Annotated in this window: 54 protein-coding genes and 1 pseudogene (2 of these 55 only partly in view); 32 read left to right on the forward strand and 23 right to left on the reverse strand. The window is 61.1% G+C overall.

Annotated elements, in window-relative coordinates:
• The 4 genes in view from DTP52_RS09255 to DTP52_RS09270 are tightly spaced (each overlapping or abutting the next) and all read right to left on the reverse strand, a layout consistent with a single transcriptional unit that may run on beyond the window.
• Positions 1-331, reverse strand: partial view of an SDR family oxidoreductase gene (locus DTP52_RS09255; RefSeq protein ID WP_109753072.1) — the 5' end (the start) only. Its footprint begins 479 nt before the window's first position; only the first 331 of its 810 coding nucleotides appear in the window; its start codon is at positions 329-331; the stop codon falls past the left edge of the window.
• The gene (locus tag DTP52_RS09260; protein WP_109753073.1) at positions 318-992 is read right to left on the reverse strand and encodes a TenA family transcriptional regulator; all 675 of its coding nucleotides are present in this window, start codon (positions 990-992) and stop codon (positions 318-320) included. Before DTP52_RS09260 ends, DTP52_RS09255 begins: the two co-directional genes overlap by 14 nt.
• Positions 989-2,470, reverse strand: a complete 1,482-nt coding sequence (locus tag DTP52_RS09265; protein WP_109753074.1) for an AMP-binding protein — start codon at positions 2,468-2,470, stop codon at positions 989-991. Before DTP52_RS09265 ends, DTP52_RS09260 begins: the two co-directional genes overlap by 4 nt.
• The gene (locus DTP52_RS09270; protein ID WP_109753075.1) at positions 2,460-3,137 is read right to left on the reverse strand and encodes a thermostable hemolysin; all 678 of its coding nucleotides are present in this window, start codon (positions 3,135-3,137) and stop codon (positions 2,460-2,462) included. Before DTP52_RS09270 ends, DTP52_RS09265 begins: the two co-directional genes overlap by 11 nt.
• 244 nt (positions 3,138-3,381) lie before the next feature.
• Here DTP52_RS09270 and DTP52_RS09275 point away from each other — a divergent pair, with 244 nt between their 5' ends.
• Complete coding sequence (locus DTP52_RS09275) at positions 3,382-5,088, forward strand: amidase (RefSeq protein ID WP_109753378.1); 1,707 nt, start codon at positions 3,382-3,384, stop codon at positions 5,086-5,088.
• A gap of 43 nt (positions 5,089-5,131) precedes the next feature.
• Here DTP52_RS09275 and DTP52_RS09280 read toward each other — a convergent pair whose 3' ends face one another.
• Positions 5,132-5,986 (reverse strand): LysR family transcriptional regulator, encoded by an 855-nt coding sequence (locus DTP52_RS09280; RefSeq protein WP_109753076.1) that lies wholly within the window; start codon positions 5,984-5,986, stop codon positions 5,132-5,134.
• A 74-nt stretch (positions 5,987-6,060) separates the two neighbouring features.
• Here DTP52_RS09280 and DTP52_RS09285 point away from each other — a divergent pair, with 74 nt between their 5' ends.
• From DTP52_RS09285 to DTP52_RS09295, 3 genes are all read left to right on the forward strand, one after another.
• Complete coding sequence (locus tag DTP52_RS09285) at positions 6,061-7,017, forward strand: DMT family transporter (protein WP_109753077.1); 957 nt, start codon at positions 6,061-6,063, stop codon at positions 7,015-7,017.
• Between the two features lie 91 nt (positions 7,018-7,108).
• The gene (locus DTP52_RS09290) at positions 7,109-7,507 is read left to right on the forward strand and encodes a VOC family protein (RefSeq protein WP_109753078.1); all 399 of its coding nucleotides are present in this window, start codon (positions 7,109-7,111) and stop codon (positions 7,505-7,507) included.
• A gap of 109 nt (positions 7,508-7,616) precedes the next feature.
• Entirely contained in the window at positions 7,617-8,498 is an 882-nt protein-coding gene (locus DTP52_RS09295; RefSeq protein ID WP_109753079.1) for a GyrI-like domain-containing protein, read from the forward strand.
• Positions 8,499-8,521: 23 nt separating this feature from the next.
• Here DTP52_RS09295 and DTP52_RS09300 read toward each other — a convergent pair whose 3' ends face one another.
• Positions 8,522-8,725: a hypothetical protein gene (locus tag DTP52_RS09300; RefSeq protein ID WP_109753080.1), complete on the reverse strand. Its 204-nt coding sequence runs from the start codon at positions 8,723-8,725 to the stop codon at positions 8,522-8,524.
• Positions 8,726-8,952: 227 nt separating this feature from the next.
• Here DTP52_RS09300 and cynS point away from each other — a divergent pair, with 227 nt between their 5' ends.
• Both cynS and DTP52_RS09310 read left to right on the forward strand, forming a co-directional pair.
• Positions 8,953-9,420: a cyanase gene (cynS, locus tag DTP52_RS09305; RefSeq protein ID WP_109753081.1), complete on the forward strand. Its 468-nt coding sequence runs from the start codon at positions 8,953-8,955 to the stop codon at positions 9,418-9,420.
• A gap of 110 nt (positions 9,421-9,530) precedes the next feature.
• Positions 9,531-10,190, forward strand: a complete 660-nt coding sequence (locus tag DTP52_RS09310; RefSeq protein ID WP_109753082.1) for a carbonic anhydrase — start codon at positions 9,531-9,533, stop codon at positions 10,188-10,190.
• On the opposite strand, the gene cynR is transcribed toward DTP52_RS09310, so the two are convergent.
• The 3 genes from cynR to DTP52_RS09325 all read right to left on the reverse strand — a co-directional run bounded on the left by cynR (position 10,126) and on the right by DTP52_RS09325 (position 11,884).
• Complete coding sequence (cynR, locus tag DTP52_RS09315) at positions 10,126-11,046, reverse strand: transcriptional regulator CynR (RefSeq protein WP_109753379.1); 921 nt, start codon at positions 11,044-11,046, stop codon at positions 10,126-10,128. The genes DTP52_RS09310 and cynR overlap by 65 nt on opposite strands.
• 59 nt (positions 11,047-11,105) lie before the next feature.
• A complete protein-coding gene (locus DTP52_RS09320; RefSeq protein WP_109753083.1) occupies positions 11,106-11,336 on the reverse strand; it encodes a hypothetical protein in 231 nt (76 codons plus the stop codon).
• 200 nt (positions 11,337-11,536) lie between these two features.
• Positions 11,537-11,884, reverse strand: coding sequence for a carboxymuconolactone decarboxylase family protein (locus tag DTP52_RS09325; RefSeq protein WP_060741839.1), 348 nt, complete (start codon positions 11,882-11,884; stop codon positions 11,537-11,539).
• A 110-nt stretch (positions 11,885-11,994) separates the two neighbouring features.
• Between DTP52_RS09325 and DTP52_RS09330 the strand changes: the two genes are divergently transcribed.
• Positions 11,995-12,903 carry an AraC family transcriptional regulator gene (locus DTP52_RS09330; protein ID WP_109753084.1) on the forward strand — a complete coding sequence of 303 codons (909 nt, stop codon included), beginning with the start codon at positions 11,995-11,997 and terminating at the stop codon, positions 12,901-12,903.
• A gap of 3 nt (positions 12,904-12,906) precedes the next feature.
• Here DTP52_RS09330 and DTP52_RS09335 read toward each other — a convergent pair whose 3' ends face one another.
• From DTP52_RS09335 to DTP52_RS09355, 5 genes are all read right to left on the reverse strand, one after another.
• The gene (locus DTP52_RS09335; protein WP_109753085.1) at positions 12,907-13,818 is read right to left on the reverse strand and encodes a LysR family transcriptional regulator; all 912 of its coding nucleotides are present in this window, start codon (positions 13,816-13,818) and stop codon (positions 12,907-12,909) included.
• Entirely contained in the window at positions 13,818-14,738 is a 921-nt protein-coding gene (locus DTP52_RS09340) for a LysR family transcriptional regulator (protein ID WP_109753086.1), read from the reverse strand. Before DTP52_RS09340 ends, DTP52_RS09335 begins: the two co-directional genes overlap by 1 nt.
• A gap of 103 nt (positions 14,739-14,841) precedes the next feature.
• Positions 14,842-15,471: a glutathione S-transferase family protein gene (locus DTP52_RS09345; RefSeq protein ID WP_109753087.1), complete on the reverse strand. Its 630-nt coding sequence runs from the start codon at positions 15,469-15,471 to the stop codon at positions 14,842-14,844.
• Positions 15,472-15,767: 296 nt separating this feature from the next.
• Positions 15,768-17,822 carry a pyridoxamine 5'-phosphate oxidase family protein gene (locus DTP52_RS09350; RefSeq protein WP_109753088.1) on the reverse strand — a complete coding sequence of 685 codons (2,055 nt, stop codon included), beginning with the start codon at positions 17,820-17,822 and terminating at the stop codon, positions 15,768-15,770.
• Between the two features lie 213 nt (positions 17,823-18,035).
• The gene (locus DTP52_RS09355) at positions 18,036-19,643 is read right to left on the reverse strand and encodes a hybrid sensor histidine kinase/response regulator (RefSeq protein ID WP_109753380.1); all 1,608 of its coding nucleotides are present in this window, start codon (positions 19,641-19,643) and stop codon (positions 18,036-18,038) included.
• A gap of 104 nt (positions 19,644-19,747) precedes the next feature.
• Between DTP52_RS09355 and DTP52_RS09360 the strand changes: the two genes are divergently transcribed.
• Positions 19,748-20,386 (forward strand): response regulator transcription factor, encoded by a 639-nt coding sequence (locus tag DTP52_RS09360; protein WP_109753089.1) that lies wholly within the window; start codon positions 19,748-19,750, stop codon positions 20,384-20,386.
• A gap of 309 nt (positions 20,387-20,695) precedes the next feature.
• Complete coding sequence (locus tag DTP52_RS09365; protein WP_109753090.1) at positions 20,696-21,193, forward strand: hypothetical protein; 498 nt, start codon at positions 20,696-20,698, stop codon at positions 21,191-21,193.
• A 53-nt stretch (positions 21,194-21,246) separates the two neighbouring features.
• On the opposite strand, the gene DTP52_RS09370 is transcribed toward DTP52_RS09365, so the two are convergent.
• Positions 21,247-21,636: a hypothetical protein gene (locus DTP52_RS09370; RefSeq protein ID WP_146206848.1), complete on the reverse strand. Its 390-nt coding sequence runs from the start codon at positions 21,634-21,636 to the stop codon at positions 21,247-21,249.
• 131 nt (positions 21,637-21,767) lie between these two features.
• Between DTP52_RS09370 and DTP52_RS09375 the strand changes: the two genes are divergently transcribed.
• Positions 21,768-23,405, forward strand: a complete 1,638-nt coding sequence (locus DTP52_RS09375) for a hybrid sensor histidine kinase/response regulator (RefSeq protein WP_109753092.1) — start codon at positions 21,768-21,770, stop codon at positions 23,403-23,405.
• Here the strand turns inward: DTP52_RS09375 and DTP52_RS31550 are convergent.
• The 3 genes and pseudogenes from DTP52_RS31550 to DTP52_RS09385 all read right to left on the reverse strand — a co-directional run bounded on the left by DTP52_RS31550 (position 23,386) and on the right by DTP52_RS09385 (position 25,733).
• Entirely contained in the window at positions 23,386-24,000 is a 615-nt protein-coding gene (locus tag DTP52_RS31550; RefSeq protein ID WP_370873818.1) for a methyl-accepting chemotaxis protein, read from the reverse strand. The two genes, DTP52_RS09375 and DTP52_RS31550, sit on opposite strands and share 20 nt — an antisense overlap.
• Positions 23,974-24,741 (reverse strand): annotated as a pseudogene (locus DTP52_RS31555) (PAS domain-containing protein); the annotation flags it as partial. The pseudogene DTP52_RS31555 and the gene DTP52_RS31550, both read right to left, overlap by 27 nt.
• An 86-nt stretch (positions 24,742-24,827) precedes the next feature.
• Positions 24,828-25,733: a transcriptional regulator GcvA gene (locus DTP52_RS09385; protein WP_109753094.1), complete on the reverse strand. Its 906-nt coding sequence runs from the start codon at positions 25,731-25,733 to the stop codon at positions 24,828-24,830.
• 113 nt (positions 25,734-25,846) lie between these two features.
• Here DTP52_RS09385 and gstA point away from each other — a divergent pair, with 113 nt between their 5' ends.
• From gstA to DTP52_RS09405, 3 genes are all read left to right on the forward strand, one after another.
• Entirely contained in the window at positions 25,847-26,446 is a 600-nt protein-coding gene (gene gstA, locus DTP52_RS09390; protein ID WP_109753095.1) for a glutathione transferase GstA, read from the forward strand.
• Positions 26,447-26,690: 244 nt separating this feature from the next.
• On the forward strand, positions 26,691-27,482 hold the full coding sequence (locus DTP52_RS09400; protein WP_162893837.1) for a helix-turn-helix transcriptional regulator: 792 nt from the start codon (positions 26,691-26,693) through the stop codon (positions 27,480-27,482).
• A gap of 75 nt (positions 27,483-27,557) precedes the next feature.
• Positions 27,558-28,517, forward strand: a complete 960-nt coding sequence (locus DTP52_RS09405; RefSeq protein WP_109753098.1) for a zinc-binding alcohol dehydrogenase family protein — start codon at positions 27,558-27,560, stop codon at positions 28,515-28,517.
• Positions 28,518-28,575: 58 nt separating this feature from the next.
• Here the strand turns inward: DTP52_RS09405 and DTP52_RS09410 are convergent, their stop codons facing one another.
• Both DTP52_RS09410 and DTP52_RS09415 read right to left on the reverse strand, forming a co-directional pair.
• On the reverse strand, positions 28,576-31,740 hold the full coding sequence (locus tag DTP52_RS09410; protein WP_109753099.1) for an efflux RND transporter permease subunit: 3,165 nt from the start codon (positions 31,738-31,740) through the stop codon (positions 28,576-28,578).
• A 16-nt stretch (positions 31,741-31,756) separates the two neighbouring features.
• Positions 31,757-32,965, reverse strand: a complete 1,209-nt coding sequence (locus DTP52_RS09415) for an efflux RND transporter periplasmic adaptor subunit (RefSeq protein ID WP_109753100.1) — start codon at positions 32,963-32,965, stop codon at positions 31,757-31,759.
• A 124-nt stretch (positions 32,966-33,089) separates the two neighbouring features.
• Here DTP52_RS09415 and DTP52_RS09420 point away from each other — a divergent pair, with 124 nt between their 5' ends.
• Positions 33,090-33,725, forward strand: a complete 636-nt coding sequence (locus DTP52_RS09420; protein ID WP_109753101.1) for a TetR/AcrR family transcriptional regulator — start codon at positions 33,090-33,092, stop codon at positions 33,723-33,725.
• A 90-nt stretch (positions 33,726-33,815) separates the two neighbouring features.
• Here the strand turns inward: DTP52_RS09420 and DTP52_RS09425 are convergent, their stop codons facing one another.
• Positions 33,816-34,763 carry an ABC transporter substrate-binding protein gene (locus DTP52_RS09425; protein WP_109753102.1) on the reverse strand — a complete coding sequence of 316 codons (948 nt, stop codon included), beginning with the start codon at positions 34,761-34,763 and terminating at the stop codon, positions 33,816-33,818.
• Positions 34,764-35,066: 303 nt separating this feature from the next.
• Between DTP52_RS09425 and DTP52_RS09430 the strand changes: the two genes are divergently transcribed.
• The 5 genes from DTP52_RS09430 (at position 35,067) to DTP52_RS09445 (ending at position 38,612) form a co-directional block, all read left to right on the forward strand.
• The gene (locus tag DTP52_RS09430) at positions 35,067-36,059 is read left to right on the forward strand and encodes an aliphatic sulfonate ABC transporter substrate-binding protein (RefSeq protein ID WP_109753103.1); all 993 of its coding nucleotides are present in this window, start codon (positions 35,067-35,069) and stop codon (positions 36,057-36,059) included.
• A 63-nt stretch (positions 36,060-36,122) separates the two neighbouring features.
• Entirely contained in the window at positions 36,123-36,968 is an 846-nt protein-coding gene (locus tag DTP52_RS09435) for an ABC transporter permease (protein WP_109753104.1), read from the forward strand.
• A gap of 3 nt (positions 36,969-36,971) precedes the next feature.
• Positions 36,972-37,685 (forward strand): ABC transporter ATP-binding protein, encoded by a 714-nt coding sequence (locus DTP52_RS09440; RefSeq protein WP_109753105.1) that lies wholly within the window; start codon positions 36,972-36,974, stop codon positions 37,683-37,685.
• 121 nt (positions 37,686-37,806) lie between these two features.
• The gene (locus DTP52_RS31180) at positions 37,807-37,968 is read left to right on the forward strand and encodes a hypothetical protein (RefSeq protein WP_162893838.1); all 162 of its coding nucleotides are present in this window, start codon (positions 37,807-37,809) and stop codon (positions 37,966-37,968) included.
• A gap of 53 nt (positions 37,969-38,021) precedes the next feature.
• A complete protein-coding gene (locus DTP52_RS09445) occupies positions 38,022-38,612 on the forward strand; it encodes a helix-turn-helix domain-containing protein (protein WP_162893907.1) in 591 nt (196 codons plus the stop codon).
• Positions 38,613-38,675: 63 nt separating this feature from the next.
• Here the strand turns inward: DTP52_RS09445 and DTP52_RS09450 are convergent, their stop codons facing one another.
• A complete protein-coding gene (locus tag DTP52_RS09450; protein WP_167659325.1) occupies positions 38,676-39,185 on the reverse strand; it encodes a hypothetical protein in 510 nt (169 codons plus the stop codon).
• A gap of 302 nt (positions 39,186-39,487) precedes the next feature.
• A complete protein-coding gene (locus tag DTP52_RS09455) occupies positions 39,488-40,444 on the reverse strand; it encodes a threonine dehydratase (RefSeq protein WP_109753107.1) in 957 nt (318 codons plus the stop codon).
• A gap of 93 nt (positions 40,445-40,537) precedes the next feature.
• On the opposite strand from DTP52_RS09455, the gene DTP52_RS09460 reads away from it, so the two are divergent.
• The 13 genes from DTP52_RS09460 to DTP52_RS09520 form a co-directional block, all read left to right on the forward strand.
• Positions 40,538-41,353, forward strand: coding sequence for a helix-turn-helix transcriptional regulator (locus tag DTP52_RS09460; protein WP_109753108.1), 816 nt, complete (start codon positions 40,538-40,540; stop codon positions 41,351-41,353).
• 204 nt (positions 41,354-41,557) lie between these two features.
• Entirely contained in the window at positions 41,558-43,432 is a 1,875-nt protein-coding gene (locus DTP52_RS09465; protein WP_109753109.1) for a 3-dehydroquinate synthase, read from the forward strand.
• Positions 43,429-44,319 (forward strand): UbiA family prenyltransferase, encoded by an 891-nt coding sequence (locus tag DTP52_RS09470; protein ID WP_109753110.1) that lies wholly within the window; start codon positions 43,429-43,431, stop codon positions 44,317-44,319. Before DTP52_RS09465 ends, DTP52_RS09470 begins: the two co-directional genes overlap by 4 nt.
• On the forward strand, positions 44,316-45,089 hold the full coding sequence (locus tag DTP52_RS09475; RefSeq protein WP_109753111.1) for an EboA domain-containing protein: 774 nt from the start codon (positions 44,316-44,318) through the stop codon (positions 45,087-45,089). Before DTP52_RS09470 ends, DTP52_RS09475 begins: the two co-directional genes overlap by 4 nt.
• A gap of 39 nt (positions 45,090-45,128) precedes the next feature.
• Positions 45,129-46,013 carry a TatD family hydrolase gene (locus DTP52_RS09480; protein ID WP_109753112.1) on the forward strand — a complete coding sequence of 295 codons (885 nt, stop codon included), beginning with the start codon at positions 45,129-45,131 and terminating at the stop codon, positions 46,011-46,013.
• The gene (gene eboE, locus DTP52_RS09485) at positions 46,010-47,239 is read left to right on the forward strand and encodes a metabolite traffic protein EboE (protein WP_109753113.1); all 1,230 of its coding nucleotides are present in this window, start codon (positions 46,010-46,012) and stop codon (positions 47,237-47,239) included. Before DTP52_RS09480 ends, eboE begins: the two co-directional genes overlap by 4 nt.
• On the forward strand, positions 47,229-48,683 hold the full coding sequence (locus tag DTP52_RS09490) for an alkaline phosphatase family protein (RefSeq protein ID WP_109753114.1): 1,455 nt from the start codon (positions 47,229-47,231) through the stop codon (positions 48,681-48,683). The genes eboE and DTP52_RS09490 overlap by 11 nt, the downstream gene beginning before the upstream one ends.
• The gene (locus DTP52_RS09495) at positions 48,653-49,792 is read left to right on the forward strand and encodes a hypothetical protein (protein ID WP_109753115.1); all 1,140 of its coding nucleotides are present in this window, start codon (positions 48,653-48,655) and stop codon (positions 49,790-49,792) included. Before DTP52_RS09490 ends, DTP52_RS09495 begins: the two co-directional genes overlap by 31 nt.
• Positions 49,793-49,802: 10 nt before the next feature.
• On the forward strand, positions 49,803-52,181 hold the full coding sequence (locus tag DTP52_RS09500) for a hypothetical protein (RefSeq protein WP_109753116.1): 2,379 nt from the start codon (positions 49,803-49,805) through the stop codon (positions 52,179-52,181).
• 133 nt (positions 52,182-52,314) lie between these two features.
• On the forward strand, positions 52,315-53,235 hold the full coding sequence (locus DTP52_RS09505) for a hypothetical protein (RefSeq protein WP_109753117.1): 921 nt from the start codon (positions 52,315-52,317) through the stop codon (positions 53,233-53,235).
• Positions 53,236-53,254: 19 nt separating this feature from the next.
• Positions 53,255-54,559, forward strand: a complete 1,305-nt coding sequence (locus DTP52_RS09510; RefSeq protein WP_109753118.1) for a hypothetical protein — start codon at positions 53,255-53,257, stop codon at positions 54,557-54,559.
• Between the two features lie 3 nt (positions 54,560-54,562).
• Positions 54,563-56,380 carry a hypothetical protein gene (locus DTP52_RS09515; protein WP_109753119.1) on the forward strand — a complete coding sequence of 606 codons (1,818 nt, stop codon included), beginning with the start codon at positions 54,563-54,565 and terminating at the stop codon, positions 56,378-56,380.
• A 32-nt stretch (positions 56,381-56,412) separates the two neighbouring features.
• Positions 56,413-57,067 carry the 5' portion of a hypothetical protein gene (locus DTP52_RS09520; RefSeq protein WP_109753120.1) on the forward strand. It continues 401 nt past the right edge of the window, so only the first 655 of its 1,056 coding nucleotides appear in the window; its start codon is at positions 56,413-56,415; its stop codon lies off the right edge, out of view.

A 57,067-nucleotide genomic window follows, 5' to 3' on the forward strand; every position in this document is an offset into this window, starting at 1 on the left:
TGATGTTCAACGCCAGCATGGCGTTGATTTCACTGTCGTCGAGTTGTTCGAGCATCGCGAAGTGGTTCACGCCAGCGGCATTGATCAGCAGGTTGATGCCACCCTGGGCCTCGGCGGCGATCAGTACCTTGCGTCGGTCGGCCAGGAAGGTCAGGTCGGCACCGACCCAGAACAAATGCTGCGGGTAGCGCTCCAGCAAGGGCTGCAAGGCTTCACGATGCCTGGCCACGGCCAGCACCCGCGCACCACTGGCGCACAAGGCGGCGGCGATGGCCTGGCCGATTCCGCCGCTGGCACCCGTCAGCACGACACGCGCATCACACAGGCGCATGTTCATGCTCCCCGTCACGAGGCAAACCCCGGAACATGTCGGTGTACAACCGGTACACCACCTTGGAGGCGTGGATCACCGCAGCCTGGTCCGCCGGATCGTCCAATCGGTTCATCAAGCCGCGATAGGTCTGCATATGCTCGATGTCCAGCGAACCATGGGAGCTGAGGTAGCTGAACGCCGTGGGCGGCAGTTCCAGGCGCTGGCGGATACTGTCGGCGGCATGGGTCGCCAGGGCGATACTGGTGCCCTCGAGCACATTGACCATGCCGAACAGGCCCACCGGGTTGCCCCGGGCAATCAAGTCATAGAGGTAACTGACCATCAGCTCGATGGGCAACGATGGCTGGCCGTTGCGCACCGCATCCTTATCGCCACCGCACACGGCGATGTCATCCAGCACCCACTGCTCGTGGCCGTACTCTTCGTCAATGTATTCGCACACGGCCTTGCGCAGCCATTCCAGGCGCGTTGGCAGGCGCGCACCGCAGGCCATCATCAACGGCACCGTATGGCGCACGTGGTAATACGCCTGGATCAGGAATCCCCGGTAACTGGCCAGGCTGACCTGGCCGTCGAGGGCATCACGGATGATCGGCAGATTGAACAGGGTCTGGCGCTCTTGCTGGGTGACTTCTTGCAACGTGTCAAAAAAACTCATGACGGGGACTCCTCGGACAAGACAGATGAAGTGAGCTGCGCCCGGTAATGCTCGACAATGGCATCCCGGCGTGGCCGGCCATTGGCGGTGAGCATGCCGTTGGCAGCGCTGAAGGGTTGATCCAGGCGCGTCCAGCGATGGACCCGGGCGTAATCGGGCAACGTGTCGTTGGCCTTGGCCACGGCCAGTTCCAGGGTTTGATCAGTGCAATCGGCGCGGACGGGCCAGAGCAGCGCATGGTTATGGGGCAAGGCTTCGCCATAAACGAAGGCCTGGGCGATGTCACCGCCCTGGGTGAGTTCGGCTTCAACCCATTCGGGGTTCACGTTGCGACCGAAACTGGTCACGAACTGGTGCTTCTTGCGACCGCGCAGGTAAAGAAAACCGTCTTCGTCGAATTCACCCAGGTCACCGCTGGGCCACCACTCGCTGGTGTGCAGGGGCTCACCCAGGTAACCCAGCAGGGTCGAGCCCTTGATCATGACTTCGCCGTCATCGGCCAGGCGGACCTCCACATGGGGCAGAGGCTGGCCGACACTGCCAGCGCGATGAGCCTGGGGCCGATTGAGACAGACCACCGAGGCGCACTCCGACAGCCCATAGCCTTCAAACACCGGCAGGCCAACCCGCTGGGCCCGTTGCAACAGATCGTGGGACACCCGTGCCCCGCCAACGGCGGCGAATCGCACGATGTGCGGGTTGAACATCTTCTGTTCGGCGGCCGTGACCAGCATCAACAGCAGTTGCGGAACCAGGATCAGGCTGTGCGCCCGACGCTCGGCCAGGCACCCCAGCAGGCGCGTGGGGTCGACCCCGCTGACACCCTGGATGCCGAGGGTCTTCTGGCTGGGCAGGCTCAGCCTGGCTCCGGCATACAACGCCGCGTAGCAGCCAAGGTTCTCCAGCAGAATCGCCAGGGGCAGCAATGCCAGGTGATGCCGGGCCTCGACCAGTTGGCTGGCCTGCTCCAGTTCACGGGCTACCCGCAACAGGCTGTCGGCGCTCAGGCAAACGCCTTTCGGGGTGCCGGTGGTACCGGAGGTGAACGTCAGCTTGGCGGTGCCCGCCGGCAGGCGGCTTGTCCCGTCGAAGTGCCGCCGCCAGAATTCACCGCCGTGCTGGTATCCGGCGGCTTGCAGCTCCGCTTCGAACGCAGGCTCGGCAATCACCCGCTCGGCCTGACTCTGTTCCAGGCAGTGCCGACGTTGAGCCTGGCTGAAAAAACCGGGCAGGATGACGCAGGTCAGCCCTTCGAACAGTGCGGCAAGGTCCCAGAGCATCAGTTCGATACCGTTGTCCAGGGCCAGGGCGACAACGCTGATGTGTTCATCGCGCAGACGTTGCTGGCGGTACACCACTTCGGAATAAAGCGTTGCGTAGTCGAGCTGCGAGCCGTCGCCCCACAGCGCCACGACATGGCCCCTGCGTTCAGCGTGACCGCGCAGGGTGCGCTTGAATCGTTCCATCTCAGGCGACATGGCTGGTTTCTCCAAGGTCCGTCGGCAATCCGAGGCGATTGAACAGGCCGGTATTGCGCAGATGAATGAAACCGGCGCGGATATTCCCGACATGAACCCATGGCTGGCTCTCGTAGTAGCGGCCCCAGAGGTGGCGATCCTCGCCGAGACGCTGCGGGTCGGCCGGGCACAGGGTTACAGGCTTGAGCCCCAGGCGATGGAAGCTGTTGACCAGGCCGATGTTGCCGGTGAACGCGACCCACTCCAGGCCGCCCATGGCCAACAGATAAGTGATCGCAATGATGCTCAGTCGGGCGCTTCCCGTGTCGTTGGCAGCCAGGTTGCCCACCTCGACGATGCCGGCACGGTCCACCGGACGCTCGGCGGCGGCGCTGATCAAAGGCTCGATGGAACTGTCCAGGTAACGTTCGAGGAACAGCGGCCCCTGTGCGGCCCGGCGCACCCCAGCCGCTGCGCAGAGCGTGCCGTGGACATCGTCGAGGCCGAACAGCTCCGGCATGAAGTGACGAATATCGGCGCCATGGACCTGGCGAAAACGCTGCTGGATGAACGCTTCGAACTCAGCTCGCCGAGGTTGTCCCGGCAGGGCCCGGTGCAAGTGGCGCACTGGTGGGCCGGCGTCGCCAAAGGCCAGCGGCAAGTGGATGTTCCAGTCGAAATCGGGCATGGGTCAAGGTTCTCCCTCGGGCTATTGGGAGAAAGTATCGGGGCCGTTTCTTAACGAAGTCTGAAGGTGACAAATTTGCGCTCGTTGAAGAAACAGCCCTGCCAAATCTGAGCTGCCCCTTATTGTTATTCCGTAGTACAGTGGCAAAGACCGATAAATATCCACTTTGAGATGACCTGAAGTGTCAGGAGCAACTTCAATGGACCCGAACACCCCGCCATCCCTCTGCCGCGGCGCTAACAACATGATCGAAATCACCGAAGCCTCCATTGCCCAATTGCGCGCTGCGCTGGAGTCGGGCCAGACGACGGCGGTGGCGCTTGTCCAGGCCTACCTCGCCAGGATCGATGCCTACGACGGCCCCGACACGCCCACGGCCCTCAACGCGGTGGTAGTTCGCAACCCCGACGCATTGAAGGAGGCCCAGGCCAGCGATGCCCGTCGGGCCAACGGCCAGACCCTGGGTCCGCTTGACGGCATTCCCTATACGGCCAAGGACAGTTACCTGGTCAAGGGGCTCACTGCGGCGTCCGGCAGCCCGGCGTTCAAGGACCTGGTTGCCTATCGCGATGCGTTCACCATCGAGCGGCTGCGCGCCGCCGGGGCCATCTGCCTGGGCAAGACCAACATGCCGCCCATGGCGAACGGCGGCATGCAGCGCGGGGTCTATGGCCGTGCCGAGAGCCCATACAACGGTAACTACCTCACCGCGCCCTTTGCCTCGGGTTCCTCCAATGGTGCGGGTACGGCAACCGCCGCCAGTTTCGCGGCGTTCGGCCTTGCTGAAGAAACCTGGTCGAGCGGACGCGGTCCGGCGTCGAACAATGGCTTGTGTGCGTATACGCCGTCGCGCGGCGTGATCTCGGTGCGTGGCAACTGGCCGCTGACGCCGACGATGGACGTCGTCGTGCCCTTCGCCAGGACCATGGCCGACCTGCTCGAAGTGCTGGACGTGGTGGTAGCCGATGACCCGGACACCCGTGGCGACCTGTGGCGCCTGCAACCCTGGGTGCCGATTCCGAGCGTCGCCTCGGTTCGTCCTGTCTCGTATCCGAGCCTTGCCAGCAGCCCAGCCGCGCTGTCAGGCGTTCGGTTCGGCGTGCCTCGGATGTACATCAACGCCGATCCTGAAGCGGGCACGGCCCCAACTCCCGGCATTGGCGGCCCGACGGGGCAGCGGATCGTCACCCGGCCTTCGGTGATCGACCTCTGGGAGCAAGCGCGCAAGGCCCTTGAGGCCTGCGGTGCCGAAGTGGTCGAGGTGGATTTCCCCCTGGTATCCAACTGCGAGGGCGATCGTCCCGGCGCACCGACGGTATTCACTCGCGGCCTGGTTTCCAAGGAGTTCCTGCACCACGAATTGTGGGACCTGTCGGCCTGGGCATTCGATGACTTCCTGCGGGCCAACGGTGATCCGAAGTTGAATCGCCTGGCCGACGTCGACGGCCCGAAAATCTTCCCCCACGACCCGGGCACCCTGCCCAACCGGGAAGACGATCTGGCCGCCGGCATGGATGAATACGTAAAGATGGCCCAACGGGGCATTACGCCCTGGGACCAGATCCCTACCCTGCCCGACGGCTTGCGCGGGCTTGAAGAGACGCGTCGAATCGATCTGGAAGAGTGGATGCAGCGGCTGGGCCTGGACGCGGTGATCTTCCCAACCGTGGCCGATGTCGGGCCGGCGGATGCGGACGTCAACCCGACGTCTGCCGATATCGCCTGGAGCAACGGGATCTGGGTCGCCAACGGCAACCTCGCCATTCGCCACCTGGGCGTGCCCACGGTCACCGTGCCGATGGGCGTCATGGCGGACATCGGCATGCCCGTCGGGCTGACGTTTGCTGGCCGTGCCTATGATGATTCGAGGCTGTTGCAACTGGCTTCGGCGTTTGAAGCGACGGGCTCCAAACGCCTGGTCCCGCCTCGGACGCCGCCGTTGTCGGCTTGATCCGTTCATTGTGGAGGGCTGCTGTGCAGCCCCCCACACCGGTCTACAGTCGAAAATACTGTTGCATCGCACGAGATAGCAGGCTCACGGCTTCATCCTCGTGTGACGCCAGGGAGCGCATGAACACCACCTCATGCTCCGCGATAACCGGCAGGTCTTCGAGGATCCGCATGGCATCCGTCACCCGCGCACGGTCTATCAGGCTGATCGCCAGCCCGGCCTCCACGCACGCCTTGACGGCCTGGGTGGAGGGGCTTTCCAGGACGACTCGGATCCTGCGGCCGCTTTGCCTCAGGGCCTCCATCATCGCTTGCCGATAAGGGCATTGCGCCGCATGCACGGCCAGCGGCAGCGGCTCCATCGAGGCCACCGTCGTGTGGACCGGACCGACCCAGACCGGCGTGGTGGAAACCAGCACTTGCGCCTCTGCGCTCAACGGCCCCTTCGGCTGCGCGACGACCGCTGCCTGGAGCTTGCCGCGCTGCACCAGGTCACGTAGCGCGTAGCTTGGCGCGGTCTTGAGCTCCAGCACCACGTTAGGCCACGCGGCGGCGAACGTCGGGAGGATGTCGCGGATGACATGGTCTGCGTATTCATCCGGCACCCCCAAAGTGATGCGTCCGGCCAAACGGGTTCCGTGCAGGTCGGCCAGCACCCGGTCATGGGTGCTCAGCAGTTCCGTGGTCGCCACGAGCAAACGCTTGCCCAACGCGGTGAGGGATACCGACTGATTGTCCCGATTGAGCAACCGCCCGCCAGCGACCGCTTCCAAGCGCTGGATATGCACGCTGACCGCCGCCGGGCTTTTGTGCAGTTGTTCTGCCGCCGCACTGAATTTCCCGATCCGCGCCACCGCATGAAAAGTCCGTATCAAGTCGATATCGAGTATGGCCGTCATGATTCAATCTTCGTGAATGACTGATGCATTACATTTTGATTTATTAGATTAGCCGGGTTTCGTAGCCTGTGGTCATGAACCCGAATAAATCGATGACATGCACGTCCCTGCCCAGGCCCGCCTGGTATTGGCTGATTCCATTGCCGTTACTCGAGGCCGCATTGCTTCTGTCATGGAGCTCCGGTTTCATCGGCGCGCGCTTTTCCATCGATTACGCGCCAGCACTGCTGGTGGTGTTCTGGCGTTGCGTGGTGGTCACACTTGTCCTGTTCCCCTTCGTCGCCAGGGAGCTACGCCGAACCTCAGGTGTGGTGCTGTTGAAAAATGCCGGCATCGGCTTGCTGGCGATGGCGGGCTACCTGGCCGGTATCACCCAAGGCATTGCCCTGGGTGTACCGGCGGGCCTGGCCGCACTGGTCGCCGACCTATTGCCTCTGGGCCTGGCGCTACTGGCTGCGGGCGTGCTCAGACAGCGACTGGCCTGGCAGGTCTGGGTCGGCCTGCTCATCGGTCTGCTCGGTGCCATGCTGGTGACCCAGGGCGCGCTGGCGTGGGGCAACGCGCCGTTGTGGGCCTATGGGCTGCCGCTGCTTGGCATGCTCTCGCTCGCCGTCGCGACCCTGTGGCAGAAGGATCTGACCGCCGAACAATCACTGGGCCTGCTGCCCAACCTGTGGTTGCAATGTTGCGTGTCAGGCCTTGCCTTCGCCCTGGTCGAGGGCGCCCATGGCAGCCTGGCGCCGCTGCCCAGCACAGGCTTTGCACTGAGCGTAGTGTGGACCGCGGGTCTATCGACGATGGGTGGCTATGGACTCTATTGGCTGTGCCTGCGCCGCGCGACGGCCACCCGAGTTGCCAGCGTCCTGTACCTCAGCCCGCCCGTTACGATGCTCTGGGCCTGGGCCATGTTCAACGAACCGCTTTCATGGCAGATGGCGTCGGGCATGGCGATATCCGCCATCGGCATCTGGCTGGTCGTCGATACCGAAGCCCGGCAGACCCGGCGCAAAAGGGCTGAGAGAACGTCGTAACAGCCGGGCCTTGGCAGCGCGATGATTCCTGTGGCAGCGTACGCTGGAGTTTCATATCCCCTTCGCGCTCACAGGCAAAACGGTCACAATCATGATCTCTCATGTTTTTCTAGGTATCGCCGATTTTGATCGCGCCTTCGCGTTCTATTCAAAGGTCATGGCCGGGCTGGGCCTTACGTTGAAATTTCGCGATGCCAGCAAAGGCTGGGCTGGCTGGGTTACCGAGAGCTCACCTCGCCCGATCTTCGTGATTGGAAAACCGTTCGACGGCAAGGCAAACGAACCCGGCAACGGACAGATGGTGGCCCTGCTTGCGCCCAGTCGGGAAGCCGTCAGGAACAGCTATGCAACAGCTCTGGCACTGGGCGGGACTTGTGAGGGAGAACCTGGATTGAGACCCCGCTACCACCCCGACTACTACGGCGCCTACTTTCGAGATCTCGACGGCAACAAGCTTTGTGTCTGCTGCCATGATTCAGCGTCGACTTAGCCTGCTGATCGATTCGTCGGCCAAGACGTAATATCCGCTCAAGATAGCAAGATCAGTCGAGCGCATTATGCTTGCCGGCCTCATGCTGGTGTCCTCGACGGGAGGAACCATGACCGACACACAAAAGCACTACCAGGCCCGGATGCAGAGGGTGCTCGATTATATTGACCTGCATCTTGATGACTGCCTGGACCTGGATACGTTGAGCGGCGTCGCGGCTTTTTCGAAATACCATTTTCATCGGCAGTTCATGGCGACGTTCAGTGTGCCGTTGAATCGTTATGTGCAACTCGCTCGCATGAAGCGCGCCTCCTACAAACTGGCGTTTCGCGAACATGAAACGATTACGCAGATCGCCATGGGCGCCGGTTACGGTGCGCCTGACGCCTTCGCCCGTGCCTTTCGACAACGCGTGGGCCAACAACCGTCGAGTTTCCGCAAGTCTCCCGACTGGCAGCGTTGGAACACCACTTTCACACCATTGCACACTGCGAGGAACCGTTTCATGCCCACGCCCTATCAGCCCAGCGACGTGCAGATCCGCAGGGTACCCACGACGCCCATCGCCATCATGGAACACCGAGGCGATCCCTCGACGATCGGTACGACGATCCAGCGTTTCATTGCCTGGCGGCGCAGTGTCGGTCTGATTCCGCCGGCCAGCCCGACGTTCAACGTATTCCACTCTGACCCGCACACGACACTGCCGGAAGACTATCGCCTGGATTTATGCGCGGGAACGGACCAGCCCATCGTGCCGAACGGGGAAACGATCAAGGACGACTGCATTCCGGCCGGTCGCTGTGCAGTCCTGCGGGTCGAGGGTGCAGCCGACAATCTCGAACCCGCTGCGTTGTACCTGTACAGGGACTGGCTGCCGGCCAGTGGTGAGGAACCGGGAGATTTTCCGCTCTATTGCCAGCGCATGACATTCTTTCCGGACGTTGCTGAGAACGAAGCCGTTACCGAGCTCTTTCTACCACTCAGATGATCGGTTATCCGCAGCTTCCCCCTCTAGCCAATGTACGAATAAACAGCGAAGTCGAAGCCATTGAAGGGAAAAGAAGCAACCTCCTTCATCCCCATTTTCAAGTGCGCATGGAGCGACCTCGCTGAAAGCGAGCCGCCGCGGGCCATTTGATTCGCGGCCTGAAGCGCCAGGATTCCATCCAGATCGGCCTCATTGGCTCTGCCGACAACGGTTTCATGACTCGTCATTTGAGGTATCTCTGCTGGTTGGTTAAATGACTGCTTTTACCGTGCCTGCGAAGAGATTAGTACATGCCAACAATTTCAAGATTTATACCTCAACAACATAGGCATTAACCCATAGGCAACACCAATACATCGCATTGCATATCGGTCTTGGACGCTATAGCTCAAGCGGCAGATGATGGCTTCACCCAAGCGACATCAACCCGCCCCAAACCGATAGGAGCTACGCCATGCAACAGTCTCACGCCTACAACGACACCAGCCTGGCCCTGACCACCGAAGTGCTGGATGCCAAGGCGCGCAAGAACCTGTCCTGGCAGGACCTGGCCGACGACACCGGCCTGAGCCTTGCCTACGTCACCGCCGCCCTGCTCGGCCAGCACCCATTGCCGGAACACGCGGCCAAGGTGATTGGCGAGAAACTCGACCTGACCGCTGACTCGATAGCCCGCCTGCAAATCATCCCTCTGCGCGGCAGCCTCGCCGGTGTGCCAACCGATCCAACGATCTATCGCTTCTACGAAATGATCCAGATCTACGGCACCACCCTCAAGGCGTTGGTCCATGAGCAGTTCGGCGACGGCATCATCAGCGCGATCAACTTCAAGCTCGATATCAAGAAAGTCGAGGACCCGGAAGGTGGCTCCCGCGCGGTGATCACACTGGACGGCAAGTTCCTGCCCCTGCGTCCGTTCTGACCGGTCATTGGCCTGTAGGCTGCGGCCAAACCACTCAACGATCTTGCTACTGGCTGCTCCCCGCAGCCAGTCGCTTCATTCATCTCCAATTTCATTACAAGGCGAACATCATGAAAGCGCTCATCGAAGGTTTCCTGAAATTCCAGGAAGAGGTCTTCCCACAACGGACCGATCTGTTCAAACACCTGGCCACCACGCAACACCCAGGCACCTTGTTCATCACCTGCTCCGACAGCCGCGTGGTGCCTGAGCTGCTGACCCAGCAGGAACCCGGCGAACTGTTCGTGATCCGCAATGCCGGCAATATCGTGCCGTCCTACAGCCCACACCCGGGCGGTGTTTCAGCCACGGTGGAATATGCCGTCGCGGTACTGGGCGTGAAGGACATCGTAATCTGTGGTCATTCCGATTGCGGCGCGATGACGGCCGTCGCCAAATGCGCTTGCATGGATCATCTGCCGGCAGTAAGCGGTTGGCTGCAACACGCTGAGTCGGCCAGGGTCATCAACGGGTCACGACCTCACGTCGATGACGCGGCGAAAGTCAGTTCGATGGTGCGTGAAAACGTCATCGCCCAATTGGCGAACATCCAGACGCACCCGAGCGTGCGGCTGGCCCAGGAGAAAGGCCTGCTGAACCTGCACGGCTGGGTCTATGACATCGAGACCGGATCCATCGATGCCCTGGACACCGATAATCGCAGCTTCAGGCCCCTGGCTGAAAATCCTCGGGCGTGTGCCGTGCCGGCCCGCACGGCGACTGCAGCATGATGTCCATGAAGGCCATGGATGCCGCACTGTGATAGTTGTTCTTGCGCCGCAACAGCGCGGCCCCACGCCGAGGGGCCGCGTCCAGCAACGCCAGTTTGCGCAGTGCGCGCTCCTGGGTGGCGATGGGCTCCGGAAGAATGGTGGCAACGGTCGAGTGCCTGATCACTTCCAGCAGTGTGTTGACCGAGTTGACCTCGATGCTCACTTTTGGCGTGATCCGGGCCTGGGCGAAGTATTCGTCGATGCACGTACGGGTCGCAAAGCCGGGGGTCAACAAAGCAAATTCCAGTTGCCCGACCTGCTCAGCCGTCAGTGCGACCTGGCAGTCGTATAACGGGTGATTGCGCCCCACCATCAGCCCCAGGGTCTCGCTGAACGCCGGGATCGATTCGATATCGGCATGCCTGGCCTGATCGAAGGCGATGGCGATGTCCAAGGTGTCATTGGCCAGCCCCGCCTCGATGTCGACCATCGACAGTTCGAAGATCTGCAGATGGATATTCGGGTATCGCGCGCTGTAGTCACGCACCAGCGGCCCGACCAGGTAAGCCATGAACGTCGGGGTCATGGCCAGCCGCAAAGTGCCGCGGGAGAGGTCCTTGACGTCGTGCAGCGCCCGCTTTCCGGCCGCCAGTTCCACCAGCACCCGACGGGCACATTCAATATAGGCCGCGCCCGCATCCGTCGGCCGGACCGTGCGAGACGTGCGGTCGAACAGACTCACACCGAGGGTTTCTTCCAGTTGCCGAATCTGTTGCGACAGGGTCGGCTGCGAGACGTGCAGCACCTCGGCGGCGCGCGTGAAGCCGCCGTGGTCAGCGACCGCCAGCAGATACCGCAAGTGACGTAGCAACATCGGAACCACCACCTGGAGCTTGAGCATTTCCAGGCATTGTATAGGCGTACACGATGCATCTACATCCGCCATGACGCGCGATGAATCAGCACCCGCATCACAAAGGCGCCAGCCTTCGTCAACACGGTGCCGTTCGAGCGCCGCCGACACAGGCCATTGGAAACGGGGCCGGCGGACTCGCTTGCCAAGGCGCCCATCAATTGGGGCAACAGGAAGCCGCTTTCGTGCTCTGGGTACATCGCGACGGAGGTATCCGGCCAAAGGCTGTCAGTGCAAGTAGCGTCGTTCATGGGAATCTCCTGCTGTGTGCAGAGCGCTGCGACGACCTGGAGTGGTCAATCACTTTCAGGATCAGTTTCACTGGCAAACCATTTTTAGAGAATGCCCGGCAGCCTCATGACTCAATTGCGCCACCTGAAACAATCGCAGCGGACAGCACAAAAAAAGCCCTGGTACCGTTCAGGCTCCAGGGCTGGGGATCGGGTGCAAATCACGCCGGCTTTTTCAGCGTGTCATAGGCTTCAAGCGACCGCAGCGAGTAGATGTAGGCAGCACCCGCGTTCAACGAGATCGCCGTTGCCAGGGCCGCTGCGACTTCCTCACGGCTCGCGCCGGCCTTGATCGCCGCATCCGTGTGGGCGGCGATACAGCCGTCGCAGCGGGTGGTCACGGCGATGGCGATCGAGATCAGCTCGCGGGTCTTGGCATCGAGCACATTGTTTTCGCTGGCGGCCTCCCCTAGCGCCATATAGGCCTTGACCATTTTCGGGTTGCTGCGACCCAGCGCGCCAAAGGCTTTCTGGATGGTGGGCAACAATTCGGACCAGTTATTGAACATGGCATTAACTCCTGAGTGGGTTGGGTGTACTGTTTTGACGCCCTCAGTTTTTCACCCCGGCGCCACTGCGGTTTGCTCAATGCGCTCAGTTTTTTTGGCGAAACGCTCAAATGAATGCGATCGATAAACTCATCAGCCTGGCCAACGTTCGCGGCAGCCTGGACCTGCGCTGTCAATTCCAGGGCGACTGGGCCCTGGATCACGGGCAACAAGCCCTGGGCACGGCGCCCTATCACATCGTCCTGGCCGGCGAATGTCGCGTCGAGTTTGCCGACGGGCAGCGTTTGCCCATGCGCGCCGGTGACATCCTGTTGTTGCCGCGCGGCGCCCCACACGTCATGCACAGCCCCGGGAAAACGGTGACGCCGACCTCGCCCCGGGTCGTGACCGGGGGCACTTTGCCGATTCATCGCATTGGCGGTGCCAGCGCGGAGCTGGATATGCTTTGCGGTGGTTTTCACTTCAACCGGGCTTCGTTGCTGTTCGGCGCCTTGCCCGAGTACCTGGTGATTCCCAGCGGCGCATTACCGGCCAATGGACCATTGCCGGCATTGGTGGAGATCCTTCGCGGGGAAGCGGATGAAAATAAACCCGGCGCGCGCTTCTTGCTCGACGCCCTGTCCCAGGCCCTGTTCACCCTGATCCTGCGTGCGCACCTGGCCAGCCACGGGCAGGACAGCGGCTCACTGGTCCTGCTGGGCGATAAACGTCTGGGCCGAGCCTGGCAAGCGATGCTGGCGGACCCTGCGTACGAGTGGACCATTCAAGGCCTGGCGGAGATCGCGAGCATGTCCCGGGCCAGCTTCATGCGCGCGTTCGTCAAGGTGGCCGGCGTCTCGCCGTGGGTGCTGTTGACGCAAGTACGAATGGAGTTGGCCTTCAGCCTGCTCAGCCATTCACATCTGGGCTTGAGTGATATCGCGGTACAGGTTGGCTACCAATCCCAGGCCGCGTTCAGCAAGAAATTCAAGGAAACCTACGGTGAGGCCCCAGGACGCTTACGCCGTGGGATCCACTGACACTCAACAAGCATCAGCGCGCAGGGCTGGGTGCTCGCGCAGGTGCTCGACGATGTAGTCCACGAAACTGCGCACGCGCATCGGCGCCTTGCGTCTTTCCCGGTAGACCACATGAACCGGTATCGAGGGCGGCTCATAGGGCTGCAAGACCCGGCGCAAGCGCCCGCTGCTCAGATAGTCGTACAACGGATAGCTCAAGCAGCGCATCAACCCGGCACCATGAGCAGCGGCGTCGATAGCCGCCTGTAGCGTGGCGCAGTTGAGTCGTGTGCGTGCCTTGAGGGAGTTGGCCTCGCCCTCTTGCTGGAAGGGCCACTGAACCCAATCCTGGTTGGCCTGCGTGGCGATCAGTCGATGGTGGTGCAGATCCTGCGGGACAACCGGTTCACCGTGCAGCGCCAGGTAACCAGGACTGGCGCAGACAAGCGAGCGAACGCTACCGACAGGTCGTGCTATCAATGAACAACTGGGTAGATGCCCCACCAGCACCGCCACATCCAGCCCTTCCTCATGCATGTTCGGAAAACGATCGTGGTAGTGGGCAAATACCTTGATCTCAGGGTACTGGTCCATATAGCCCGCCAGCATCGGGGCCATGATATAGCGGCTGAACAGCAGGGGCAGCAGGACCGTCAGGTTGCCCTGCGCCTGGACATGCCAGCCCTTGGCAGACGCCTCGGCGTCGTCGATGGCCTTGAGGATACGTGAACAATCGGCCATGAAGCCGATCCCGGCCTCTGTCAGCACCACCCCGCGCGTGCTTCGCGACAGTAATTGCACGCCCAGTCGCGCCTCCAGCCGAGCGACGGCGCGCATCACGGTCGGTCCGGATACGTTGAGGCGCAGGGCTGCCGAGGCGAGGCTGGGGCATTGCGACAGTGCGTGGAACATCAGCATTTCGTGGTGACGCGCCATCAGGCGAGGCCTCTTTCGACAGGCTTGAGCGTCACGTCGCCGCCCAATCGATCGCTGAGAAAGTCCACGAACGTGCGCACCTTGGCCGGCACTCGATTGCTCTTCTGATACACCACGTGAATCGGCAACGCCGGCGGCTCGAACGCCTTGAGCACCACTTCCAGTTCACCATCGGCGACCTGTCGGGCCACCTGATAGGACAACACTCGGGTAACGCCCCAGCCCTGGCAGGCGATATTGATCGCCGCCTGATTCGCAGTCACCACCAGGCGTGGATCGAAGCGCAAGCTCAGCGAGTTGGTCTCGTCCATGAACTGCCAGTGGCTCAGCAGATGACTGGCCGAAGACATCACGATATTGGCCTTGCTCAACTCGCCAGGATGCGTTGGCCGTCCATGTCGCTGAAAGTAAGCCGGGGCGCCACAAATCACCTGGCGCACTTCTCCCACCTTGATGGCGTGCTGGCTGTTTTCCTGCAAATGGCCGATGCGTATCGCCACGTCGATGCCCTCGTCGACGATATTCACCACGCGGTCGACCAACAAGGCGTTGAGGTGTACCGAAGGAAACTGATCCAGGTAATCCGTCAGCAAGGGTGCAATGTACAACTCGCCAAACAGCACCGGAGCGGTGACCGTCAAATACCCGCAGGGGATCGAGTAGCTACCGGCAGCGGCCTCCTCGGCTTCCTCGAGTTCACTGAGGATCCGCCGGCAATCTTCCAGATAGCGTTGCCCCGCTTCGGTCAGGTGCACATTGCGGGTGGTGCGAGACAACAGCTGGGTGCCGATCCGCTCCTCCATCGCCGCAATGGCGCGCGTCACGCTCGGAGGCGAAATGCGCAGTCGACGGGCAGCAGCGGCGAACCCCTCCTCCTCGGCAACCGCCATGAAAATCTGCATTTCCTGAAAGCGATCCATGGGCGATCCAGCCTTGGTTGAGGGCACGTGAATTGAATGTCGTTGCCGGGTAACGCAAGGGGGTTGCCGGAAGATGCTGCCCGGCAAGCTCCTATGCCTTGAATCAGGCTTGCTGCAAGCCCTTGGCGGTACGCTGCATGCCGACGAAGTTCGGCAAGGCTTCGATGCTGCCCAACCAGGCCCGGACGTTCGGGTATTCGGTCAGCGCGACGTTGCCTTCCGGCGCGTGGGATACATAGGTGTACGCGGCAACGTCGGCGATGGTCGCTTGCTCACCGGCCAGGAACCGGCTTTGCCCCAACTCCCGTTCCATCACTTGCAACAGGGCGTGGGAACGCTTGATCGCGTCTTCGGCGTCATAACCGGCGCCGAACACGGTGATCAGGCGGGCGTTGGCCGGCCCCTGGTTGATCTGCCCCGCCGCCACCGAAAGCCAGCGCTGCACCCGCGCCTGGGCCAGCGGATCGGCGGGCAGCCATTGCCCCTTGCCGTACTTGGCCGCGAGGTAGACCAGGATCGCGTTCGAGTCAGCCAGGACGGTGCCGTTGTCATCGATCACCGGCACCTGGCCAAAACTGTTGATGGCGAGGAACTCCGGGGTCTTGTGCTCGCCTTTCATCAAGTCCACGAATATCAGCTCGGTCGGCAGGCCAAGCAGCGAGAGCATCAGTTCGACACGATGGGCGTGACCCGACAACGGATGGCGATAAAGTTTGATCGCTTTCTCAGACATGACGTACTCCGTGTTGTTTTTTGGCTCGAAGCGGTGATCGCGTCGATGGCGCTATCCTCTGCTCCCGTGCCGCAGAGCGGAATAACCAGCTTTTACAATCCAGCATTTCACTCGGTGAAACAGTCGGCTCGCCAGACTAGTGGCCTGTACGGTTAATTCGAGTACTCAAATTCGAGTGCCAGTGATTGCCAGGCAAGGCGCCATGACGAGTCGTAGCCCGCTACGGCGAGGAATGGTAACGCAGCTTGGCAAGCACTGGCGCCGAAGTTGAGTGCACGAATTAGCCACACAGGCCACTAGGCCTCAAGCACCAACGGCTCGCTCCCTTGGGCCGGCACCGCGCAACAGATCAGCACTTCACCTTCGCCAACCGGTTCGGCCGGCATGCTCAAGTAATGCACCTGGCCGCGGCTCAAGCGGGTTTTGCAGGTGCCACAGGAACCGCCCCGGCAACTGAATTCCGGGTTCAAACCGCGCGCTTCGGCCAGTTCGAGCAACGTCCCACTGCCGGGTTCCCAACGCGCTTCCTTGCCGGAGCTGGCGAACAAGACCTTCACCGCTTCGCTCGCGGCCGGCACCTGCTGTGGCGCCGGGACAGTGACTTCGATATCCCGTACAAGCGTGGAGGGACCGAAGGTTTCCGCGTGAATGCGATCGTCAGGAATGCGCAGTTTGCGCAGCCCGTCGTACAGCGCCTGAGTAAAGCTGCCCGGCCCGCACAGATAGAAGTCGTAGTCATTGAGCGGCAGCAGTTTCTTGAGCAGTTCCACATCGATCCTGCCGGCCAGGTCGAAGCCAGCGGCGTCGCCGGCCTCAGTGGGTGGGTGGCTGACCATGCGCAAAACCTGCAACTTGTCGCCGGCGCGGGCGGCCAGTTCGTCGATTTCGTCACTAAACGCCAGGTCGGCCACCGTACGGGCGCTTTGCACCAGCCAGACCGGGCGCATGCGGCTGATGCGCAGCCCCTGGTAAACCACCTCGCGCAACATCGACAACAGCGGCGTGATGCCCACCCCCGCTGCCAGCAATACCAACGGACGCCGCTCGGTGGCCTGGACGGTGAAATGGCCCTGGGGCGCCCGCGCTTCGATCTCGTGCAGCGCCTGCACCCGCTCATGCAGGTGGGACGATACCGAGCCATCGCGCTTGACGCTGATGCGCAAGAAATCATCCGACGGCGCACTGGATACGCTATAGGTCCGGATCGCTGGCGTGGTCTGTCCCTCCAGCAAGATCCGCACTGGCAAATGTTGCCCGGCTTCGAACCGGGGCAAACCCAAGCCATCGCTCGCTTGCAGATAGAACGAGCGAATGCTGGGGCTTTCATCGACCACCCGCGCAACCCGCAACGCACGCCAGCGGCTACGCAGTGCCTCAGCCTGCAAGCGCTCGGTGGCCTGCTCCCAGCTGCCGGTCATCATTGAATTGGGCGACTCGCCCTCGTCCTGATCCTTCCAGCGCAGCGCAATGGCCGCCGGGCGATAAACGATGCGTTGCGGCGTAAAGCGCAACAGCCGCTCGGCGCCCTGGAACGCGCTGATCTGAGGGTCGTCCAGCAGGACTTGCGCCGAGCCGCTCATTTGCAGCAGATCGCCCGTCTGGAAATCGACGAACACCAGCCCGGCCCGTGGGTTGAGCAGGATGTTGCCCAGCGTGTTGAAAAACAGGTTGCCGGAAAAGTCCGGGATGGTCAGCGACCCGTCCTCATCCATGCGCACGAACCCCGGCTTGCCGCCACGATGAGAAGCATCGACCTGCCGCTCGCCATCGCGCACCACATAGGTGGCGATATAGAACGAATCGGCTGCCGTCACCAGGCGCCGGACTTGCGGGTCTGACACAGACAATTGAACCGGCGCGACGGCCTGTGCGTCGACAAAATGGTATTGGCGCAGGTTGATGTAGCGAGGGCAGTTGCCATACGCCTGGCTCACTGAAATTTCGAGCCCTGGCTCGAGCTGACGACGCACGACACCGTTCATGCGGTTGCGGCGGCGGGTGTGCAACTCGATGCCCAGCATCCCGATGGCATCCCCTTCGCCCATGCCCTCCTGGGCCGGGTCGTTCGGTTCAGGCTCGAGGTTGATGTGAAGGGTCTGCGGATCGGGCGAGTTCATGAAGCCCGGTTGCCCCGCGCGCAGGGTCGCCCACACATCGCCTTGCCGGTCTACGGCCCCCAGCACTACGAAAGGCAGTTGGGCGTAGAACTCGCGATGCTGGTCCGGCATCCAGGTGCGCGCCAGTTGCCGCTGACCGACACTGGCCATCATGTCGACTGCTCCGACGGAGCGCTGCAACGCCAGCTCTCCTTCATGCCAGGGCGAGTTTTTTGCTTGCAAGGCTTCGTCCATCAGCTACTCCTCGCGCTTCGCAGCATGAACGCCTGCGCCAGTGCGCTACGGTTAGGGATTCTCCGCCATCGTCTGCACAGGTGTGCAAGTGGCTGGAGTCATCTTCTGCCCAAAGCGGCTGCGCAGGAATACGCACAAACTGCAATCCACCGTTTCATAAAATGGAATGGTGGAAAAACCGGCTGATGGCTGCTTGGCATGGCTTGGGTGGGGTCATGTCCTGATGCTGGCGAAAGTCTTGGTCAGCTCGAGCAAGGTCGCCCGCAACTCCGGGGGGCGCACGGGCTTGGCCAGGATCGAAATGTTCATGTGGTGCAGCGCATGGCGAATTCTCTCGATTTCATGGCCGGTCATGATCATGGCGGGGACTTCCCAGCCCCGGTGTTCGCGAATCGCGGCAATGCACTCGGAACCCGAGACCTTCGTACCCAGGTCGAAGTCGGCAATGATGATGTCGCAGTCACTGGTCACGCCCACTCCGTCGCTGTGGGTTTCCACTTCGCATCCCCATTTCTCCAACAGCGCGGACGTCGCCATCAGCACGTTGGCGTCATCTTCCACCAGGCACACCCGCAAGCCCTGCAAGCGGCTTTGGGTGGGCACCGGCCTGTCCACCGCAGCCCTCGGCGCGACCCTTTCCAGTCCTTGGATCATGGCGCGGGTGCCCTGGCCGAGCCGGGAGTCCAGCTGGATGTCCAGATTGATCAAGTGGCTGATGCGCTTGACGATGGACAACCCCAGCCCCAGCCCCTCGACATCCTTGTCACGGACATGGCGTACCCGATAAAACTCCTTGAACACCTCGGGCAGGTGTTCGGCGGCAATGCCTCGGCCCTTGTCATAGATGACGATGGCCAGGCCACTGCCTCTCGGACGCACGCCGATCAACACCGGTTGGCCGGGGGCATATTTGAGCGTATTGGAGACCAGGTTCTGCACCATGGTCGCCAACAGGCCGGCATTGACGTTGACCCAATGCCGACAAGGCCGCAGGCGCAACTCGACACCGGCCCAACGGGCGGCTTCGGTGTTCTGCTTGACCACGTCCTGGAGCAACGCGCCCAGGTGCACGGGTTCGGCCTGGGGTTCAAGCTGCCCGTTATCGAGGGTGTAGATGTCCAGGATCGAACGAAACAGCTGCGACACGATATGCAGCGAACGGTCGATGTTATCCACCAGTCGCAGTTCTTCCTGGCCCAGCCGGGCGTCGCGCAGGCAGGCGGTGAACAAGCCGATCGAGTGGATCGGCTGGCGCAAGTCATGGCTGGCCTGGGCCAGGAAGCGGGATTTCTCCTGGTTCGCGGCAATCGCCTCTTCCGAAGCGATGCGGGTACGGGTCAGCAGGATATGCGCGTAGGCAGGCACCACGATGGTGGTGACGATCAACGTCAGGAACAGGTAGGGCTGGCCACGCCAGAACGGCGTGAGCAGGAAAATCACCCCCAGGGTCGACAGCGCGATAGCGGTTGCCAGCGCCAGGTAGCGCGAGCCGAAACGCATGCCATTGCCCAACGTGACCCAGAGCAATGCCGCGTACACCGGCAGCGTGCCCTCCCCACCCACGATCAAGGCGAAGGCGAGGCTTGCATAGTCCAGCGTCATGGCAAAAAGCCGACGCAGGAAGAAGTGCCCGGGCCAGCGCTTGACCGCCATGCGCAGCGGGACCGCGACGCCGAAGAAAAACGTCATGTACCAGAGGATCGGTACATAGGTATCGAAGTCACTGGCCAGACACGCCACGACAATGACGTAGAGTGAAGCACAGGCCCCGACCGTCAATCTCAACGTAGCCTGATCAAGCTCGCTATTCTTTTCCGTCATGGTCACAGGATTATTCCAACATGAAAGGTTGTATCAAACTTGAAACCCGAGGGGGTAGTTTAGGTTACGATTCGCGGACTTGAAGATCAGAAGGATCTGAAAACATGACGTGCAGAGTAATTGTTGCAGACGACCATCCTTTGTTTCGCGAAGGAATGCTCAGGACCATTGAACGACTCATGCCAACTGCAACCATAGAACAAGCTGGCAATCTGGACGAAGTATTGGCGCTGGCACGGTCCGGGGTGGAAGTAGACTCCCTGATACTCGACTTGCGCTTCCCCGGGATCAAATCTTTGCAAGTCATAGGCCAACTGCGCAGTGAATTCAAACGCACCTCGATCATCGTGGTTTCAATGGTGGATGACATCGAGGTTATTTCCCAGGTGATGGCCCTGGGTGCCGATGGTTTCATCGGCAAGAATATCGACCCCGCCGGTATTGCCGACGCCATCATGGCAATACGCGAAGGCGAAGTGGTAGTGAAGTATCAAGCCGAAAACTCGATCATGGACGATGCACTTTCCCAACTGACCACGCGCCAACGGCAAGTGCTTGGCTTGATCGCCGCCGGCAAGACCAACAAGGAGATCGCGCGGGACTTGGGCATTTCCCCCTTCACGGTGCGCATCCATGTCTCAAGCCTGCTCAAATCCCTGGGTGTCCCCACACGCGCGGCGGCCGCGGCGCAATTTTCCAATTTCCCCAGTAATGGCGGTTGGTCGGAAAAACAAGACAATTAAATATATGCCGCCGCAATATTAATTGAGCGTTATCCTCTTTGCCCGCCTCCAAGGCCATAGCACACTTGTACTATAGCTTCGCCCAGTACTCCCCCCTAAGCTGTGGACGCTCCTTAAAAAGGCTGTTCGAACAGCCAGACATAAAAGCCAACGCGCCATACGCCGTGCAGTATCACTGTGCCTATTGAAACGCTTTGGCGTGCGAAGCCTATTACTCAAATAAATCGGTAGGCGGCGCAATGCTGGGTCAACTTCACCGTCACCCGGTTGAAATGGAATGGTCCTGACATTAACTCAAGGTAAGTCATCATGTCCTTCGAATATGGAAAAACACTTAAAAATGGATTGGCGCTGTGCGTGCTGGCGGGCGTACTCAACGGTTGTGCAAACACCGGTGACTTGGGTAACTTGATGAGCTCCTTGAATCAGGGCGCCAGGAAATACGACGTCGCTTACCTCAAGCAAACGATCATTCCGGGCAAGACGACAAAAGGCCAGATCACACAGATGTTCGGTGCGCCGACCAATGAAGAACTCAATTCGACCAGTACCAGCAACGAGTCGAACTGGACCTATGAAAAGAGTGATGAGGGTCTGGATAAGTACATGAAGCTGGCAAATAAATACGTGTCGACCGAAACGCGCCAGAAGATGTACGACACCTCGGCACAACTGTCCAAGGCACAGACCGTGGCCAACGACGTCAGCAGCGTGACCGGCACGAAAACGGGCCAAAGCCAGACCCAAGGCTCGGTATTGACCATCTATTTCGTCGATGACGTCGTGAAGTACTACAGGGTCTACTGACGTAATGGCTCGTCCGGTGGGGGCAGCATCAAGCCTGCCCCCACCCTCGCCGATCACTCCTTCCAGGTACCTCCACTCAAGGCACAACCCTTGCGTGTGCTGTCCAACAGCTCAGCGGTACGTTTGTAGTAATAGAAGTCCACGCCCTGCCCATTCACATTCAAACAGGTGCCTTGGGGATTTTCCGGGCAGGCCTGTGAATAGGTAATTCTGCCCGCTTCGCCACCCAGTGCGACCGGCATGTTGGCATAGGCCTCACAGCTGGAGCGGAACTTGGCCACCGGCTGCTTATCGCTGGCCTGCACGCAGTCCTTCGCCTCGATGTGTTGCCCCATGACAGTCATTTCGCCCTCCATCGTGCACGCCTGGCTCCCCCCATGGGCCACTGAAGCGCACAGCATCGTGGCGCTGATCACACTGACAAAACGAACGACTCCGTTCATGTACTCTCCCGACGTCCTGAGTGGTAATACCCCCTGAAGTATCCCGGCTCGGGCAACAATTCTGAATAGCACGGATGGGCTAGCCGCTACGCTTGCTCAAGGCATCAGGAGCTCATGAGGTTCAAAAACCAGTGGAAAAGAACAGTGAACTCGACCAGGCCACCTTGCGCCTGATCGTCAGCGCCTGTGCGCTGCTGTATATCGCCGTATTGGCCAGTATCCATCCCGGTGGTGCCACAGGCTACGTGCCCATCATCGTCTACATCGTGACGTTTATCGTCGCCTCGGTATTCCTGCGCATGATCATCAAGCGCTGGCCAGGACACTTCTTCTGGCGACGCCTTTTCTCGATGCTGCATGACTACACGGGCATCGCGTTCGCCATGGTGCTGGGAGGTGAAAGCGCACTGCCGATCTACGCAGCGCTGCTCTGGGTCACTTTAGGCAATGGCATGCGCTTCGGCTCGCGCTACCTGGCGCTGGCAACCGTTATCGCGCTGTCGACCCTGGTGCTGATTTTCTGGCTGAACCCATTCTGGCGCACACAGCCCTACATGTTCCTGATGCTGATCGTCACCACCATCGTGGTGCCTGCCTACGCGCACATTTTGCTCAAGCGCACACGCATTGCCTCCGAAGAAGCCATTTCGGCCAATCAGGAGAAGTCGCGGTTCCTGGCCCAGGCCAGCCATGACCTGCGCCAACCGATCCACTCCATCGGCCTGTTCACCGCCTGCCTGCGTGACGCCCGGCTGGGGCTGGAAGAGTTGCGGCTGGTGGACAACATCGACCGCTCGCTGCACACCGTATCGCAACTGTTTCGCTCGATCCTCGATATCTACACCCTGGATCACGGCCAGCTGATGCCGAAGGCCGACACCGTACACTTGGGCCAATTGCTGCAAGACGTGGTCAAGCAAAACACCGAGGCGGCCCGTTGGGCCGGTGTCGAACTGCGTCTGCGCGCCTGTCCTTACTGGGTCAGCGTCAATCCCGGCTTGCTGACCACGATGGTCCAGAACCTGCTGTCCAACGCCCTCAAGTACGCGCCCGGCCAACCTGTGCTGATCGGCGTGCGTCGCCAGGGCAAACGCCTGGCCGTGGTGATCTACGACAAGGGACGCGGCATTGCCGCCGAACATTTGCCCGAAGTGTTCAAGGAGTTCTACCGCGTGCGTCATGTGCGCGACAAAGATGTCGAGGGCCTTGGCCTGGGCCTGTCCATCGTCAAGCGCATCAGCCAGCTACTGGACGTCGATATACACATCCGCTCCAAGGTCGGACAAGGCACCAGGGTGGCGATCAGCGGCCTGGAACCAGCGGCACCACGCATCACGTCGCCCAAGGTCGTGCCCGTCCAGAATCGCCTGGACGGTTTGCGAGTGTGCCTGGTAGAAGACGACGCCAACGTGCTGATGGCGACCTCGGCGCTGCTGGAAAAATGGGGCTGCGAGGTCGAGGCCCACAGCGACGGCGAGGGATTGGCCAGTGATTGCGACATCGTCATCGCCGATTTCGACCTGGGCACAAGAATTTCAGGCTCCGAATGCATCGCCGCGATACGCGAACAGCGCGGCTGGCAAGTCCCGGCGCTGGTCATCACCGGGCATGAGATCGAGCGGATCCGTCAATCACTGCAAAGCCTGAATATCTCGGTGCTGGCCAAGCCCGTGCGACCGCCAGAGTTGCGCGCGGTACTGCTTGAATTGGTCAAGCGCATGGATCGCAAGGGCGAGGCCTCAGCTCACGTCAACCCACCCAGCCGATAGCCGTCTTGGGAATCACCTCGGACTCGTCGAGCTTGGACGCGAACATGCTCACCGCATCGAGGGCATCGGTGGTCCCGTTCCGGATCTGCACGATGACCGATCCGGCCTGGTCCGCCAGGGTGACACCGCGCAATGCGCCTTCATGGGTTATGTTCATGCTCGCGACCGCATCGCGGGTTTCGGAGAGGATCATGCCGATCATTTCGGCAATCTCCGAGGTGGAGCGACTGGTGCGCCCGGCCAGTTGCCGGACCTCGTCGGCCACCACCGCGAAGCCCCTCCCCTGATCACCGGCGCGCGCAGCCTCGATGGCCGCGTTGAGGGCCAGCAGGTTGGTCTGGTCGGCAATGCCGCGAATGGTGTTGACGATGGCGGTGATCTCTTCCGAACGCGCCCCCAGTTGCCCAACCAGACGCGCGGAGGCACCGATGTTGTCGGCGATCTCGCGCATCTCCTTGGCGGTCTGGTGGATCACCTGGGCGCCCTGTTCGGCCACCCGTTCGGTTTCGGCGGAGATGTGATACGCACGGGAAGCGCCGCGGGAGTCCTCTTCGAATTTCTCCACCCGTTCGCTGATGTCACTGGCGAACTTCACAATCTTGCACAACTTGCCTTCGGCGTCGTAGACCGGGTTGTAGCTGGCTTCCAGCCAGACGACCTTGCCGTTTTTGCCGAGACGCTTGAATTGACCGCTGAAAAATTCACCGGCGTTGAGACGCCGCCAGAAATCACTGTACTCCGCACTGCCCACCAGGCTGGGCTCGCAGAACATCCGGTGATGCTTGCCCTTGAGCTCGGCCAGCGAGTAATTCATGACATTCATGAAGTTGTCGTTCGCGGTCAGGATGTTGCCACCCAGGTCGAACTCGATCACTGCCATGGCACGATCGAGCGCCGCCAGCCGGCCACGGGTTTCGGCCTCATTGGCCACTCTGGCGGTGACATCGAGTGCGTACTTGACCACCTTCACGATGCGGCCTTGCTCGTCCATGACCGGGTTATAGCTGGCTTCCAACCATACATTCTGGCCTGACGCACTGCGGCGCTGAAACGTACCGGAAACGAATTTGCCGGCGCGCAATTGGTTCCAGAATTCACGGTATTCGGCGCTGCCCGTCAGCGCCGGGGTGCAGAAATCCCTGTGGGACAGGTTCGCCAATTGATCCGCACGGTAGCCCATCGTGCTCAGGAAATTCTCGTTCGCCCGAAGGACCTTGCCATCGGGGCTGAACTCGATAACCGCCATCGACCGCTCCAAGGCGCCAACCAGTCCCTTGTATGTTGCCAATTCGGCCGTCCTAGCCGTCAGTTCATTTTTTAGTTTCTTATTAAACATGACGTACCCTCGGTGAACCCTGAAAGTAACCGGACCTTCTTAATTTATATCGGCTCACTGGCTGGAGACTGAACGGTACGCTGTAATCACTTTTCTGCACCAAAACCCACGGAATCCATCAACCAGGTTCTAAAAGCCTGCACTTTTGGGGAATCGGCCATGTCATGGGGGCTCACGAAATAGAAGCCGAGATCAGACTTCAATCGCAGATCGAAGGGTGCTACCAGCCGTCCTGCCTTCAGGTCATCCTCGACATAAGTTGAACGTCCGATGCATACCCCCAGGCCGTCGACAGCAGCCTGTACAGCCATCATGGCAAGGTCGAAGGTCAACCGGCTGCCTTCGGCCAGTTTTTTCGATTGGCCGGCGGCACTCAACCATGAACTCCAGTCGTCGCCGGTCACGCCGCTAACCTGCAATAACGTGTGCCGGGCCAGATCGCCCGGTTTCTCCAAGGCCGTTGGACCTTGCAGTAGCCTGGGGCTGCACACCGGAAAGATTTCATCGGCCATCAGCCAGTCGGCCCGCATCCCCTTCCAATCCCCATGACCGTAGCGAATGGCCGCATCTACGCCGCCCTGACGAAAATCCACCCATTCGGTGGACGCCGTGACGCGCACATCAATAGTGGGGAATGCCTGCTGGAAAGAAGCCAGGCGCGGTAACAGCCATTTGGAGGCAAATGAAACCAGGGTACTGATCGTCAACACGCTGTTATTGCGATTCTCCAGCAACGTCTGCGTGCAATAGCGCAACTCCTGGAACGCCGCACGAACGCCAGGAAAATAGGCATGGCCTTCGTTTGTCAGGGCCAGGCCATCCTTGAGCCGCAGGAACAGGCGCACGCCCAACTCATCTTCGAGCCGGCGAATTTGGTGGCTTATGGCTGTTTGAGTGACGTTCAGCTCTTGCGCGGCTTTGGTAAAGCTCATGTGCCTGGCGGCTGATTCGAATGCTTTCAGGCCATTGAGAGAAGGGATTCGACTGGCCATTGAGGTTTGTCTTTCTCATGAGATTTTGTCATACGCTAGCACTGAAGATGTCCTTTGAAAATGTTCCTTCCCTCACGGATTCTGGCGGCACGTCCCCCGTCCTTGAGGAAACGATGAAACTGTACTTTGCCCCCATGACCTGCTCATTGTCCCCGCACATCGTGCTGCGGGAATTGGGTCTGCCCTTTGAATTGATTCGGGTCGACAACAAGACCAAGCGAACCGCCGACGGATTCGACTTCCTGGCCATCAACCCCAAGGGCTACGTGGCCGCCTTGGTCCTGGATAACGGGAATGTCCTGACCGAGGGGCCCGCCATCGTCCAGTACCTGGCCGATCTGATTCCCACAAACACGCTTGCGCCAGCCAATGGCACCTGGGAGCGGGTGCGCCTGCAGGAGTGGTTGAACTTCATCAGTTCCGAGATCCACGGCGGATGTGCCCCACTGTTCAACGCCGATATTGCCGAGCCGACCAAAGCCATCTTCAGGGAAAAACTGTTCAGGCGCCTGGACTACCTCAGCCAGGCGCTTGAACAACAGGATTACCTGATGGGCACCTTCGGCCTGGCCGACGGCTATCTGTTCACCGTCTTGAACTGGCTGCCGTCGTTCAATATCCAGATCGGGGACTGGCCGGTGCTGGCCTCGTTCATGGCGCGAATCGCAGCACGCCCCAGCGTCCAGGCGGCGATAGCGGCGGAGGCGGCATAGTCATCGGCGCAACATTCAATCCTAGTACGACCTGAGCCGCCGCCATCGCGAGCAGGCTCGCTCCCACAGGGGATTGAGGGTGTCTCTCGAATCTCACTGTCACCCCGGAAAACTGTGGGAGCGAGCCTGCTCGCGATGGCGGCGGCACAATCGCCCCAAGCAAGCTCTGACGGGCTGGCCCAGCCAGGCTCCAACCCCTGCGCACTTGTGCTAAAAAGCACCGATATCATTCCGAGCTCCGGTCATGGCCCTTGCTTCACCCCCCGATCTGACGGACACGACTCATCTTGTCCAACCACTTTCCCGCACCTACCCGTCCGGGATGTTGATCGCGCCTCATCATCATGAATGGGGCCAGCTTCTCTACGCGCAAAGTGGCCTCATGTGGGTCGATACGCCCGGCGCGGCACTGTTGGTGCCGCCGCAGCGCGCGGTGTGGCTGCCGCCTCGGGTCACACACGGGATCCGAGTCGTTTCGCCCTTGGAAATGCGTAATCTGTATTTGCGTGCAGAACTCGCCATGAGCGTGGGGCTTGAGCTGGAAGTACTCGAGGTCAGCAAACTGCTGCGCGAACTGATCATCCGTCGAGTGGCGCTGGGCAACCGTCCTGATCCGGCGATGCGTGATGCCTTGGACAACCTGCTGGTGCTGGAACTTCGTGAACTGCGCTCGGCGGTGCTCAAAGTGCCCATGCCCGTTGGTGGGGATCGACGCTTGCGCAATTTGTGCGAGACAGTGCTCGATGTCCCCGGACTCGCCATGTCCTTTGAGCAACACGCCGAGTCGGTGGGGGCCAGCACGCGCACGTTGGCCAGGTTGTTCCACGCCGAGCTTGGCCTGACGTTTACCGAGTGGCGCCGACAAGTGCAACTGGCCCACGCCGTCGCCGCACTCCTGGAGGGCGACTCGGTGGGGGCGATAGCGGCACGGTTGGGCTATACGCTGAGCAGTTTCAGCGAGATGTTCCGCCGCTCCCTGGGCATTGCACCGTCAGCGTATAAGCACGCGATGGCATCCAGGGGGGTTGTCCGATAGACGAAAGTCTCTGGCGGGCTCGCTCTCGGCTCGGACGCTATCCTCGACCCTCATTTCGTCGAGGAGTATTGCAGCTTGAAAGCCCTACAGTTTTGCGCCACCGGCAGCCTGGACTATCTCTCGCTTGTCGACTTGCCAACCCCCGTTCCCGGTGCCGATGAAGTCCTCATCCGGGTCAAGGCGGCCGGGATCAACCCCAGTGATGTTAAAAATGTGGAGGGTCGTTTTCCCTATACCACCTTGCCCCGTGTGCCCGGTCGTGATTTCGCCGGGGTGGTCGAGCAAGGCCCCGCACATCTGCTGGGCAAAGCGGTCTGGGGTACCGGCAAGGGCCCGGGGTTCCTGCGTGACGGCTCCCATGCGCAATTCCTCACGGTTCCGGCCAGTGGCGTGGCCCTGAAACCCGAGCGCTTGTCCTTCGTCCAGGCGGCGGCCATCGGCGTACCTTTCACCACCGCCTACGATGCCGTTGAACGATCCAACGTGCAGCGCGACACGACGTTTCTGGTGATTGGCGCCAATGGCGCGGTAGGCAGCGCAGCGCTGGCCCTGGCAAAGGCCCGTGGTGCACGTGTGCTTGCGGCGGTACGGCGACCGGAACGGGCCGCCGAGTTGCAAGCCAAAGGCTACGAAGTCATCGTGACCAGCGCACCCGGCAGCCTTGCAGAACAGGTCAAAGCCGTGTTTCCCGCAGGCGCGCAGGTCATCTTCGACACCACTGGCTTCTGGCTGCAAGAAGCAGTATCGGCATTGGCCAACTTCGGTCGCATCGCGATCATTGCCGCCCCGCCAGATGGGATGGTGCACTTCCCTGCCCTGGCGCTCTATCGCAAAGGCGGCGTCTTGATCGGCGTGAACTCGCTGCTCTACGACAACACCGATTGCGCCCGGATGCTTGAAGAATTTGGCCGCCACTTCGAGGCAGGCGTCATCGACGCCCCCACGGATATCCTTGAAATCCCCCTGGCAGACGGCAAGGCCCAGTACGCGCTGATCGCCCATGGCAGCAGTGCAAAAGCCGTACTGGTACCCTGATCCCGTGGCCTGCGGCTATCGAAGCCGCAGGCCATTGGAGGTTGGCGATTTTGCCGCATCACCCGCCTTGCAAGGGCGCCGTAGTGGCTGTCGAGCCAATCGGATCGGCAAGCGATACCCGCTTGGGCTTGAACAGGCGCATGGTCAGCACGAAGAACAGCGGTACGAAAAAGATTGCCAGAACGGTGCCTGACAGCATGCCACCGATCACGGCAGAGCCCAGTGCATGCTGGGCCCCCGCCCCCGCGCCACTGCCCAGCACCAGCGGTAGCACGCCCAGGATGAATGCCAATGAAGTCATGAGGATCGGGCGCAAACGCATGCGCACGGCTTCCATCGTGGCGTCGACGAGCCCCTTGCCGGCTTCGTGAAGATCCTTTGCAAACTCCACGATCAGGATGGCGTTCTTGCAGGCCAGGCCAATGGTGGTGAGCAGTCCGACCTGAAAGTAGATATCGTTGAACTTCCACGTCAAAAAGGCACTGAGCAGCACGCCGAATACCCCCAGGGGAATGACCAGGATCACCGAAAACGGTACAGCCCAACTCTCGTACAGTGCCGCCAGCGCCAGGAACACGATCAGGATCGACAAACCGTACAGGATGCCCGCCTGGCCACTCGATGCTTTTTCCTGGCGCGACAAGGCCGTCCATTCGAAGCCAATGCCCGGCGGCAGTTTTGCGACCGCAGCTTCGACAATGGCCATCGCCTCGCCACTCGAGGCACTTCCTGGAAGCGCCATGCCCAGGATTTCAATCGACGGCACGCCGTTGTAGCGTTCCAGTCGTGGCGAACCCGTGGTCCAGCTGGCGCTTGCAAAGGAGGTGAACGGCACCATGGTGCCCGCGCTGTTGCGCACGTACCAACGGTCGATATCCGTCGGCAGCATGCGAAAGCGATCTTCCCCCTGCAGCATCACTTTCTTGACACGGCCCTTGTCAATGAAGTCGTTGACGTAGCTGCTGCCCCACGCCGCCGAGAGGGTGGAGTTGATGTCCGCCATGGAAACACCCAGCGCACCGGCCTTGAGCGGATCGACATGCAGGCGCAAATCCGGCATGTCTTCCAGGCCGTTCGGGCGCACAGCCACCAGGCGGTGGTCCTTGGACAATATCCCCAACAGTTGGTCACGTGCCTGCATCATTGCCGCGTGTCCAAGGTTGGCCTCGTCCTTGATCATGAGATCGAACCCGGTCGCGTTGCCCAGTTCGGATACGGCCGGCGGCGCGAATGCAAAGATCTTCGCATCGCGGATCGTCGCAAAAAAGGCGCCGGCCTTGGCCGCGACGTCGGTGACGCTCAGGCCGGGGGCCGTGCGTTCATCCCAGGGTTTGAGCTGGATAAAGGCAAAACCCATGTTTTGGCCGCTACCCGCGAAGCTGAAGCCCGACACGGAGAACACGCCTTCGACTGCGTCTTTCTGGTCGACCAGGAAGTGATCCTCCACCTGCCTGATCACTTCGTCGGTACGAGCCTTGGTCGCTCCAGGAGGTAACTGCATGTTGGTGAAGAGTGTTCCCTGATCTTCGTTCGGCAAGAATCCGACAGGCAACTTCATGAAACCGAACGCCACCAGCGCCACAATCACTGCATACCCGATCATGTACCTCCAGCCCTTGCCCAGCATATGGTTGACGATCCCCTGGTAACCACGATTGCCTCGATCAAAGGTGCGGTTGAACCAGCCAAAGAAACCGGTGGTGCTCAAGGCGTGCCCTTTGGTCACCGGCTTGAGCACGGTGGCACACAGGGCCGGGGTGAAGACCAATGCAACGAGCACCGACAACGTCATCGCCGAAACGATGGTGATCGAGAACTGACGGTAAATAACCCCGCTGGAGCCGCTGAAGAACGCCATTGGCACGAACACCGCCGCCAGCACCATCGCCACGCCAACCAGCGCGCCGGTAATCTGCCCCATGGACTTGCGCGTGGCCTCTTTGGGCGGCAAGCCCTCCTCGGTCATCACCCGCTCGACGTTTTCCACCACCACAATGGCGTCATCCACCAGCAGGCCGATAGCGAGCACCATGGCGAACATGGTCAAGGTGTTGATGGTGAAGCCAAACAGCGCCAGGACTCCAAACGTTCCCAGGAGCACCACTGGCACCGCGATCGTCGGGATCAGGGTGGCCCGCAGGTTCTGCATGAACAGGTACATGACCAGGAATACCAGCACCACCGCCTCAACCAAGGTGCGCACGACCTCCTCGATCGAGATCCGCACGAAAGGCGTGGTGTCGTAGGGCTTGTGGACCTTCATGCCGGCGGGAAAGAACGCCTGCAACTGCTCCAGACGCGCATCGATAGCCTTGACCGTGTCGAGCGCGTTGGCCCCTGTCGCCAGCTTGATCGCCAGGCCGGCGGCGGGTTTGCCGTTGTAGCGCCCTACGGTGTTGTACGTCTCGCTGCCCAACGCTGTACGAGCCACATCCCGCAACCGGACCTGGGACCCATCGGTCAGCGTGCGCAGCAGTATGTTTTCGAACTCCTCGGCGGTGCGCATGCGCGTTTGCGCGGTGATCAAGGCATTGATCTGCTGGTTGCCGACCGAGGGCAGTCCTCCCAACTGGCCTGCCGACACCTGGGCGTTCTGCGCCTGGATGGCTGTCTTGACGTCGAGCGGCGTGAGGTTGTAGCTGATCAGCTTGTCTGGATTGAGCCACACGCGCATGGCGTACTGGGAGCCGAACAAAGTCGTGTCACCCACCCCCTCGACCCGGCTGATCGCTTCCTGGACGTTCGCCGCCACATAGTCTGAGAGATCGGCGCCATTCATGCTGCCATCTTCGGACGTGAAGGCCAGTACATTCAAAAAGTTGCTGGCCGACTTGCTGACGGATACGCCCTGCTGCTGGACCTCTTGCGGCAACAGTGGGGTGGCAAGCGCCAACTTGTTCTGGACCTGTACTTGCGCCGTGTCCGGATCCGTTCCGTTCTCGAAGGTCAGTGTAATGGTGACGGTGCCCGAGGACTCGCTGGTCGAGGCCATGTAGCTGAGCCGATCCAGCCCCTTCATTTTCTGCTCGATGACTTGGGTGACCGTGTCCTCCAGGGTCTTGGCCGATGCACCGGGATAGGTGGCGACAATCGCGACCGCGGGCGGCGCAATGGCCGGGTACTGCGCGATCGGTAATGTGATGACTGCGATGGCACCGGCGATCATCACAATGATGGCAAGTACCCAGGCAAAGATGGGACGATCAATAAAAAAACGCGCCATGGTCGACTCCCACCGGTCAGTTGATATCGGGCCGCTTTGTCGCCTTGACGGCTTCAAGCGTGGCAATGGAGGGAGTCGATGGCGGATTGGAGGGCCAAGGTGTCACTTGGACTTCAACACCGGGGGCCGCGCGCTGTTGCCCGTCCACGACCAATTGATCACCGACCTGCAGGCCGCTACGGACCAGCCACTGATCGCCAATGGCACGGTCGGTTTCCAGAACCCGACGCTCCAGCTTGCGATCCTTGCCGACCACATAAACCGTGGGCTTGCCCGTACTGTCCCGAGTGACGGCTTGTTGCGGCACCAACACCCCCTGCTCTTTAATGCCTATCTGCAAGACGGCACGGACATACATGCCCGGCAGGAGATCGGCATTGGGATTGGGAAACACCGCGCGAAGCGTAATCGCGCCGGTGTCCTGGTTGACGGTAACGTCGGAAAACTCCAACTGCCCCTCAATTGGATAAGTCCGGCCGTTTTCCAACACCAAAGACACCTTCGCGGCATTGGCTCCGGCCTTCTGAAGCTCGCCATTTGCAAGCGACTCTTTAAGGTCGAGCAATGCCGCGCTCGGCTGCGTCACATCCACGTAGATAGGATCCAGCTGCTGGATAGTCGCCATCGCGCTGGCCTGACTGGCCGTGACCAGTGCGCCGGGCGTCACGGTCGAGCGGCCGATCCGGCCGGAGATGGGCGCATCCACACGGGCATAAGCCAGGTTGATACGACTGGTTTCGACATTGGCCTTGGCCGCCGCGATGTCAGCCTCTATCTCGCCCAGGCTGGAAGTAGCATCGTCGTACTCCTGCTGGCTCACGGCCTTGATGGCGACAAGCTCCTTGTAGCGATCGGATTTGAGTCGCGCAGTCTTGAGGCTCGCCTGGGCCTTGGCCAACGCTGCGACGTTGCTGTCGTAGGCCGCCTGGTAGGTCGCCGGATTGATCTGGTAGAGCGTCTGCCCAGCCTTCACATCACTGCCCTCACGAAAATTTCGCGCCTTGATGATGCCGTTGACCTGTGGCCGCACGTCGGCAATGAGGTAAGCCACGGTGCGCCCAGGTAATTCCGTGGTGAGCGCCACCGGTTGCTCGCGCACGGTCAATACCCCGACCACCGGCGTACCGGCGACGGGGGGCGGCCCCATCGGGGGCTTGCCACATGCGCTTAGAAAACAAGACATCGTCAAGAACGTTATGGGCCAAAGGAAACTGGCTTTGCGCATGATGGAACTCCGAGAGGGACTGATCGCAAGAACTATAACCGTACGGTTCGGTATAGTTATTTGACGATCATTCGAAGTCAAGTAATACTGAACCAATCGGTATAGATAAAAGAGATCCAAGGCGATGAGAGTCAAAACGGAAGCCAAGCGCGACGCCATTCTCGCAGCCGCTTCGCAAGTGTTCCGGGATTCAGGCTTCGAAGGTGCGTCGATGGGCGAAATCGCCAGTCGGATTGGCGGCTCGAAGGCGACGCTATACGGCTACTTCGGTTCCAAGGAAGAACTGTTCGTAGCGGCGATGCACGAGGAAGCGAGCAAGGAGTTCGAGCCCGTCTTTGCAACACTCAACAACAAAGTCGACAACTTGCAGGAGACCTTGCAGGCCTGTGGCGAAAAGGTCCTGGCGTTCTTGTGCTCCCCGGACAGGATCCAGACGCGGCGGGCCATCATCGCCGAGTCCGGACGAAGCGACATTGGAAAGCGTTTTTACGAACTGGGCCCCAAGGTCGGCTTTCAGAACATCGCAGACTTCCTCGACAGGCAAATGGCCCAAGGCAACCTGAGACGATCCGATCCTCTGCTGGCGGCAATCCAGCTTAGCGCGCTCCTTGAGTGCGAAACGGTTATGCCTTTGACCCTGGGGGTCGAGGAAAAATTTTCCAGGCCGCAAATCAGACAGGCTGTCGAACGGGCGGTGAAGACCTTCCTGGCGGCCTACTGTGTCGAAGCCCCCACGGTCGGGGGGCACGAAGGGGCCTAGTTGCCCAGCAAGGACGGTGCTAGAAGCTGGTCGAGTACTCAGGGCGTGCATTCGCCACAACGCCGGTTTCGCGCAGCGCCCTGCCCCTGCTCAATGGCTCAAGGCCTGGCTGAAGGACGTGTCGATAATCCCGGCGGTGACCAGCGGGGCCGGCAGCGCCTTGACCTTGAACAGGAAGTCCGCCGTGCTTTGCAGGTCGGCGGCCGCCTGTTGGTCTACCGGGCCGACGCTCATGTGGGCCTGGCGCAACCAATGGCGTGAGACGTTCTGGTCGAGATTGGCTTTTTTTGCCCACAGGTCGGCGTATGCATCGGTATGGTTGTCGACCCAGGCACGGGCTTGCTTCACGCGCCCGAGGAAATCGGCGATGGCTTCGCGCTTACTGTCGATGGCCGACGTCGAAGCGGCAATGGCGCTGAGGCCGGGCATGAGGTTTTTCGCCGTCAGGATTGGCCGGGCGCCGGAAAACAGGATCTGTTGCGAGATATAGGGTTCCCACACCGGAAAGGCATCGATGCTGCCCTGGGGCAAGGCCGCAGCCGCGTCGATCGGCATCAGCTTGATGAATTCGACATGATTCTCCGGCAGGCCGGCCTGCTCCAGGGCGCGCAAGGTCAGTTGCTGGCTCCAGGCACCGGGCCAATAGGCGACTTTCTTGCCCTTGAGGTCGGCGATGGTCTTGACCGGCGAGTCCTTGGGCACCAGTAACGCGATAGTGTCCGGGTTCTGCCGCGAAACCCCGATCAACTTCACTGGCGCCTGCTTGGCCGCCAAAAACAGAAAACCTGAATCGCCAAGAAAACCCAGGTCCAGGTCGCCGGTATTCAGCGCCTCGGCCAGGGGCGCGGCGGCTTGGAAATGTTTCCAGTCGACACGGTAGGCAGCGCCTTCAAGCACGCCCGAGGCCTCCACCGAAGCCCGTACGTTGTAATAGTTCTGGTCGCCAACGTGCAGTACCAACGGCTCGGCGGCCTGGACCAAAGGTGCGGCGAACAATGTGCTGAGGAGCAGACGGCGCAGGGATCGGGAGACCTTCATGAAGACTTTCCTGAGTGAGTTTCATAGAACATAACGTCCTTGTAATTCACATTCTAAATTCTTTTATTGCATAAGCTCATGATCACAGGCAGCCGATGTTGATGGCGCAACAGCGCGGCAACAGACTGTTGGCTGGGCAACATTTCCCTGAAACCGTTACTCCATGGCAACGCCCGTAAACCGCCCTTTCCCGGGCTGTGGCACAGAGCCTGCAATATTCCTTTCAAGCGGGATTTCCTCTCGCGGTCCGATCTTTCGGAAATAAGAACATTGCCTTCTCGCCGCCTTGTCTGGAGCTGTTCCATGAAACCCGACGTCCGCTTCTCCCTGGCCCGCGCCAGATACCTGATCAGCGCCTGCGTCCTGGCGCTGGGCCTGCCGTCCATGACCCTGGCCGCAGAAAGCCCGCCGGCCGAAGTGCATCTGGATTACGCCTATTACTCGCCGGTCAGCCTGGTGCTCAAGCACTTCGGTTATCTGGAAAAGGCCCTGCCCCAGACCAAGGTCAGCTGGGTGCTGAGCCAGGGCAGTAACCGCTCCCTGGAATACCTCAACAGCGGCGGCGTCGACTTCGCTTCGTCCGCCAGCCTTGCCGCCGTGCTGAGTCGGGCCAACGGCAGTCCGATCAAATCGGTGTATGTCTACAGCCGCGCCGAATGGACGGCCCTGGTAGTGCGCAAGGATTCACCGATCAAGACCATCGCCGACCTCAAGGGCAAGAAGATCGCCGCCACCAAGGGCACCGACCCTTATCTGTTCACCCTGCGCAGCCTGCAACAGGCAGGGCTGAAAAAAGACGATGTGGAGTTGGTGCACCTGCAACACCCGGACGGTCGCGCCGCCCTGGAAAAAGGCGACGTCGACGCCTGGGCCGGTCTCGACCCGCACATGGCCGCCAGCGAAGTACAGGCCGGGTCGCGCCTGCTGTATCGCAACCCCGCCTTCAACAGTTACGGCGTGGTCAGCGTCACGGAGAAATATGCCCAGGAGCATCCGCAGACCATCGACACCGTGCTCGCCGCCTACGAACAGGCCCGGGCGTGGTCGCTGGAGCATCCGCAAGAGTTGGCCAAATTGTTGGCCGACGCATCCGGACTGCCATTGGAAGTTGCCCGGCTGCAACTGTCACGCACCGACCTGGGCAGCCCGCAATTGAGTGCCAAGGATGTGCTGGCCTCCAAGGCTGCCGCACCGATCCTGGTTTCCGAGGAGTTGGTCCGTCGCGGGGTGAATGTGGACCAGGTGATCGATCAACTGCTCGACACCGGCCGCCAGCAGGCCGTGGCCCGTCAATAACCCCTTGCCCAAGTGACAACCGATCCGCGCCTGGCGCGGATTCGGCGTTGCCGGAGAACCGCCATGAGCAGCAACAGCAAAGACCTCTCCAGCCCGCGCCTGGCCCTGCCCGCAGCGGGCAAAACGCCCCTGTTCAACTCCGACCGCTGGCGGCTGCGCCTCAAGGGCTTGGCCCTGCCGGTGCTGATCATCGTGCTCCTGGAGATCATCGTGCGCATCGGTTGGTTGCCCGCCTACCAGATGCCGGCCCCCAGCGAGATCGCCCTGACCCTCGGCGACCTGGCCGAAGGTGCGCTGTGGAAACACATCAGCGCCAGCCTGTTGCGAGTGCTGCTGGGCTTTGCCATCGGCGCCGGCCTGGCCTTGGTCTTCGCCGCCTGGGTTGGCTTGAGCCGCGAAGCCGAAGCCTATCTGGAACCGACCTTCGCCGGCCTGCGCTCGATCCCCAGCCTGGCCTGGGTGCCGTTGCTCCTGCTGTGGCTGGGCATCGACGAAACCTCGAAAGTGGTGCTGATCGCCATCGGTGCGTTCTTCCCCGTTTACCTCAATGGCGTGGCAGCCATTCGCAACATCGACCGCAAGCTGGTGGAGGTCGGCCATATGTATGGTTTCAACCGCCGCCGTCTGGTGCGCCGGATTCTCCTGCCGGCCGCCCTGCCGGGCCTGTTCACCGGGTTGCGCAGCGGCATGAGCCTGGCCTGGATGTTCCTGGTGGCCGCCGAACTGATCGCCGCGACCAAAGGCCTGGGCTATCTGCTCAGCGATGGCCGCGAAACCTCGCGCCCGGACATCGTGCTGGCGGCAATCATCGTGCTCGCCCTGCTGGGCAAGCTCAGCGACGGCATGCTGGCCGGTCTGGAAAAACGCTTCCTGGCCTGGCGCGACACCTTTAACGGCACCGAGGAGTGAGCCATGAGCCAAGCCCTGCTGGAGATCCACGTCGAGCGCAAGACCTTCGCCACCACCACTGTGCTCAATCACATCCACCTGCAACTGCAACCCCGCGAAACCGTGAGCCTGCTGGGCCCCAGTGGCTGCGGCAAAAGCACTTTGCTGCGCATCGTCGCCGGCCTGGAGAAGGACTTTGAAGGGCAACTGCTCAGCCACACCGAACAACTGGCCTTCGTGTTCCAGGAACCGCGGCTGATGCCCTGGCTGACGGTGCAACAGAACATCGGCTTCAGTGATGACGACGATTACGACAAGGCCTGGGTCGCGCAGTTGATCGAGGAAGTGGGCCTCAGCGGTTTTGCCGACGCCTTGCCCAAGGCGTTGTCCGGCGGCATGGCGCAACGGGTGGCGATTGCACGCGGCTTGTATTCGCGACCGCGGGTGCTGTTGCTGGACGAGCCCTTCAGTGCGGTGGACGCCTTCACCCGCATGAAACTGCAGGACCTGTTGCTGCAACTGGCCGAACGGTACGCCATCGCCCTGTTGCTGGTGACGCACGATGTCGATGAGGCGCTGTATCTGAGCGACCGGGTATTGGTGATGGATAACCGCCCCAGCAGCATTCGCCAAGAGCTGGCGGTGCAACTGGACCACCCACGCGACCGGCGCGACCCGTTGCTGGCCCGACTCAAGGCGCTGGCCCTGACGGAACTGCATCGCGCCCATGTGATTTGATCAGACGCGGCACTAAGAACACAAAGGCATTAATAAATAAACAATCAGTATTTATGGTTATAAACAGAACCACGTACTCTCAGCTCATCCCGTCCCATTGGTCACGACAGTGAAGTGCCTTATGAAACCGACTGACAACGTTATCGACTTCGTCCAAATGCGCAAACGCAAGCAGGCCCAGCAACTGGCCCGGACCATGTGGGAAATGTACGCGCGTAATGCCGGTTACCAGGCGTTCCATTGGGTCCAGGCGTCCCAATCGACCAGGACGTACCACGCGTGAGCGCCCAGGAGCCCTCGCGCTTTCTGGCGAGTACCGACGAGCCCGAAGTGGACCTGAACAACCTCGAAGCCCTGGATGAAGATCCGATCTGCGAACGGGTCGCGCAGAACCTGCAACGCCTGCGCGGCAAGCGCCACCTGTCCCTCGACGCCCTCGCCCGCCAGTGCGGGGTAAGCCGGGCCATGCTGGCGCAGATCGAATCCGGACGCAGCGTCCCGTCGATCAAGGTGCTGTGCAAAATCGCCAAGGGCCTGAAGGTGTCGGTCGCCGCGTTCCTGGAACACCGGGCTTTCGAAGGGGTGGCGGTGTTGTCGGCCAGCCAGAGCAAACGCCTGGTCAGCGCCAATGGCGCGTTCGTCAGCCGCGCCCTGTTCCCGTTCGATGTGGCACGCCAGTCGGAATTCTACGAGCTGCGCCTGAGCCCTTTGGGCGAAGACCAGTCCGAAGGCCACGGGCCTGGCGTCCAGGAAAACCTGGTGGTGTCCCAAGGTGTGCTGGAGATCAGCGTCAACGACGAGCGCTACCTGCTCTCCACGGGTGATTCGATTCTGTTCTACGCTGACCAGCCTCACCGCTATCGCAACCCGGCGGACAGTGAGGCGGTGGCGTATCTAGTAGTGACCTACCCGGAACGCCTGGACTGAATACACCACATTGTGGCGAGGGGATTTGCCTTCGCCACAATGGATAGTGCCAGTCGCGACGAATCAGCAGGTGCAGCACATCATCGGCATGCCATTGCAGCTCATCATCATTGGCATGCTGCAGTCGTTCATCATCTTCATCATCAAGGCGCAGCAGTTCTTCATCATGTCCATGTTCATACCGGCCATCGGCATGACTTTGCACATCATGCAGTCAGCCATCACCGTGCATTCCATCACGCACTTCATCGACGGCATCGGCATGCCCATCATCGGCATTGGCATCATCATGCTCGCCATCGGCATGGCCATGCTCGCCTGGGACATGCACATCATGCTCATGTTGCCGCAGTGCATCATCATCGGCATGCCGCAGTTCATCATCATCTGCATCATGTCGGCGCTGTTCTTGAACATGGCCATGTCCATGCCGGCAGCGGGCATCATTTTGCACAGCATGCCGTCATCCATCATTTCGCAGGTCATGGTCGCCATCATCATCGGCATGCCCATCATTGGCATCATCGGCATGTTGGCGTTCATCGGCATTTGCATCTGCATGGCGTTCATCATGGTGTGGTTCCCTGTAGGTTCGAGAGTCGGACGAAGCTGATGGGGCGGATTCTAAGGATTGGCCCGGGCCCGACAAGATGGCGATCGAACAGCAGGAATGAACGTTCAAGCAGGCTTACCGGAGCGACGCGCGCATAGTTGTCCGCTATTGCACTTCATTCGCTTCCATTGCAGATGCTTCACCCACGACAGCTTCGATTCTCCGGTCATGGATATGCCTTCCAAAGCTATATAAATAACCGTAAGAAATAATCGATCTAAACTCGCCCCTGGTATCTAGCGCCATGGTGGCAAACCCTGGTTCAGTCAATCAACTTCGCATACACCGAGCGGTCGATATTCCCACCGGACAGAATCACCGCCACCCTTTTCCCTCGCATCGTTTCACGCTCCTGCATCAGCGCTGCCAAGGCTGCGGCGCCGGCACCCTCAGCAAGGTTGTGGGTGTCGGTGTAATACACCCGCATGGCCTCGGCAATTTCAGCGTCGCTGACCGATACGATTCGCGCCGCTGCGGCCCCGTAGATGGCAAAGGCCTCGGGGATGGGCCTACGCACAGCCAGGCCGTCGGCAAAGGTATTCGCCGAAGCGGTTTCACAGAGCGTTCCAGACTCGAACGATAACTTCGCCGCCGTGGCCTCGGTGGAGACCACGCCCACCACCTGGGTTTTCAAGCCCAAGGCATCGCGGGCGGCGATGACCCCGCAAATCCCCGAGCCACAGCCTATCGGCACGTAGACGGTGTCCAGGTCCGGCACGGCATTGAACAGCTCCAGCCCATAAGTCGCCACGCCCTTGACCAACTCGGGATGGAACGGCGGCACCAGGTAGAGGCCATGTGCTTGGGCCAGGCGTACAGCTTCTTCACGGGCCTCGTCGAAATCGCGGCCATACTCGACCACCTCGCCGCCAAAACCGCGCATGGCATTGTTCTTTTCCACCGAGTTACCTTGCGGCACGACGATCAACGCTTTCAAACCCAATGCAGTAGCCGCCAACGCCAGACTCTGGCCATGGTTGCCGCGGGTTGCCGTGACGATGCCTTTCGCCTCGGGGTGCTCGCGCTTGAGCCAATGCACGAAGGTCACGCCGCCGCGCACCTTGAAGGCCCCGATCGGCGTGTGATTCTCGTGCTTGACCCACACCGTGCAACCCAACCGCTCAGCCAGCAAGGGCCAGGCATACTGGGCAGTGGCAGGCATGACTTGGTAGAGATGGCGGGCAGCTTGTTCGATCGCGTCGCGGGTCAGTGTGTGCATGATTGGCCTCCAGGTTTTTACTCAGCCTAATCGGCCCGACTGCGGCGGGCTTTCAGAAAACTGACCTGACTTTCAGGCCCGCTCTTCACTACTATGCGACTCATGAACCGTCGAAACCGCCAACAACCGCCCCCGCCCGAACCGGTCCGTCGTATCGAGGCTGGGCCCTGGGCGATCGAATTGCTGCCCGGCTGCGCCTACGCCACCCGCTATGTCGCGACTCAGTCGGCGATCGGCTTTGCCTTCGACAGCCAGCGCGGCCTGCACGCCATCGGCAGCGACCGAGTGCAGCCCTTCGAGGCGATACCCAACGGCCTGGCATTCGTCCCCGCCGAATGCGACGTGTTCTCCGAATCCCCCAGGGGCGGTGAATACCTGCGGGTGGTGCGCACCGACGGCATGGCGTTGTCGGGGGAACATGCGTTCAACAATCGTATTGACCCATTGGCCACCACTCTCGCGCTGAAGATGCGCAGCGCGTTACTGCGCGCCACCGCCGAAAACGACTGGGAGGCCTGGGCGCTCGGTTTGGCTGAGCGAGTGAAGGACCACAAGGCATTTTCGGCCCACCCCAACGGCTCCATCACGGGGGGCCGGATGCGCTTGCTCGACGAGTTCATCGACACCGGCCTCGACGGTCCGCTGGGGATAAAGGAAATGGCGGCGCTGCTTGGCTTGTCCGAGGGGTATTTCATGCGGGCATTCAAACAGGCGACCGGCAAAAGCCCACACAGTTACCTGATCGACCGACGCCTGGCCAAGGCCCGGGCGCTGATGCGTGATTCAAGCGCCCGACTGGCTGAGATCGCTCACGTCTGCGGCTTCAATTCCCAGGCCCACATGACCACGCTGTTCAAGCAACGCCTTGGCGTCAGTCCGGCGCAGTTGCGCGGGTATTCAAAGCCCTGAAGCGGGAAATCGCGGCCAATCAGATTGCCATCAAATGGCCTTGCAAAAACACCCTGGCCGTCTAGATTCAAATCTGTCTCCAACCACATCATCAACCACAACGACAGCCCCTCGGGCGAGAGCGTCTATTGGCCTAAAACACATAGTTGGCGTTGCTTTCAATTACTGACACGGAATCAGTCATAACAACAAGAGGGATGCTTGATGAAGCACAGCCGTGGGTATCGTTTGCGCTCGCAAAAAGGACCAGCCGGATATTTCTGGCTGTCATTGGTGTGCTTTTCTGGCCTGGTGATCGCCAGCTTCTTGTTGTTCGAGCAACAGATCCAGGACTTCCTGACCCATCTCAACCTGTACTTGCCCTCCACGCCTTCGCAGAAGCTCTACCTGGCGTTGCTGCTGATCGCCCTGCTGGCACTGGACGTGGTGCTGCCGGTGCCATCGAGCATGGTCGCGCTGCTGGCCGTGGCCATGCTCGGCAGCCTGGGGGGTTACCTGGCGATTTTCATCGGGTTGTGCCTGGGGGCCGGGCTGGGCTATGCACTGGGAGCCGGCTATTTGCGTCTGTTGTCCAGTCGCCTGGGCCTGCATCAGCGCCAGCCGGGGCAATTGGCCTACCGGCTGGGCACGCTGTCGCTGATCTGCCTGCGCGGCGTCCCGGTACTGGCGGAAACCTCGGTCGTCGCCGCCGGCATGCAACGCTATCCGCTGCGTGCGTTCATCCTGGTCACCACCCTGGCCAATGCCGGCCTCGCATTGGCCTACAGCGCCATTGGCAGCTTTCTCGTCGAACAGAACGCGCTGTTGGTGACCCTGCTCGCCAGCATGGTATTACCCGGAGTCTTCATCGTTGGATACAGCCTGTTCAAAAGCATTCGCCGGCACGACGCCGGGCAACCTCTGCACGGGCGCTTCAAGGTCAGCTACGACTACCCGGTGGTGTTCACCGACCATTTGTTCGATCCGCTCAATCCCTGCCTGCACCGCCAGCTCATGGCCGGGCACAGAGGGCCGGTAACGGTGTTGATCTTCGCCGATGAGCAGTTGCTGCAGAGCGCCCCGCAACTGCTGGAACAGATCAATGCCTACTTCGCCAACCATTTTCCCGACTTGCATTTGCAGGCGCCACCCATCGCGGTCCCGGCTGGCGAAGCGAGCAAGGATTCACAGGTGTTGCAACAGTTGTACAGCGACATGCTGCAACATGGCCTGGATCGGCATTGCTACGTGTTGGCCCTCGGCGGCGGCGCGGTGCTCGATGCGGTGGGCTATGCCTGCGCCACCTTCCACCGCGGCATCCGCCTGATTCGCATCCCAAGCACCGTACTTGCCCAGAACGACGCCGGTATCGGCGTGAAAAACGGCATCAACGCCTTTGGCCAGAAGAACCTGCTGGGGGCTTTCTACCCCGCCACCGCGGTCATCAACGACTTTCAATTGCTGACCAGCCTGACCCGGCGCGACCAGATCGCCGGACTGGCCGAGGCGGTCAAGGTGGCGCTGATCAAGGACCAGGCGTTTTTCCAGTGGATGGAGCAACAGGCCGACGCCCTCGCCCACTTCGACCACGCGGCCAGCCGCTATGCGATCCGCCGCTGCGCCGAATTACACCTGGCGCACATCACCGGTGCCGGTGACCCCTTCGAACGCGGTAACGGACGGCCGTTGGACTACGGGCACTGGGCCGCCCACAAATTGGAAAATCTCAGTCACCACCGACTGCGCCACGGTGAAGCCGTCGCGGTGGGCATGGCCCTGGATGGACTCTATGCCAATGCCCTGGGGTTGTTGAGCGATGTCGACACCGAACGGGTGCTGCACCTGCTGCTCAAACTCGGCTTCTGCCTGAATCCGCCGGAACTGGCCTTGAAAGATGCACTGGGGCGCTCCCAGGTTTTGCTGGGCCTGGAGGAGTTCCGCCAGCATTTGGGCGGGCAACTCTCCATTCCCATGCTCAGCAGGATCGGCGAGTCGGTGGATTTGCATGAAATCGATACCGCACGAATGGAGCAGGCATTGCAGCGGCTGTCCACCCAGGTCGATCTCGTGCTCACCCTGAACGAGAGCTGTGCGCAATGAGCCAGGCATCGTTGAACCTCAAGACCTGGATGACCCTCGGCCGGGTGTCCAACCTGCCCACGGTGTGGACCAACACGCTCGCCGCCGCCCTGCTGGCCAGCAGCGCCGGAGCCCTGGCGCCGCCGTCGTCCCTGGTGTGGATCCTGCTGCTGGCGGCACTGTCACTGCTGTACCTGGCCGGCATGCTGCTGAACGACCTGTTGGACGCCGACTGGGACCAACAACACGATAATCCCCGCCCTATTACCCTGGGCCTGGTCAGCCGCCAGCAAGTGCGACTGGCCACTGCGTTGTTGCTGGTGCTGGCGGCGACCTCGCTGCTGGGCCTGAGTCGGCTGATCGAGCAACCGCACTGGCTGCTGGGCAGCGCCACCCTGTTGGTAGGCTGCATTCTCGGTTACAACCTGCTGCACAAGAAGTACGCCCACAGCGTCTGGCTGATGGGAGCGTGCCGCTCGGCGCTCTACCTCACCGCGGCGGCCAGTCTGGCGATGCCACCAGAGCCGATCTGGCTCTGCGCGATTTTGCTCGGTGTCTACATCAGCGGCCTGACCTACCTGGCTCGCCAGGAACACCGTAACCAACTGATCAGCCGCCTCCCCCTGCTGCTGATGCTGAGCCCGCTGGCCTTGGCGATTTACGCAGGCAACGCCTGGTTTTGGCCGGTGTTGCTGTTATGGCTTGGCTGGTTGGGCTGGCACTACTGGCGCAACCTGGCCAACCCCCGGCAACGGCAGGTCCGGGCCTTTATCGGCGCCGGCCTGGCAGCCCTGCCATTGTTCGATGCCCTGGTGCTGGCCGTGGCTGACCAGCCATTGGGCAGCCTGCTGTGTGTCCTGGTGTTTTTCCTGCTTCCTCATTTCCAGCGCTGGATCAAACCAACATGAACACGGACGTTACTGCACCGACCTCGGCGCCCCTCGACATGCGCCACGACTGCCTGAACGAACAACGCCGGAATTTCGTCCAGTCACTCGATGAAACCGAACGACAATGGTGGCAGCAGGCACAGACGCAGCTTGCCCAACGCCCGGACGCCAACACGGCAGCGCTGCTGGGCAGCCAATGCAAGCGCCACTTCAAGGAACGTGCCCAGCCTGGCACTGACGGCTGGAGCAACGTCCAATTGGCGCGGGCGCTGCTGCTGGCCCAGGTACTGGAACTGCAGTCCCTCGCCGGGCAAGTCCCCCTGCTACACCAGTTGTTCCTGTGGGGCGACGATCAGGAAAAGATCGCCATCCTGAAGGCCCTCGACTGGCTCGATAGCCGCGGGCAGTGCGTGGAACTTGCACGCCAGGCCGGACGCACCAGCAACAGCCAGGTGTTCGCCGCCCTTGCCCTGGACACCGCCTACCCGTCCCGCCACTACGACGAACGAGCCTTCAACCAACTGGTGCTGAAAGCACTGGGCATGGGCCTCGATGTACGACGCCTGATCGGCTTGGCGCAACGCCAGAGCGTCACCCTCAATCAATTGGCCCTCGACCTGTTGGACGAACAACTCGCCGCCGAACGAACGGTGTCCGCCGGCCTGCCCCAAGTGATTGCCTTCGACCTGCTGAGCCCGGCGCAACGTCAGCGCCTGGCCGGCCTGGGCCAGCAACAACGCTTGCCGTCGCCATGGCTCGAGCACATGGGCGGCGCTTCGCCGAACTGATGCCCAACCGTCCCCCTGTTTTTTTGACGAGGATTCACCATGCTCAAGTACTTCGACCCGCATATTCACATGGTCAGCCGCACCACTGACGACTACCAGAACATGGCAGCCGCCGGCATCACCGGGGTGATCGAGCCGGCCTTCTGGCAGGGCCAGGCCAGGACCAGCGTCGGCAGCTTCATCGACTACTTTGACACGTTGCTGGGCTGGGAGCGTTTTCGCGCCAGTATGTTTGGCATCCATCACTTCTGCACCATCGGCCTGAACCCCAAGGAAGCCAATGACCTGTCGGTGGCCAACGAGGTGCTGGAGATTCTGCCGCGCTACCTGGTGAAAGACGGGGTGGTGGCGGTGGGTGAAATCGGCTACGACGACATCACCCCGGAAGAAGATCGCTTTCTCGCCGCTCAATTGGAGCTGGCCAAGCAATTCAATCTGCCGGTGCTGGTGCATACCCCGCACCGCGACAAGATCGGTGGCACCAAACGCACGCTCGCCGTCATTCGCGAGGTCGGCATCGCCGAACACCTGGTGATCATTGACCACCTCAACGAACTGACCCTGCCCCTGGTGCTGGACAGCGACTGCTGGCGCGGCCATTCCATCTACCCCAACACCAAGATGTCGGAACAGCGCATGGTCGCCCTGCTGCAGCAGTACGGCACGGAAAAAATGGTCGTCAACAGTGCCGCCGACTGGGGTATCAGCGACCCGCTCAAGGTGCCCAAGACCGGCCAGGCGATGCTGGCCGCCGGCTTCAGTGAAACCCAGGTCGAACAGGTGCTGTTCCACAACCCGGTGGACTTCTTTGCCCAGAGCGGCCAGCTGGACAAAGCCCTGGTCGGCACGCCCCTGCCCATCGATCAGCGGCGGCAGTGGCAGGACAACTCGGCCTTGCGGGGCCAGGAGCCGGTGGTCAAATGAGTGCCCGCACGGGTTGGACAGCCACGCAGATCGGCTATTGCAGTAACGTGCACCCGACCCGTGACCTGGGCGGGTTGCGCGCATCCATCGAGCGGCATTTCCAGAGCGTACGGACACTGCGCGGGCTGGACACCCAGGACAGCGGCCTGTGGATCAGCGCCGTTGCCGCCGCCGAACTCCAACAGGCATCGGCCCGCAAGGACTTCCTCGCCCTGCTGCAACGCAGTGGTCTACGCCTGACTTCGCTCAACGGCTTCCCCTACGGCCAATTCCACCACGGCGCGGTGAAAGCCGAGGTCTACCTGCCCAGTTGGGCCGACCCGCAGCGGCTGGCGTACAGCCTGGATCTGGCGCGGATTCTCGCCCAGGCCCTGCCAGTCGACTGTTCCCAGGGGGTGATCTCCAGCGTGCCGCTGGGCTATGCCGCCCACTGGAGTCCGACGCTACAGCAACGTGCCGAGCACCAACTGCGCGAACTCACCGCCGCGCTGGCCCAACTGCTGCGGGAGACGTGCAAGAAGATCGTCATCTGCCTGGAGATGGAGCCCGATTGCGTGCTGGAAAACACCGACCAGGCCATCGCCTTCTTCCGCCACTGGCAAGCCACCGACCCGCACCATGAACACCTGGCGCTGTGTTTTGACGTTTGCCACCAGGCCGTGATGTTCGAAGACTGCTATCAGTCACTGGACCGATTGCGTCAGGCCCAGGTACCCATCGGCAAGATCCAGTTATCCAATGCGCTGATTTGCCGGCTACCTGAGGACGCGCATCGGCGCAAACAGGTGCTCACGACCTTGGGCGGATTTGCCGAACCCACCTACCTGCATCAAGTGAAAGCCCGCGATGGGCAGGAGCGGTTATCGGCCTGGGCCGACCTCCCTGCGGCCCTGGACGATGTTGAGCAGAACGGCACATTCCCTCCCGAACTGAGGATTCACTTCCACATTCCGCTGTTCAGCGAACACCTGCTGTTGCCCGAACTCAGCGGCAGCCAGGTCGCCCTGGCGCAGACTTTCGACTTCCTGGCCGACCATGGGGATTTTCGCCCCGTACTGGAAGTGGAAACCTACAGTTGGGGCGTCCTGCCCAGCCAGTTGCGGCCCACCACCGAGCACGCCCAGCTCCAGGGCATCGCGGCGGAGCTGCATTGGGTCGAGGAGCAGTTACGGCAGCGCCAGTTGCTGCAACCCCAAGCACTGGAGGCCTGCGCCGATGCCCTCTGATCCTGCGCGTCAGCCGCTGCTGCTGATCAACGTGGTCGGCCTGACCCCCGCGCTGCTGGGTGCCGCGACGCCGTGCATCAATGCCCTGTTGAAAACGGCCAAGATGGCCACGTTGCAACCGGTGTTCCCGGCGGTCACCTCCACCGTGCAGGCCTCGATTCTCACGGGGCTGGCACCGTCGGACCACGGCATCGTCGGCAACGGCTGGTATTTTCGCGACCAGGCCGAAGTGCGTTTCTGGCTGCAACCCAACGCACTGATCCAGGGGGAAAAGGTCTGGCAGGCACTCAAGCGCCAGCACCCCGGGTTTCGCTGCAGCCAGTTATTCTGGTGGTACAACATGTACGCGGACGTGGACGCCGCCATTACCCCACGGCCGCATTACCCGGCCGATGGGCGCAAGGTGTTCGGCCTGTACTCGACGCCCGCCTCGTTGCATGAGCGTATCGAGCAGCAGATCGGCGAATTTCCCTTTCCGGGCTTCTGGGGGCCGGCGGCCGGCATCGCCTCGAGCCGCTGGATCGTCGATTGTGCCATCGCCGAATTCCAGCTCGACCGACCCGACCTGCAATTGATCTACCTGCCCCATCTCGATTACAGCCTGCAACGCCTGGGGCCCGATCACCCGTCGATTGCCGATGAGGTACGGGCCATCGACAGCGAAGTGGGACGTCTGCTGGCCTTTGCCCAAGCGCAAGGCGCGGCGGTGATGCTGCTGTCCGAATACGGGATCGAAGCCGTCACCCAATCCGTTTCCATCAACCGCTTGTTACGTACCGAAGGCTTGTTGCAGGTACGCCAATCGCTGACCTGGGAGTTGCTCGATCCGGGCGCCAGTGCAGCGTTTGCCGTGGCCGATCATCAGGTCGCGCACATCTACGTGAAGCATGCGCACGACATCCCGCGCGTCAAGGCGCTATTGCAACGCCAGGCCGGCATCGAGCAGGTGCTCGATAAAACCGAACAACGCGCCTGGCAACTGGATCACCCCCGCAGCGGCGAGCTGGTGGCCGTGGCCGCCGCCGGCTGCTGGTTCGATTACTACTACTGGTTCGACGATCGCAAGGCACCCGACTTTGCCCGCACCGTGGACATCCATCGCAAGCCGGGCTACGACCCGCTCGAGCTGTTCATCGACCCGGCCATTCGCTTCCCGAAACTGAAAGTGGCGCGCCGCCTGCTTCAGAAAAAGCTCGGCTTTCGCTACTACATGGACCTGATTCCGCTGGACACCCGCCTGGTCCGCGGCAGCCACGGACGGCTGCCCACGAGCGAGAAGACCGGTCCGCTACTCATCACCAATTGTGATCTGTCGTTACCGCAGCACCTTGCGGCCACGGCGGTGAAGCAACTGCTCCTGGAACACTTCCAGGGGCACCCTCATGCCGGTACGGCGAATGCCAAGGAGCTTCCATGCGGCGAACCATTTCCATCACTGTTCTAAGTGCCCTGGCCGGATTGGCCCAGGCACAGGACCCCAACAACTTCGATTGCAGCAACTTCCTGCAGTTTGGAGCAGACATCAACAGGACTCGGACCGAGTTTGCCCAGAGTCCCGAGACCATGGCCTGGAACTGGTTCGCCTGTCTGAACAAGCCCAGCACCGCCCAGAGCGGCAACCTCGTGTGGGAGACGATGAAGCCCTCGGACCAGGTCTACCTTCCCAATGGCGCCCCGCCGGGGCCCTATGAGACATCCGCACCGCTCCCGGCCGAGGTGGTGACACAAGCCAAGGCGCAGGGCCTGGACCTGTCCCGCGCCTTCCATAACCTCAACGCCACCCAACAGGTCGATGGCTTGATCCTGCAAATGGGCGGTGCCGTGCCCGACGCCCAGCAGGGCAACCCGGTGCGTTTTCAGTTGCTGATGGGCAAGGACACGTTCGACTACATCGTGCAGAAGCAGGTCTACAACGTGAACGGCCAGGCCGCCCTGGCCAACGACCTGAGCTTTCCACCCACCGCCTGGGAGCTGAAAGCCGCGTGGCTGTGGATCGGCTCGGACACAACCTACCGGCAAACCCTGGTTAACGACGGCTACTACGTCGCCCAGGCGTATTACCAGCAGGACGGAAAATACCAGGTCGGCTATGCGGCACTCAGTGGCCTGCATGTCGTCAACAAGCTGAACAGCAGTTGGGTCTGGACCACCTTCGAGAATATCAACAACAGCAAGTACACCGTGACCAATGGGCCAACGCCTGCGCCGATGACCAACACCACCGGGCCGACAGCGGCCGCCAAGCCGGTCAACGCCAGCTTCCAGGCCAATATCCCGACCCTGTCGAAGTACGAACTGATCGGGGTCGAGTTCCAGCCCATCACCCAGGTACTGGCCAATTCGCAGCTGGAATCGGCGTTTCAGAACACCTCGTCCTGCCTGGCCTGCCACAGCACCGCTGCCTACTCGAACGACGACGGATACTTCAATTTCGCCCTGAATCATGGGGGCGGCATTGTCTATCCGACAGCCCCGCTGCCAGCCTCAGATTTCGACGGCTACAAAAAACTGGACTTTGTCTGGTCGCTGAAACGCGCCCAGTGGCAACGCTAAGGAGCATGACATGAGCGTATTGAATTTCCCCCGCATCTACCTCAATGGCCATATGTTCTGGAATCCACCCACGGCCAACAACAATGATGTGTTCCCGCTGTATGACGCAGTCAACATGGACATCAACTGGCCGTTCATGAGCCACTTCGACATCACGCCCAACAACGCCCCCACCCAGTTGATGCCCTGGGTCATCAACCCCTTGGCAATGGACGCTCTGCCAACCTATGTGCTGCAGGTGCCGACCAATGCCAACCCGAAAGCCTACCCGTACATGCCCGCCGAATGGGATCTGTTTGGCGACAATGCCTGCGGCACGGTGAGCTACAAAGGCACTCGCTCAACGATTATTGGTGGCGAGCTGCAGGCCAACACCTACATCACCCAGGATGCGCTGGTCGGCAGGGACTACCAACTGCTAGGCAATCCCTTTGGCAGCAACACTCCGACGGCCGCGCGCTTTGTGGATGTCAGCCCGTGGCAGAACACCTTCACCGCGTTGTATTTCGACAAGCTGATACTGGGGGATACCACATGTGGCCTGACCCTCAATCGCCAATATCGGATGATGGATCGCTTCCTGAATTTCAACTGGGGTGCCTTCGGTGGCCTGGTGTATGTCACCACCACCTGGCAGACCTGCTTTCCCAAGGAGAACCTGGAATGGGTCATCGGCGATTCGGCGCTGTTGAGTAACCTTCAACAGCAGATGACGCAACAAGGTGTACAGGGCTTGATGTTCCGGTTCTCCACCTACCTGACCTGCTACGACAGGAACGGTGTTTTCAACGACTTCCCGTACGTCAACACCCATTCCAACGCCCCCACGGATACGGATCGTGTGCAAGCGATGTATCAGAAGGGCCTGGACAACGTTTCCAGTATTTTCTTCAACCCCGCCTACAGCCGCACCGCCGCGACCCTGGGCCTGTGGCTCACTGACGAATATCCCACCGCCCCCGCCGGCCTGCGCCTGGTGCCCGCGCAGCCTGTAGCGGTTTCTCAACCAGGCAAGGATCCCCAAAGCACCACACTGGGCGTGGTGTCGGCACAGATTACCGACAACACCCTGTCACTGGATCTGGCTAACACTTTCCCGTTCTATCCGGTGGCCCCCAAGGCCGATATCCTGACCGCTGAAAAATTCCAGGCCGGCGACTACAAACTGGGGGTTCTGCAGAATCAACAGTTCAACCCGGTGGTCAGCTTCGGTTTCGACCAATACAACCAGGCCGCCTTCGACAAACGCTCCGGCCTGCTGGACTTCGCCCTGACCGACGCCGACAAGGCAGCCTTGCAGTCCGGCCCCCTGGCGCTGCAAGTGCAGCCCCCGGCCCAGGATGCACCGAAAATCGCCGCCACCCAGCAGACCTGGACCGCCGAGGTCATAGAAAGCGGCAGTTTCATCGACGTGGGCGACCACAAGACACTGAACATCATGGTACAGAACAATGGTGTGCCGGCCCGCAACACCACGCTGTGGGTAGCGGAATATGGCAACCCCTACATGGTGACCACCAGCGACTACTACCTGGCGTTCAGTAATGCGGCCAACTTCACGCTGTTCTACAACGATCCGACAGACCTCAACTTGAACCATGCCAATCTGCCGCAGTTCAATCATGCGCCCCCCGTATCGAACTACCTGGCCACTGGCAGCGGCCGTCGGCTTACCGCCCTGCAGAATGTGCATCGGCCGGCTAGCACACCGGTGGGGTATCAGGATTTCCTGAACGGCGAAGGCAAACCGATTGCGGTCAACTTGCGCCCTTGCCTGGCATTCGACGCCGGCATCTACGTCACCGGGACACTGAACGACTACCAGGCCACCCAGGTGGATTACTCCTATGTAACGACCACCACCGACGACAACGGCATCGCCCAGGTGAGCTTCAGGGCCGTGGCCCCGGGCTTCCCGACCTTGCGTTTTTTCGTCAAGGAAGGTGACAGCGATCCGCTCATCCCGTTCAGCTTTCCGCTACCCCAGGCCTACATCGACTTCCTCGCGCCGATACGCGTCCTGCCCGTGGACATGCAGTTGCAACAGGATTTCATCAACACCTGGAACGCCATCTACAAGGACCAGGACGCCGCAACGCAGCTATGGAACCAGTTCCTCTACCCCCGCATCCTGCAGACCTTCTATTACCTGTACCCCATCATGAACAAGTTCATGCCGCTCAACTCCCAGGCACGCGTCGAAGGCGCCATCGACCAGTTGATTGTGCTGATCAGCAAGGAGTACCAGGAAGAAAGCACGCTCTCGATGCCCATCACCCGCGACATGTCGCAAAGCCGACGCGCGGTGCTGGAGCTGTGGGCCAAGAAGCTGGTCAAGCGCGGCTATCCGCCCATGCCACTGAAGATGAGCGATTACGACAACCTCTGACCGTGTAGGAGCAAGGCCTGCTCGCGATAAGGCACCTCGGTCCTGCGAATGACCGCGTGACCGTTCATCGCGAGCAAGCTTTGCTCCCACAGGCTCCACAGTGTCACTCGATACTTTTTCAAAGGAATGAGTCATGAAAAACAGTATCTTGAACCGGCTGCTGTTGTTGATCCTGCTGTTCAGCCCTGCCCTTTTCGCCCAGGACAGCGGTGCCGTGTACTTCACCATGGGCGTGCACAACACCGAGGGCTGCAACGAACAGAACGGCAACTGTATCGCCAAGCGTGCCCCGGGCGACCCTTCCGATCCGTTTTTTCCGGCGTTCTGGATCAGCGACTGGACCATGTACCGGGTGATGCACAACTACGAAAAGAACCCGCCGCCCTACAGCAATCCGCCCTCCACTCTCACCCCGGCGGACTACACCGTCTCCCGAGGGACCAGCTACTACGACACCACCTACATCCCGGCCGATGGCGACGGATTCGGCGCGATGATGGAACACTATGAGAAGTACTGCCTGCCGATCTTCCCGATCAAGAACAATAACTACACCTGCTCCTTCGTGTCCCTGGGCAACAAGGCCTACTTCCTGACCTACCCGCAGGATCGCCCCAAGGACATGCCGGCCTGCTGCATGTTCTCGCCGATGAATCATCCGCCGCGGCAAGACTTCATCCAGCACCTGCCCTACAGCGCCGAGCGCAGCCAGAACCTCGACGCCAGTGTGCAGGCCTACGCGCTGGACCTTCAATCGCCCCAGGGGCCGATCCTGTTCGGCTATGCCTTCTACAAGAAAATGACGGGGCAACCGCCCTACCGGCAGCCGCAATCGTTCTTCTTCTCCGGTGACACCAGCGTCGCCAATGCCCCCATCGTCAGCCAGAACTACACCAACTTCCGCATCGCCAAACCGGACCCGGCCCAGACCTGGGCGCAGGTGGCCGCGATGTGCCCGGCGAATCCACCGCCCTGCCAACTGTTCGAGCCACCGGCCTCACAGAGCAACGGCCAGAAGGCGCAGTGGAACAAGCTCATGCAGCGTAAACCCTGAGCAATGACGGAGGATCGCCATGAACACTTCACTGCGTTTCACCTTGGTCCTGCTGGGTTTGACCAGTCTCCCGGCCCTGGCCCTGGAACAATCCCGGGAACACGCCATGCCACGGGCGCAGGCCACGAACCTGAATTGCCAGCCGCCCAGCACAGCGCCAGCGGCCAACGCCAGCCAGGATCTGTTCGATCAATACAGCTGGCAACTGTTCATCGCCGTGAACTGGCCCGCCCAGGCGGGGCAGCGAGGTGATCCCGACTGCAGCAAACAACCGGGGGATCCTGGCTACACCGTCTGGCAGACCTACAAGACCGTGGAGGAAACCTTCCTGCCACGCGGGGCCGATCCAGGCCCTTGGAACACCCCGCAGCTTGCCAAGAGCCTGGGCATCATCAACATCGCCGCCTTGAAGAACAGCTCCCAGGTCAATGCCGTCGACCAGGCCGTCGGCGGCTGGCTGATCGACCAGGCCGGCAACCCGACCTACTACGATATCTCGGCCAACGAGACCTCCTATAACTACATCGTCGCCAACCGGTTCTATAACGCCGATGTGGTTTCCAAAGCCAACAACATCAACTTTCCCTACGGGGTCATCGAGGTCAAATCGAGCTGGCGCATTCTCACCCCCAACGACAATGCCAGCCGCTACCTGACCATGTTTGCACGCGTGGCCACGTTCGACGACCAGGGCCAGCGCAGCGGTGTCACCGAGGCCTACCTGGGGCTGGTGGGGCTGCACGTCATCACCAAGGTGAACGGCTATCCGCAGTGGATCTGGTCGACCTTCGAGCAGATCGACAACGTTCCACCCCAAGTGCAGGTGAACGGCGTATGGGTTGACCAGCCAACATCCGGCACGGCGTATTCCTACTTCAACCCCAGCGCTCCGGCAGCCACCCTCAACCAGTCGCCCTGTGACTGGCAGACCCAGGGCACGCATCTGGTCTGCGTGCCAAAACCCGGTACCACCTTCCAGACCCCGAACCCGCTGAACCGCGTCACGCCGATCGCCGAGATCACCAACGAGGTCAACGCCCGTTACCGCAGCGACCCGGGCCTGCAACGCAGCGTCTTGAAGTACTACCAACTCATCACCACCCAGCGCCCGCTAATGCCGGACAATCCCAGCAACCCACTGGGCCAGCCGACCCCCGCCCTTTCGGCCAACGTGACCATGGAAAGCTACATCCAGCCCAACAGCAGTTGCATGAATTGCCACTCCATGGCGACACCGGTCAAAAGCCCCTACAAGGCCGACTATTCCTACCTGTTCAAATTCGCCAATGCGCCTGTCGGTAAAACCATCAAGGACGAGGAATAAAACATGAGCATCCTGAACGGACCACGGCTGAATTTCTGGGGCGGCATCCGCACCGACGTCAGCCTGCCGAACAACTCCCCGACCATTCCTTACGATGGCAACGATCACTGGCCGCTCTTCGACCTGACCACCTCGACCTTGGCACCAGGCGCCCAGTCCTACACCGACGACCAGTTGAACAACATGATCAATGCCCCCACCGGCAACTACTACACCGCCGGGGGCTGGAATCATTACGGACAGCATGTCGTCGACATGCAGAACGCCTTGATCAGTTCCCAGGGCATCCCTGGCAGCATCAGCACCACCGGCGACCTGGTGGGCCAGGCTGTCTATTTGCTCGGCTCGGTGGACCCGGTGACCGGCCAGGGGCCTGTTTCCGGCCCGATGATGGTGGACCTGGACCCCACCGCCTCGACGACCACCCAAATCTTCGTTGGCGGCCTGCAAATCGGTGGCAACGACAACATCCAATTGCTGATCCGCAACAACACCGTGTGCAGCAGTTTCGACGTGGCGGGACGTGTGCTGCTGCCGAAAAAAATGGACGCGCCGGGCTCTTTCCACGCCAGCGGCACGTTTCAACTGACCTTCCCCTTGAGCAGCATTGTCAGTTGGAACCAGAACAGCAGCGGCCTGCGCTCGATCATTCAGGCACCGGGGGCGACAGGCATCGTCCTGCGTTTCGTCATGTTCGAAATGTGCCCCACGATGACCACCGAACAACTGGACGCCGACTACGCCGCCGGCAAGTACACGCCCAACCCGAGCATCGGCCGGGTCATCGGCACACTGGCGCCGGCCTTCGCCGACGAGCCGCTGAACTGCCAGCCGGGCCGGCAACTGGTCAACCAGAGCACGGACAACGCCGGCTATGCCGACCTGGGCAACAGCGGTTACCTGAGCATCGACATGGTGAACGTCATTCCGAAGGAAACCTTCCGGGCCGTCAGGGACGACATCACCAGCCCGATCGGACCCAACGCCAATTACGGGACCGTGACCATCAGCGCCGGCTCCACCACCCTGACGACCCTCGACCCGACCAGTAGCCCTCTGGTGGACTACTACGTGTATGGCGGCATCGTCGACCTGCCCCTGACCGCCAGCCAGCAGCAGATGGTGCGCACCGGCGCCCTGGCGATCAACGCGCCGGGCACGGTCGCCGGGACCACGTTGCAAGCCACCGAATCGACCTATCGGATCTATGCCGACCAGCGCAACGTCTATCTGGAGGACTACCCCAACGGCCTGTCGATCACCCTCCAGGTCAGGTACCTGGGCGGAGCGGTCCCCAGCACCACCGAAATCGGCCTGCAGGCAATCCCGGCAGCTGATCCCCCCGTGTATAAAGAACCGCAGTACTGGGACTTCCTCGACTACCCTGATTCCCTGACGGTCAGCGCCGGCCAGCTTTCGGTCAGCTTCCCCGTCACCGTCAAACCAGGCAGCGCTGCCCAGGCGGGTTTCGTCGCCCTGACCTGCACGGCCAATGGCCTCGACAGCAGTGCTTACTTCACCAACTTTCGCAAGTATGCCCAGACCGACTTCGGCATTCCCTCGGGCACCACCATCACCTGGCCGCTGATGTACCCCAACGTCCTGCGCTTTCACTACCTGGCGTTCCCCGCCATGTCGCGCTATATCCCGCTGAATCAACCCGACGCCATCATGGGCGCCAAGAACCCCATCCTCGCCCGCACCTCGGATGCCTACAAAGGCACCACGCTGTTCATGCCGGTAGTGCGCTCGATGTCGCCCTGCCAACGAGCGTTGCTGCGGGCCTATCTCACCGGTGAGCCCTGGCAACCGCCGCAATGAATGCGTCCCCCTTTTGTTCATGGAGAGAACCTATGTCCGTTCCCTTTCAAATTCCCGCGCATCCCAGCGAAGCCCTGCGTCCCAGCACCTTCATCGTCGAAGACCTGCTGAACCCTCGTGGCCTCTGCCGGCAGGCCGACGGCAGCTTGCTGCTCACCGAAGCAGGCTCGGGGTTGCCCGACCAACCCTTCAGCGGCCGTATCAGTCGACTGCGACCGGATCCGCAGCGGCCCGGCGCCTACCTGCCCCGCGAAACCCTGGCGCAAGGTTTTCGCGCCATGAACATGCAGGCACGCATGTTGCGCGATGAAATCATGGGGGTGTCGGACATCGCCTGTGGTGATGGACGCTGCCTGGTCAGCCAGACCGATTACGTCGCCGGCTCCAAGCTGCTGGACCTGCAATTCACACCACCCGAGCCGGTCTTCCATAGCCGCGGTAATCTGAACGCGCTGTGCTACCACCCGACCCGTCGCAGCTGGCTGGCCGTCAAGCCCGATACCAATCAGTTGGTGGAGTTCGCCATGGGCCAGGAGGAGCGCGTGCTGGCCCAACTGCCCGAACTGGATCAAGGCCAGGAAGCCGTTCCCGTGACCCTGGTGTACGAACCGGCGACAGACGCGGTGCTGATCAGTCTGTTCTCCGGCGAACTGCACGGCGAACCGAGCCGCAAGGGCATCGACTTTG

The sequence above is a fragment of the Pseudomonas sp. 43mfcvi1.1 genome (assembly GCF_900115935.1).
Lineage (GTDB): Bacteria > Pseudomonadota > Gammaproteobacteria > Pseudomonadales > Pseudomonadaceae > Aquipseudomonas > Aquipseudomonas bijieensis.

Coding starts and splice junctions, on each gene's coding strand:
- DTP52_RS09500 (WP_109753116.1), top strand. CDS start 49,803: ATGAGCGTATTGAATTTCCCCCGCATCTACCTCAATGGCCATATGTTC.
- DTP52_RS09335 (WP_109753085.1), bottom strand. CDS start 13,818: ATGGCGCGTCACCACGAAATGCTGATGTTCCACGCACTGTCGCAATGC.
- DTP52_RS09300 (WP_109753080.1), bottom strand. CDS start 8,725: ATGACGAGTCATGAAACCGTTGTCGGCAGAGCCAATGAGGCCGATCTG.
- DTP52_RS09265 (WP_109753074.1), bottom strand. CDS start 2,470: ATGTCGCCTGAGATGGAACGATTCAAGCGCACCCTGCGCGGTCACGCT.
- DTP52_RS09430 (WP_109753103.1), top strand. CDS start 35,067: ATGAAACCCGACGTCCGCTTCTCCCTGGCCCGCGCCAGATACCTGATC.
- DTP52_RS09465 (WP_109753109.1), top strand. CDS start 41,558: ATGAAGCACAGCCGTGGGTATCGTTTGCGCTCGCAAAAAGGACCAGCC.
- DTP52_RS09360 (WP_109753089.1), top strand. CDS start 19,748: ATGACGTGCAGAGTAATTGTTGCAGACGACCATCCTTTGTTTCGCGAA.
- DTP52_RS09495 (WP_109753115.1), top strand. CDS start 48,653: ATGCGGCGAACCATTTCCATCACTGTTCTAAGTGCCCTGGCCGGATTG.
- gstA (WP_109753095.1), top strand. CDS start 25,847: ATGAAACTGTACTTTGCCCCCATGACCTGCTCATTGTCCCCGCACATC.
- DTP52_RS09285 (WP_109753077.1), top strand. CDS start 6,061: ATGAACCCGAATAAATCGATGACATGCACGTCCCTGCCCAGGCCCGCC.
- DTP52_RS09490 (WP_109753114.1), top strand. CDS start 47,229: ATGCCCTCTGATCCTGCGCGTCAGCCGCTGCTGCTGATCAACGTGGTC.
- DTP52_RS09450 (WP_167659325.1), bottom strand. CDS start 39,185: ATGATGAACGCCATGCAGATGCAAATGCCGATGAACGCCAACATGCCG.
- DTP52_RS09330 (WP_109753084.1), top strand. CDS start 11,995: ATGAATGCGATCGATAAACTCATCAGCCTGGCCAACGTTCGCGGCAGC.
- DTP52_RS09325 (WP_060741839.1), bottom strand. CDS start 11,884: ATGTTCAATAACTGGTCCGAATTGTTGCCCACCATCCAGAAAGCCTTT.
- cynR (WP_109753379.1), bottom strand. CDS start 11,046: ATGTTGCTACGTCACTTGCGGTATCTGCTGGCGGTCGCTGACCACGGC.
- DTP52_RS09340 (WP_109753086.1), bottom strand. CDS start 14,738: ATGGATCGCTTTCAGGAAATGCAGATTTTCATGGCGGTTGCCGAGGAG.
- DTP52_RS09365 (WP_109753090.1), top strand. CDS start 20,696: ATGTCCTTCGAATATGGAAAAACACTTAAAAATGGATTGGCGCTGTGC.
- DTP52_RS09355 (WP_109753380.1), bottom strand. CDS start 19,643: ATGACGGAAAAGAATAGCGAGCTTGATCAGGCTACGTTGAGATTGACG.
- DTP52_RS09270 (WP_109753075.1), bottom strand. CDS start 3,137: ATGCCCGATTTCGACTGGAACATCCACTTGCCGCTGGCCTTTGGCGAC.
- DTP52_RS09295 (WP_109753079.1), top strand. CDS start 7,617: ATGACCGACACACAAAAGCACTACCAGGCCCGGATGCAGAGGGTGCTC.
- cynS (WP_109753081.1), top strand. CDS start 8,953: ATGCAACAGTCTCACGCCTACAACGACACCAGCCTGGCCCTGACCACC.
- DTP52_RS09415 (WP_109753100.1), bottom strand. CDS start 32,965: ATGCGCAAAGCCAGTTTCCTTTGGCCCATAACGTTCTTGACGATGTCT.
- DTP52_RS09350 (WP_109753088.1), bottom strand. CDS start 17,822: ATGGACGAAGCCTTGCAAGCAAAAAACTCGCCCTGGCATGAAGGAGAG.
- DTP52_RS09470 (WP_109753110.1), top strand. CDS start 43,429: ATGAGCCAGGCATCGTTGAACCTCAAGACCTGGATGACCCTCGGCCGG.
- DTP52_RS09420 (WP_109753101.1), top strand. CDS start 33,090: ATGAGAGTCAAAACGGAAGCCAAGCGCGACGCCATTCTCGCAGCCGCT.
- DTP52_RS09475 (WP_109753111.1), top strand. CDS start 44,316: ATGAACACGGACGTTACTGCACCGACCTCGGCGCCCCTCGACATGCGC.
- DTP52_RS09275 (WP_109753378.1), top strand. CDS start 3,382: ATGATCGAAATCACCGAAGCCTCCATTGCCCAATTGCGCGCTGCGCTG.
- DTP52_RS09455 (WP_109753107.1), bottom strand. CDS start 40,444: ATGCACACACTGACCCGCGACGCGATCGAACAAGCTGCCCGCCATCTC.
- DTP52_RS09410 (WP_109753099.1), bottom strand. CDS start 31,740: ATGGCGCGTTTTTTTATTGATCGTCCCATCTTTGCCTGGGTACTTGCC.
- DTP52_RS09280 (WP_109753076.1), bottom strand. CDS start 5,986: ATGACGGCCATACTCGATATCGACTTGATACGGACTTTTCATGCGGTG.
- DTP52_RS09460 (WP_109753108.1), top strand. CDS start 40,538: ATGCGACTCATGAACCGTCGAAACCGCCAACAACCGCCCCCGCCCGAA.
- eboE (WP_109753113.1), top strand. CDS start 46,010: ATGAGTGCCCGCACGGGTTGGACAGCCACGCAGATCGGCTATTGCAGT.
- DTP52_RS09290 (WP_109753078.1), top strand. CDS start 7,109: ATGATCTCTCATGTTTTTCTAGGTATCGCCGATTTTGATCGCGCCTTC.
- DTP52_RS09510 (WP_109753118.1), top strand. CDS start 53,255: ATGAACACTTCACTGCGTTTCACCTTGGTCCTGCTGGGTTTGACCAGT.
- DTP52_RS09505 (WP_109753117.1), top strand. CDS start 52,315: ATGAAAAACAGTATCTTGAACCGGCTGCTGTTGTTGATCCTGCTGTTC.
- DTP52_RS09515 (WP_109753119.1), top strand. CDS start 54,563: ATGAGCATCCTGAACGGACCACGGCTGAATTTCTGGGGCGGCATCCGC.
- DTP52_RS09385 (WP_109753094.1), bottom strand. CDS start 25,733: ATGGCCAGTCGAATCCCTTCTCTCAATGGCCTGAAAGCATTCGAATCA.
- DTP52_RS09370 (WP_146206848.1), bottom strand. CDS start 21,636: ATGAACGGAGTCGTTCGTTTTGTCAGTGTGATCAGCGCCACGATGCTG.
- DTP52_RS09260 (WP_109753073.1), bottom strand. CDS start 992: ATGAGTTTTTTTGACACGTTGCAAGAAGTCACCCAGCAAGAGCGCCAG.
- DTP52_RS09400 (WP_162893837.1), top strand. CDS start 26,691: ATGGCCCTTGCTTCACCCCCCGATCTGACGGACACGACTCATCTTGTC.
- DTP52_RS09345 (WP_109753087.1), bottom strand. CDS start 15,471: ATGTCTGAGAAAGCGATCAAACTTTATCGCCATCCGTTGTCGGGTCAC.
- DTP52_RS09310 (WP_109753082.1), top strand. CDS start 9,531: ATGAAAGCGCTCATCGAAGGTTTCCTGAAATTCCAGGAAGAGGTCTTC.
- DTP52_RS09480 (WP_109753112.1), top strand. CDS start 45,129: ATGCTCAAGTACTTCGACCCGCATATTCACATGGTCAGCCGCACCACT.
- DTP52_RS09320 (WP_109753083.1), bottom strand. CDS start 11,336: ATGAACGACGCTACTTGCACTGACAGCCTTTGGCCGGATACCTCCGTC.
- DTP52_RS09440 (WP_109753105.1), top strand. CDS start 36,972: ATGAGCCAAGCCCTGCTGGAGATCCACGTCGAGCGCAAGACCTTCGCC.
- DTP52_RS09425 (WP_109753102.1), bottom strand. CDS start 34,763: ATGAAGGTCTCCCGATCCCTGCGCCGTCTGCTCCTCAGCACATTGTTC.
- DTP52_RS09435 (WP_109753104.1), top strand. CDS start 36,123: ATGAGCAGCAACAGCAAAGACCTCTCCAGCCCGCGCCTGGCCCTGCCC.
- DTP52_RS31180 (WP_162893838.1), top strand. CDS start 37,807: ATGAAACCGACTGACAACGTTATCGACTTCGTCCAAATGCGCAAACGC.